Genomic DNA, 57,671 nt, shown 5'->3' with positions numbered 1-57,671 from the left:
CCCTTAAGGACGGAAAAGCTGAACTTGCTTTCGTGCAGACGGATATCGCTTATTATGCGTCTAAAGGAGAAATGATGTTTGATGGTGAAATCATCGACACTGTTTCTGCAATCGGTTTCCTATATCCTGAAACAGTTCAATTAGTTACTCTTGAAAAGTCTGGAATTAAATCATTTGCTGACTTAAAAGGTAAAAAAGTATCTGTAGGAGCTCCAGGTTCAGGTACGTATGCGAATGCTGAACAGCTTCTTGAAATCCATGGTTTGACAATGGATGATATCCAAGCACAAGATTTGGACTTCGGTGAGTCTACAGAGAGCTTGCAAGCTGGTCAAATCGATGCAGCATTCATCACTGCTGGTACTCCAACAGCTGCTGTTGAAGGTTTGAACGCAACAGCGCAAGTATTTATCGTTCCAGTTGAAGATGCCAAAGCTGACGAATTGATCGCAAAATATGGTTACTATGCAAAAGAAGTTATCCCAGCAGGAACTTACGGAATTGCTAATGACACACCTACAGTATCAGTTGGTGCAATGTTAGTAATCCAAAATGATATTCCAGAAGATGTGGCTTATAAAATCACAAAATCGATTTATGACAACGCATCTAAATTGACGCATCCGAAAGCTGCGTTGATTAAAGCAGAAACTGGACTTGACGGTATCGGTATTCCAGTTCACCCAGGTGCAAAAAAGTACTTCGACGAACAAAAATAATTTAATCTTGGTAAATTCGGAATCGGGGCGGTGAAGCGACATGCTTCATCCGTCCCATTCTTAATTGCCACCCAGAAAGGAAGAAGGCGGATGAAATGGAAGAAAGTATTTCCGCCCGTCATTCTGCTATTCACGCTCCTTGTTGTCCTCGCCTTTATTTTCCTGCCGATACATAAGGTGTTCTCGTTCACAGAATATCGGGCAAATCATCCAGAAATCTATTATGTAAAGATGAAAAATGAGCAGGAATTTCAAATAAGGTATGTTCACTCCATCTTTTTAACTGATGTAATTGAGTCCTATAAGGTGACCGATCAAAATGCCATACAGTTATTATCTATGCAATATGAAGATGTTGGAATTGGTTTGCCGGGATATGCGGAAAAAGGCCAGACCCTATCTGTCAAAGATGGTTTGTATACGCTGTCTTTTGAGCATAACATTATCCAATCATTCGTCCTTTTTGTTGGCGATGTCGACGCGGATCTCGCTTTCCGCTATGAGGGATTTGAAACAGATTTAAAAAAACATTTAATAAGAGGAAAATCGTACTCTTTTAGAGTGCAACGCCTATCATTTTACCAAATGATGAAAGGAGTAAAGATAAATGGCTAAAGATAAAAAACAGAAAGAAAAAATACAACTTAATTCAGAAGTAGAAAGTAATGAAATGTTAACAGAAGAACAGCAGTTGGAAATTTTACAGAAGTATGATCCGGAGTCAAATACTCGGAATGTTAAAGGGGTTTTCAAGATAATCGTGTTCGTTGGATTACTTGCATTTTCGCTTTTCCAATTATACACATCCATCGGAACTCCGTACACTGCCTATATTCAGCGTTCCATTCACTTAGGTTTCGCATTGTCACTTATTTTTATTTTATTCCCAGCAAGAAAGAAACCGGGAGTTAAAAAAGATAAGGTTCCTTTCTATGACATAATCCTATCCTTGGTTGCGATTGCAGTTGGATTGTATTGGCCGTTATTCTATGGTGATTTAATTGGCCGTGTTGGGCGGGTTTCCGACTGGGATCTCCTTATCGGAATCGCAGCTGTACTATTAACATTGGAAGCTGCACGACGGGCCGTCGGATTACCAATTACTATTATTGCAAGCGTTTTCTTGGTATATGCATTTTTCGGACGGTATTTTCCAGGGTTCCTTGCGCATCGTGGTCAAGATATAAAAAGTATTGTCCAATTAATGTTCTATACAACAGATGGTATTTTAGGGACGCCAATCAGTGTTTCTGCGACATTCATCTTCGTGTTCTTATTATTCGGGGCTTTCCTCGTAAAAACAGGTGTAGGGAACTATTTCAATGATTTAGCAGTTGTCCTTGCGGGTCGTTTAACCGGTGGACCTGCCAAAGTAGCGATCTTCTCAAGTGCATTGCAAGGAACGATTTCAGGAAGTTCCGTTGCAAACGTTGTTGGTTCAGGTTCATATACAATTCCTATGATGAAAAAGTTAGGGTATCGCAAGGAGTTTGCAGGTGGGGTTGAGGCAGCTGCTTCAACTGGAGGACAAATCATGCCACCTATCATGGGGGCCGCTGCATTCCTGATGGTTGAATTCATCGGAGGCGTAACTTATTGGGAAATTGCCAAAGCGGCAGCTATTCCTGCTTTGCTTTACTTTACTGGGATTTGGATTATGACGCATTTTGAGGCGAAGCGTGTCGGTCTAAAAGGCATGTCCGAGGATCAAATGCCGGATCGGAAGGCGACGTTGAAAAAGATTTATCTATTATTGCCGATTTTAGGGATTATCCTATTCCTATTGCTTGGAATTCCGACGATGAAAGCGGCATTATTAGGTATAGTTCTTACTTTAGTCGTCAGTTTCTTCGATAAATCTACACGTCTTGGATTTAAAGATATTATTATGGCACTTGTTGATGGTGCGCGTACTGCATTGGCTGTTGCAGCAGCAACCGCGTGTGCCGGTATTATCGTTGGGGTTGTTGTTAAGACAGGGTTAGGGTTAAGTCTTGCAAATGGACTCGTTTCAGCTGCAGGGGGGAATATTTTATTAACGCTTATCTTTACGATGCTTGCGGCTTTAGTACTTGGAATGGGGTCGCCGACAACTGCAAACTATGTTATTACATCGACAATCGCAGCTCCTGCCATCATTTTACTCCTAATGGGCGGTGAAATGGGACCAGGAACGACAGTACCACTTGTTGTAGCGATTTCAGCTCACTTATTCGTGTTCTATTTCGGGATTATCGCAGATATTACGCCGCCTGTTGCACTTGCTGCATTTGCTGCGTCAGGTATATCCGGGGGAGATCCGATTAAAACTGGTGTTGTATCTTCAAAACTTGCGATTGCAGCATTCATCATTCCATATATGTTTGTATTCAATCCGGCAATGCTTATGATTGATGCATCCTTCTTGGAAATTATTTGGGTCGTCTTCACGGCCATAGTAGGTATGATTGCAATAGGGGCAGGTATGATAGGTTATTGGTATCGAAAATGTAATTGGTTGGAGCGAATTATTATTGTAGCAACCGGGTTATTGCTAATTTTCCCGGAAACAATTACGGATATTGTCGGTCTAATTCTTTTCGTTATCCTTTGGGCAATTCAATGGAAAACGAAAGGGAATGACGATAAAAATAAAGTAGCAGTTGCTTCATAATTAAAAAAGCTGTCATGGAAGGTGTTTTAACTTCTGTGGCAGCTTTTTATTAAATTATGAAATATATAATAAATTGAACCTATTTGAGAATGGTGATATTTAATACTATTGAATTAATTGACTCTTATGTATATAGTAGAAAGTATCAAGAAATTACCAAATAAGAGCGTTAGGCAAGAACAAGCTGAAGGGTGGAAGAATAGATGTTGAAATTATCAAATGTGTCAATTACCTATAATGATAAAGCCGTTTTGGATAAATTGGAGTTAACGGCTAATATAGGGGAAATCATAGGTGTGGCGGCTCCAAACGGAACCGGGAAATCAACGATGTTCAATGTGATGGCGAATTTTGTAAAGCCTGATTCGGGGCATGTAGTATTTGATGGTAAATACGCTTACCGAAATGAAAAGGAAGAGTTATTGATTCATAAGCAGTTATGTACATTCCCTGAACAAAAAGACCTGTTTGGGGAGTTGTCCGGAGTGGATCACCTGAAACTCTTCGCGAATATGTGGAAGGGATCGACAAAACATGTACCGGCAGTCATTGAGCGTCTTCAAATGGGGAACTACGTGAAAAGGAAAGTTCGCACATATTCATTAGGGATGAGGCAGCGCCTTTGCTTTGCAATGATGATGGCAGCTGACACGCCTGTCATCCTTTTGGATGAAGTGATGAATGGACTCGATGTGGACAATGTGGCTTTATTATCGGAATGCTTAATGGAAATGAAGAAGGATAAGCTCATCTTTGTCGCATCTCACTTACTATCAAATTTAGATTTGTATGCTGATAGAGTGCTTTTCCTGAAAAACGGAAAGTTTGTGCATGAACATAGATTTACCGGCGAAAATGATGTCTACTTAAAAATCGAAGTGAATCCGGAACAGTTTGAAATGCTAAAAGAAAAGGAGACATTGCCAGAGGGCCATATTTATTTGGCGAACCACTTATTATGCATTCCACTAAACGGAATGAGTGCGGTGGATCAAACAAAGTGGATTGAACGTATGCTTGATTATAATGAAAAGGAAATGACAGTTGGACCGTTAGGGACGGTTGAATACTATGATAAGTTTTATTCGAAAAATGCATGAAAAGTGTACAGAAATGAGTAAAGACTTTTCTACTAAAAGGGGAAGTTAGGATGAATCGAAATTATTTGAAGCATGAATTTCTAATTACATCAAGAAGCAGGCGGAACATTCCTTTTGTATTATTTATAGGAGTCCTGCTATTGAGTTATTGTTTAATTCTATTGCCGAATGAAGAAACAAAAGAAACCTATTATCCCGAAGAGGTTAGAGATTATTTGATAACCCTTGAAGTGGAGCAGAAGTTCAGGGAGGAAAAAGGAAATACAGGAATTGTTTTAAGGTCAGGCGAGTTTGTGTACGCCAACAATGCATACTATTACATGCTAAATAATGCAATGCTTAATGCGTATGAGGAAATGGACTACACACGTTTCCTTTATTTAAGGAACTATACCCTTTTAGGAAATGTGTGGGAATACACAGCAGATCCGAATCTTTTTTCACTTTCACCATTCCCAGGCAAAGACAGGGCACATTTATATCAGCAAACAATGATGCGCTATGAGGATTATTTCAAAAATAATTACCCGATTACATATGGCCTGATATATGAAAAGACAGGTTTGCAGGCTTTACAAAAATTCCTACAGACAAACGGTATTCTATTCATTCTGTTCTGTGCAATCTATTTTAGCAGTGATATTTTGTCAAGGGATCGTAAATACCGGACGGTTCTGCAAGGGATGCCGTTGTCCTGGTATCGGCAATTGAATTTGAAATCCTTATCGACATTCCTTTATTCACTGCTCATAGTCGCTGCCGTACTTGTTGCAGGGGTCGTTGTAATGGGCTTGCAGTTCGGTTTTGGCTACTTCGATTTGGAAGTACCTATCATGATCGCTCAGCAATTGTTTACAGCTAAAGATTATGATGTCATTTCGATTGCAACTTTTGTTGCGAAAACATTAATCGGGGTGCCATTATTAATCTTCCTTTTCATCCGATTGAATGTCGTTTTAGGCTTAATAGTAAAAAACGAATGGGTTGTCTTGTTAATAAGTACTTTAATCCTCTTTTCGGATCGCCTATTTGCTACTAGAACGACAAGGGAACTATTCGGAGTAGATATTAGCTTTTTCCCTCATATATATTTTGACTTTGGAAAGATTGTCGACGGAGAGAAGAATTTTCTGTTAAATGTGGAGACGATTACATTTACGAAAGGGCTTGTTGTGTTGCTTGCCACAATCGCGGTTATTGAAATTCTTCTATTCATTTGTTCAAAAGCTATTAATAAAAGACGTTTCTATCAAACATAAAAATAATGAATAGGAAAGGATACGATTATGTTTTGGAAGTATTTATTATTTGAGACAAAATTATTGCTGCATAATCGGAAAAACTGGTTGTTAGGAATCGCTATTATCGTGTTTTTCCCATTGTATTATTCCAGTTATAGTCTAACAGAAATTAAGGATATGCATAGAATGAAAAAAGAGGAAGCAGAGCAATTCAATACCATCTTCAATGCTTTCCCGGAAGAGCTTCGGGAGACGACAGAAGGGGAAGCGGCCTACAATAATTTAACACAGCAATCCTCTTTACTTAACATGCAGAGATTTTATTTGTGGAAGAAAAGTGATTATGACAAATATATAGATGATGGTATCAAGTTGAGTGAATTGCGACTTGAATTGCATGCGATGGGGAACATTGGGCTGCATCCGAAGTATGTCGTTCCTATAGAAGAAATTCAAAAGGAAATTGCGCTTTTACAATACTATAAAGATCATGAGCTTTCGATTGTTCCGAATCCATTTGCGGCAAGCAACTATCTACCGGTCGCTTTAAGCTTGATCAGCGGATTATTGTTTTGCCTATTCATATTAATAAGCGGAAGTAGCATGTTGGTCGTCGATCAGCACAATCAATCCGTTGTTAGTGGTTTTCCGATTTCCTTCATGCAAAGGGTTACTGGCAAACTAACTATCCATTTAGTTCAGGCGATGATGTTCCTATTAGGGGGCATCATTGTTGGGGCATATTATGTTGCAGGTAAAACCGAGTGGGGGAACTTTCTTAAGCCAGTACTTGTTTACCAAGATGCAGATTTTATTGCAGTGTCGACAATTCGCTATATCGTGTACATGTTTATCGCATTTGCTTTAATTGCACTGTTCCTGTATATAGCTTTTGTTTTGATTAATGTACTGACAAAGAATCTGTATGCGACAATTTTGATTTTGATTGTTATCCTTCTTGCCCCCGATTTATTAAGTGTGGCAGGTGTTGAATCCAATTGGCTATTTCCGTTGAAATTTATCGATATTGCCTCCGTTTTAAGTGGGGAAGCTGCAATGGAATTTGGCAATAAAAAAATGGACTTCAAACATTCGTACATTTGGCTAATAGGATTAAATCTGATGGCTTTCGTCATTTTATATTTGCGGAATATGCTTCTATATATTCGTAGAAGGGAATTTGCATTAAAAGTTAGCTGATGCAGAGGAGTTGGCGATGCACAAGGAGAAAATCGGGGATGGTGGATTGGTATGGAATTTAAACTACGGAATTGGTTTGAATATAGAGCCGGGAAAATAGGGTCAGTTTTTTTGGTGGCCTTATGCCTCTTAATTATGACGGGTTGCCATCCATTACAAGGATCGGTGACAGAAAAAATTGCTAACTATGAAAAAAACTTTGAAATCATTGGATCCGAAAAAGATGAATTGATCGGGAAGATAAATCCTGAAATTTTCTCTACAGCTGATCGGAGCAATGAAGGAATTGAACAAATCGGACAAGGTGTGTTTACGAAGGAAGGTATAAAAATCTCCCTCCAGGAGGGAAGATACTTAATCTCGGGTTATCCAGCAGGAAATATCTTCATTTATGATGAAAATGGTGATCTCATCATAAGGGAAATTGTAGGATATGCTGGGGTCGCCAGTCTTACTGTCGATATTAAGGATTCCTATACCATTTTTGCGGATGGTGGATATGATTTTGTCAATTTCACGCCAGTGTCGACATTTTTGGCTACCGAGCTGACAGCCGGTATTTGGGAAGTTGGATTGGATATTGAAGCTGGAGAGTACATCGTTAGTATGGATTATGGATTAGGATATTTGGAAATACATGAAAAGGATAAAGAGCCTATTCTGTATGAAATAATCGGGGGGCCCCCAATATCTCAGTCAACTAGTCATGTGAGTTTAAAAGATGGACAAAAGCTCCGCGTCACGAAAGTTTCCAAAGTTCTATTCACACCGGTGGATGATTAAACTTCAGTAAGTATGTTCACAGAAAAGTGCCTAATAAAAGGGCACTTTTTTCCTGTCTGTACTAAAATAGAGATAATAATAGTGGGAAGGGAACGGGTGAAGTGCAACTGATACTAACTTTTATCATTTTAGGAATTACCGTTGTTTTATTTATGACGAATAAAATTAGGGCGGATCTTGTTGCGATACTTGCTTTGCTTGCATTTGTATTGACTGGTATTCTATCTCCATTAGAGGCATTGTCGGGGTTCTCGAACTCAGTAGTGATCATGATAGCGGCCTTATTTGTAATTGGCGCAGGGATTTTAAGGACAGGACTTGCGCAAATGGCTGGATCACTTTTATTGAAGTATTCCGGTGAAAGTGAGAAAAGGTTATTCATACTTTTGCTTGTCATCGTTGCCTCAGTCGGGGCTTTTATGAGTAATACTGGCACGGTTGCACTTATGTTGCCGATTGTTGTAAGCATTGCGATTAGCATTAAAAGCAGTCCTTCAAAATATTTAATTCCGCTATCTTATATGGCCAGTTTTTCCGGCTTGCTGACATTGATCGCTTCTCCACCGAATTTGATCGTCAGTCAAATCCTTGTCGACAATGGTTATGAGAGATTGAGTTTCTTCCAAATCACACCGATTGGAATAATTGGTGTTGTTGTCGGGATCATTTATTTATACCTTGTTCGGAACAAATTGTTGCCGAAAAGAAAAACCACTGCTTCCAATTTGAATAATAAATTATCGGCAAAACAACTTGCCACTGACTATCAGCTTGGAGGTAACCTGTTTCTTGTCAAAGTACCGGTAGGATCCGATCTTGTAGGGAAACGACTTGCACAGCTAAAGATACCTGCCAATTATCATCTATGTATTTTAAAAATCAGCAGGAAATCAACGGAAGGCATGAATTTATTGCCGATGAACTTTCATGAAATGGCGGGGCCGAATAGCATCCTACAAGAGAAAGACCGACTATATATCCAAGGTTCACTGTCAAATGTGGAAAAGTTTGCGGAAGACTATGGTTTATCTGTAGAACAAAGCACGTCCGAAGCGGATGAACTTGTCTCGAAACAATTGGGCATTGCGGAAGTTCTCCTTACACCTCATTCGAGTCTTATCAATGAGACGCTTCGAACAATCGGATTTAGGGAGAAATATAATTTAAACATTTTGGGCATTAATAGACAGGGTGAATATGTTGAGAAAGACATGTCCAAGCAGAAGCTTCGATTCGGGGACGCCCTTCTTGTGCAAGGTTCGTGGGATTCAATTGAATTGCTTTCAAGGGACACACGGAATGTAGTCGTCATCGGGCAGCCGAAGGAGCATGCAAGTATGGCAGCGGCAAGCGGGAAGGCTTCTATCGCGGGTGTGATTATGATTTTAATGGTACTTCTAATGGTTCTTGAAATCTTCCCTGCGGTAATTTCGGTATTGATTGGTGCTGCATTGATGATATTGACGGGCTGTGTACGGAATATGGACGATGCATACGGTCAAATTAACTGGGAGAGTGTCGTCCTGATCGGAGCTATGTTGCCAATGGCTACTGCGCTTGAGAAGACGGGTGGAATGATACTTATATCAGAAGGAATCATTCAATTTATGGGTGGCCTTGGACCATTGGGAGTTTTAGGAGGAATTTTCTTCATTACAATGCTGTTTGGCCAATTTATTAGCAATACAGCGACAGCGGTTTTATTCGCACCTATCGGGTTAAGCGCAGCGTTAAGCATAGGGGTTAGCCCATATCCATTTTTAATAGCAGTTGCAGTTGGGGCGAGCATGGCATTTTCCACGCCAGTCGCTTCGCCGACAAATGCGCTTGTCATGACAGCGGGGGGTTATCAATTTAAGGATTTTGTTAAAATCGGCGTTCCCTTGCAATTTATCATGTTTATCGTCATGATGATTGCTATTCCGATTTTCTTTCCGTTATGATGAGTAATAGGTTAGAAACTATTGAATAGGAGTGGATGAAATGGCTATCGATGTATATCTTACTTTTAACGGAAATTGCAGGCAGGCGGCTGAGTTTTATGCGGAAGTATTCAATACAGAAAAACCCCAAATCATGACATTTGGTGAAGCGCCAAAAGACCCGAATTACTCGCTGCCGGAAGAAGCAAAGGATCTGGTCCTGCACACTCGGTTGGATATTAACGGAAGTAATGTTATGTTCTCCGATACATTCCCGGGTTCGCATTTTGTTCAGGGGAATAATGTAAGCTTGGCTTTTGTTAGTAATGATATGGAAGAAATCAAAAGAGTATTTGGCAGGTTGAAAGAAGGCGGTAAAGTAGCAATGGATCTACAGGAGACCTTCTGGAGCAAGAGCTATGGCTCATTGCGAGATCAATTCGGCATTGAGTGGCAGCTTAGCTACGAAGAGTGACTATAGAAAAACGGCAAGGATAAGTAATTCCTTAGCCGTTTTTGTTTTGGCTCGCTAATATTAAAAAGTGGCGCTCAAGAATTCATGTTCAGCGTTCAAGAAGTCTTGCCCCGCGCTCAAGAGTGACCAACGATTAAAACGGGTGTTACAATATCCTATGACATTCGCCTATTGAAAGGAAGAAACAATAATGAAAATCAAAGAAATTGATATCTATGCAATCCATCTGCCATTGCATGAACCGTTTATAATTAGCTATGCAAGCTTTGACTATATGCCTTCGATTATTGTCAAAATCACTACTGATACGGGTCATATAGGATATGGAGAAGCAGTTGCAGATGAACATGTAACAGGAGAAAGTTGGGAAAGTACATATGCAGTATTGAAAAATACGCTCGGACCGAAACTAATCGGTATGAATCCAGCTCAAATGGAAAAAATTCATGCAACCATGGATGCAGAAATATATGGAGTTCCTGCAGCTAAGGCCGCAATGGACATCGCTTGCTATGATGTCATAGGAAAAGCACTTGGTGTTCCTGTCTATGATTTACTTGGCGGGAGATTCCACGATGAATTCCCGGTCACACATGTGCTTAGCATTGCAACTCCCGAGCATATGGCAGATGAGGCTGCGCAACGTGTTGCTGAAGGATACCGTTCACTGAAGATGAAAGTCGGGAAAAATGTTTGGGATGACGTGGAGAGAATAAAAGCAGTTCGTGAGCGTGTCGGAGAAACGATTGCAATCCGTGTCGATGTCAACCAAGGTTGGGTGAACAGCTCAACAACATTGCAAGCGTTAAAGAAACTTGAAGATTATTCACTCGATTGGCTGGAACAACCAGTGAAAGCCGATGATATCGATGCAATGGTGGAGATCAAATCGAAGACTTCCGTTCCAATGATGATTGATGAAGGACTCAGGGGATTCCGTGAAATGAGGGAAATCATCGCAAAGCGTGCTACAGATAAGGTGAATATAAAGCTGATGAAATGTGGGGGGATTTATCCAGCTATGAAGCTTGCCCATATGGCGGAAATGGCAGGAATCGAATGTCAAGTCGGATCCATGGTGGAATCCTCAATCGGATCAGCTGCCGGATTCCATGTTGCATTTTCAAAGAAAATCATGACAAGTGTCGAATTGACTGGACCGCTGAAGTTTAGTGAGGACATTGGTGATTTGAAATATGATATACCTTTCATCCGTTTGACAGAAAAAGCAGGTCTTGGTGTTACTGTCAACGAGGATATATTGAATAAGTTGACCGTCTTTTCGGAGAAAGTAGTCTAATGGAAAAAGAACTTACGTTGAAAAGCGGTCAAACAGTATTTATTAGGACGTTGCAAATAGAAGACTTGAATCCCATTATGAAATTACAGAGGAAAGTGATTGCTACATTAGCGGATTCTTCATTCCTACAACCACTATCCGAAGAGGAATTTCTTAATATCCTCCACGGTAACGGATCCATGATCGGTGCATTTCACGACGATGAGTTGATTGGCTTTAGGGCAATGCTTGAACCGGAAATTGATGGGGATCATCTCGGGTTGGACGCTGGATTGGGCGAGTCCAAATTGTCGTATGTCCTTTATTCTGAAGTTTCAACTGTCGATCCCGATTACAGGGGGAACGGCCTACAACAGATTCTTGGGAAACTATTAGTAGATGCTATTGACATACATCGTCATCGTTATGTTTTTGCGACGGTTGCTCCATTTAATATTGCCAGTCTAAAGGATAAATTTGCATTAGGGATGCACATTGTATCCTTGAAAGAAAAATACGGAAACCTGCTCCGTTACACATTGATGAAAGAACTTGGTTGTAAAGTTAACGAAAATCGGGTCAGTACCGTGGTTGACATGTCTGATATAGCAAAGCAACAATCATTGTTAAGTGAAGGTTGGATCGGTGTCGGTATAGAACAGAATAATGGATCCTGGATTGTGAAATATCAAAAATGAAAACAGAACCGTTCCAGTCAATATGACTTGGAGCGGTTTTCTTATGCTATCCCCTACTCCTTGTACTATACGAAAAATAGTTAGTAGATTATAATTAAATTGTTTACTATTTTAGGAGGATACTAATGAAATATTCAGTTGGTAAGAAATTATGGACAGGTTTTCTATCCTTATTAGTTTTGATGATAATTTCCGGGTCATTTAGTTACTTGACCATTCCGAACATAAGTGGGAACTACAAATCGCTTCTTCACGATCAAATGGAAAAAATTATATTGTTGGAACAGCTTTCATCCAATCAAAAAGACCTTTCATATGATTTACGGGGCTACTTTTTACGAAATGATAAGGACTATTTGGGGAATCGATTTAAGTTGCTTCGAGTGATTGACGAAAAAATTGAGGAATTGGATTCGTCTTTTAAATCCAAAGAAAACAAAGCCTTGCTTGAAGAACTAAAAATTGCATCCAAGCAATATCGTGATCTAACCGACAATGCGATTGCTGCCTTCGATATAGGTAAAGATGTGCAGGCGAGGAAATACGCAGAAGACGCAGAACCGTATCAAATACTTGTTATAGATAAAGCGAATAAATTAATAAGCAACCAACGTGCGCAAATTTATGATGCCGAAGAAAAAATGGAACAAAGGATACAATCGACAGGCTACTTTATAATAGGTGTAATGGCAATTGTCCTGATTTTGAGCATGATTATCTCCTATTTCATTAGTAAAAACATAACGGGTCCAGTGAAAAAAATGACAAGTGGATTAACAAGGCTTGCACAGGGGGATTTTGCCATAGATCCATTGAATATTAAAAATAAGGATGAAATTGGCGAAATGGCAATAGCCTTCAATGAGATGAAAACAGATCTACGAGTGATTATCGCAAATACAAGAGATTCAGCACACCAGCTTGCAGCACAGGCACAGCAATTGACAGCCAGTTCTGAAGAGGGCCTTGCAGCCTCGGAGCTGGTAGCAGAAATTGCCGAAAAGAACTTATTGGCAAGCGATATGCAAGTGAATCTTGTAAATTCTTCGAATGATGCAATGGGCGAAATGGTGAATGATATTAATCAAATCACGACTGATAATGCAGCGATGCTGAAGTCATCAGAGCAAGTATTACAACTTGTGGGGGATGGCGCCGATTTGATGAAGGAAGTAACAAATCAAATGACAAGCATATCCAATTCCTTCAGTCAATCAGCTGACATCATTACTGATCTTGCCGTCCATTCGGAAAGAATTCGGAAAGTCACCGAAATTATTACTGGAATTGCAGAGCAGACAAACCTCTTGGCATTGAATGCTGCAATAGAAGCCGCTCGTGTGGGAGAACAAGGAAGAGGGTTTGCAGTAGTTGCTAATGAAGTACGGAATTTGGCGGAGCAATCGAAAAAGTCGGCAGAAGAAATTGGTCGAATGATTGACGCCGTCATTCGAAATGTTTCACTTGCAGTGAACAGTTCGGAAGTTGGAAACAGTTTAGTAAAAGAAGGACTAACAATTACCTACAAGACGAATAATGTGTTCAACGAGATAAAATTGGCGACAAATGATGTAAGTGCAAAAGTTGAAACGGTTTCTGCAGCAATCGAGAAGATCCGTTCTATGACCAATAGTGTAACGCTTGGGGCTGAAAAAGTTGAGGAGCTCGCGATGCAAACATCGGCGGAGGCCCAGTCAACAAGTGCAGCAACTGAAGAGCAATTGGCATCACACCAGGAAATCGCTTCGAGTGCCCAAACACTTTCAGAAGTTGCCGAAAAACTACAAAATGATATGAGACGTTTTACAGTATAACAATTTCTCCACACCTATAGCGGGTGTGGGGATTTTTTTACGCGTTCCAACGATTCTGAATAAATTGTATTGCCTAAAACATGTTGTAATGATACAATCAATTTCTGTTTCCTAAAAACCCCAACATCTCTACAGAAAGCAGGACGCAAAATACGCAAAATGGAGGACTGTATATGCAGAAACATCCCGATTTTGAGTTTGAATTGCAGCGCCTTGACTACACGAAGCACTATATGCAGAAGCTCCTTGAGGAGTCGATGCGTGATGTGCAATCCTCACAAGATGAAATCCGTCATGCGATGGCCGACTTGGATTATTTAGATTCAAGTTTGAGCTACATTAACATTTTGACGAATACCCGATTTTTTGAAATGGCACGAACCCAAAAAGAAGGATTAGAGGCGATCCAGCAAAAGCCTTATTTTGCCCGAATCCATTTTAGTGCAAGTGGGGAGAAAGATGAATTCCTTTATATTGGAAAAACCTCCGTCTTCCATCAAGAAACACAAGAGCCGATTATCGTCGATTGGCGTTCCCCAGTTGCGAATGTTTACTATGATGGTAGACTCGGAGACTTGACGTATAAAGTGCGTGACGAAGAAATCAGTGGACATCTTTATTCGAAAAGGCAATACAAAATTGAAGAAGGCGAATTGCTCGATATCCTTGATATTGATCTAACGACGAATGACGAATTGCTACAGGAAGCATTGGCCGGAAAGGCGGATGTCCGCCTAACAGAAATCGTTTCGACAATACAAGCCGAGCAGAATGAAATCATTCGTGCGAATCTGAAATCGCCTATTATCGTTCAAGGAGCAGCGGGAAGTGGGAAAACGACAATCGCCCTTCACCGTATTTCCTATTTTCTCTATACGATGGGTACGGATTTTCCTTCGGAGAAATTAATGATCTTAGCTCCAAGCAAGCTGTTCATGGAATATATCGGCGATGTGCTACCGGAATTAGGCGTAGGCAGGATATGCCAAACTACATTCGCCGAATATGTATTGAACGCCACTGGATTGAAGCTGAAGTTGGCTGATCCGAACGAAAAGTTGGAGATGTTAACTGCGGAGTCCGCTTTGAATGAAGAAACAATTTCTATTGCGAAAATGAAAGGAACGCTTCAGTACCGTGAAATTATGCAGAAATATGTCGAAAAATTGGAGCTTATGACCGCGGAACTATTTGAAGACGTCTATATTGAGAAGTATCGCATTATGCGAGCCACTCGACTAAAAAAGCTGTTCCTTGAAGACTTCAACTATATGCCACTTGAGAAGCGAATTGAGCGGATTCGCGTTATTATGCAAAGCGAAGTGAATCGGAAGAGGAAACAACTTTATAAAATTTTGTCCGATAAATACGAGGAAGCGCTCGATAAAGCACTGTACGGTATTCGTGACGATGAAAAGCGCAGATTACGGATTACAAGGATCATGGATGAGCGCGACGAACGTCTTCCTTCTATTGAAAAAGAAGGGAAACAAAAAGTCGCTTCCTATATGCGGAAATTTAAAAAGTTTAATTGTAAAAAGCTATACAGGGACTGGCTTACAGATCCTCAATTACATAATGAACTGGCATGCCACTGGTCCGATTCGGAAAGGGATGCTTTTTTTGCCGCGCACGTTAGTGTTGCTTGGGAGACTGAGGATTTAGCAGCCCTCTATTTTCTGCATGCAAAACTGAAAGGCGTGGAGGATAAATGGAAAATGCGTGTCGTCTTCATCGATGAAGTACAAGATTACAGTGAATTCCAACTTGCAGCTCTCCAAGACGGACTCGAAACAGATATGTTCACAATGGTGGGGGACTTGGCGCAAGGTATCCATAGCTACAGGGCGTTGACCTCGTGGGAACCCGTACAGGAAATGTTCCCTCGAGCTACCTATACAACGCTGCAGAAAAGTTACCGAACAACAATCGAAATCATGCAACTCGCAAACAAAGTCCTTGCCCAGATGGACGAAGACTTGCCGTTGGTCGAACCGGTTGTTCGTCATGGCCGGGAGCCGGAGTTTTATAATTTGCAAGAACTTGATGCCTCCGAGGTAAATGATATCTATGAAGCAATACTTGGCAGGGGACACCGCTCGATTGCATTAATTTGCAAAACGCGGAAAGAAGCAACAGCCATCCACAAACAACTCGAAAAGTCGGGCATGCCCGTCCAATTATTGGGAGAAAACTCTGATATAAACGGAGATTGCCTGTTGATCGTGCCGAGCCATTTGTCAAAAGGACTCGAGTTCGACGCAGTCATTATTGCAGCATTCGATGAACCGTTCAGAGATCATCCGATCGATCGAAAGCTGTTATACGTCGCAATGACAAGGCCAATGCATGAATTGCATCTGCTTTCCGACTCATTACTACCATTGATTTCACCGAAAAACGCATAAATCGCTAAAATCACGCATAAATCGGACGAAAAGCTCATAAAAGCAGATAAGGGCGCATAAATCCATACAGAAACGCATAAATCACTTCAAAAGCTCATAAACACATAATAAGGGGGAGAATTAGTTGACGAATCCGTTCCATCATTTAGCAAGAGGGATTTTCATAAAAGATAATCAAGTTTTGCTTGCCCAAGCCATTGGAGAAAAAAACACATTTTTACCGGGCGGCCATATTGAATTTTGCGAAAGTGCAAAAGATGCACTGGCCAGGGAGGTTGAAGAAGAATTAGGAATAAGTTGCACAGTGGGTAATTTCCTTGGTTTAGTAGAACATAAGTGGGAGAAAAAAGGCATTTTGAATTGCGAAGTAAATCAGGTGTTTGAGGTTACAAGCAAAAGTCTAACAGCAGGTATTAACCCGCAATCAAGTGAACCACATCTCCAGTTTTTCTGGTGTAAGGAAGAGGATCTGGATAATTGTAACCTACAACCCTATCCTTTTAGACAACTTATACAAAAGTATATGAACGGAAAAAAGAACATCTGGTGGGAAAGTACACTAAATTATGAAATTGAAGACTCGAATAGAAGTTAGAGTATTGGGTGCTTCATCTAAGAAAAATAGTAAATGGGAAAACGCATGGATTTATATAAATCCATGCGTTTTTAATATGCCTAACCTATAGTAGAACGACAGCCTATGAAATAATTTTCAAGTCCCTCAAACTTTTTCAATATGAATCTCGAATATACTTATAGGCAATGATATCGGAAAGCATGTGATGAATGAATGGATAACGACCTACGCTGGATCAAACAGATAAAAAAGAATGCAAGTGAGTCTGCGGCAAATAATCTTGTCTCGAAATATTACAAGGAAATGTATGCTTTTCATTATAAGCAGACACTCGACGCAGACCTGTCGTTGGATGTAACTCAAGAGCTATTCATAGCTATTTTGCAATCCATCCATGCGTACGACCCGAAAAAAGCATCTTTTCGGACATGGCTATACAGGATTGCCTCAAACCGTATTGTCGATTATTTCCGCTCTAAGCATTATCGGTATGCACAATTTACACAGCCAATCGAGGACATCCATCAGGAAGTTGAAGATGATTACAATTTGGAGATCGAGCTTGAGCATAAAGAACAATTTGAACTTGTTAATTCAGTGGTGAATCGGCTTGACGCATATTCTCAGCAAATCATCCGATTGAAGCTATTTGGCGATTATACATTGAAAGAGATTGCGTCCATTGAAGCAATCCCTTTATCTACAGTCAAAACAAGATACTACGCAGCATTGAAGTGGATCCGTAAAGAAATGGAGGTGGAGAACATTGAAGAAAGATAAATTCAATATCCCAATGCCAGACGACAGCACTATTGACAAGCAAATCAGTCAAATTGTTACCCACGGGTTAGTGAAAAAGGAAAGATTCACTTCCTATTTGCGTTCTATGGTTCACCAAGTCGGATGGCGGCATCTGTTTTCGGACCGATTGGAGCTAAGCTTCATTGTAATGATTGCAATCGGATTATACAGCCTATTTCTCATTGTGCCGATTCATGGTGACTTGCTAAATCTGTATGCCTATATCTTCCTGTTTTCACCGATTTTGTTCCTTGTCTTTTCGATCTATACGTATATGAATAAAATACAAAATGCCACCTATGACGTAGAAATGGCGTGTAAATACAATGTCTATCAGGTAATTGCCTTCCGGATGCTTGCATTTAGTATTTCAACAATGTTCCTGAATACGTTGGCGATAGCATTCATTGCCATGAAATATGAAGAAATATATTTTGTTCGTGCGTTTATGATTTCCGGTACATCTCTATTTCTGTTCTCGATCATTCTTTTGATTGCTCTTATGAACCGAAGGACAAAAGGAATTGTCATAGTGACGATTACAGTATGGCTGATAGGAAACAACATCTTAAGATCAGTAAATAACGAGTTTTACAACGGCATGCTCCTCCATTTGCCGGTATTCATTTATGCAGTTGTTCTTCTTAGTTTTCTGATCATGTATATGAATTACTTAAAAAAGTTAGTCAGTTTCAAACAGACGGAAGGGGTATTTTAATATGTTAGTCGTGAAAGATGTAGGCAAACGCTACGGGGATTTCACCGCGTTGCAGCAAATCAATTTGGAATTCAACACGGGTCTTTATGGATTGCTTGCTCCGAATGGCGCGGGGAAAACAACGCTGATCAAAATGTTGGCGACCTTGATTACGCCGAGCGAAGGTGAAATCCAATTTAAAGGGAAAAACATTATAGATATGGATGAGCAGTATCGTGAGCTGTTAGGTTTTTTGCCACAGCAATTCGGTTATTACAAAAACTATTCGCCTAAGCAATATATGTTGTATTTGGCAGCGTTAAAAGGGATCGGAAAAAAAGAGGCACTCCAAAAAATCGATGAATTACTGGAAAAAGTAGCTTTAGGTGATGTAGTGAATAAAAAAATGAAGAAATTTTCTGGTGGAATGATCCAGCGAGTTGGCATTGCACAAGCATTGCTGAACGACCCGAAAATTCTCATTCTGGATGAGCCGACAGCCGGCCTTGATCCGAAAGAAAGGGCGCGATTCCGTCACATACTCACTGAACTCGCCCGCGATAGGCTCGTTATTATTTCAACCCATATCGTATCGGATATTGAATCAATTGCGAATGAAATCATTATGATCAAAAAAAAGCAGCTGCTTTATAAGGATTCGGTTGAGCAAATTTGTGCTACGTTGAACGGAAATGTGTTCGAAACAACCGTCGACTTTGAACTGTTGGAAGCTTTCCGGAAGAAATATGTTCTTCTTTCTGAAAAGCAGGAGTATGGCAAGATGATTGTTCGTTTCATCCATAAAAGCGTGCCGGAAGCAGAATGGAAGCAAGTAGTGCCGCAGTTGGAGGATGTATTCCTTTACGAATACCGCGATGAAATCGAAGGGGAAGTATGATGCGTATTATCTTCCATGAATGTAAGAAAGTATTGACATCGCCTATCTTGATTTCACTGATCATCGTTTTTTCTGCTTTTAATATATTTGTCATCGTCAGTTCATCCGACCATAAGGAAGAATTAAAGATAATTAATGAAATTATCGAGACGTACGGATTGGATATAACAGATGAATCTTTAGACGAATTCAAGAGTGATGTACAAATCGACGTAGCTGAATTAAATAGGATGACAGCGTCCGAATTTACAAGCGTCTATGAATTTCTTGACGGATTGCGCTATGAGGATCAAGAGAAATATAACGATGAACAATGGGAGTTCATTCACCGGCTGCAACTTAAAGAAATGTATTTGAACATGGCGAAGTCAATTGATGAAAGTTATAAAAAAATTGACATACAGAAAATGGCTGAAGTGGAAATTGAGAAATACGGTCTTAGTGGCAAAGCTGCCGAAACATTTCTGAATGAAAACGAGAAGTTCTCTGAACGATTCGAGGAAATGGTTAATAAAGGGGAACAAAAGCGGTGGTTTTTCGCTGGGAAAGCATATTTCATGCATACCTTTCTCTTCAAGACGGTCTTCCTGCAAATCATTATCGAATCTCTTCTATTGATCGTCTTGACGACAGCATTGATTACGACGTATGAGTTTGAAAACAGGACTCATCTACTTACATACTCCACAAAACGCGGCAGAAAACTGATGAAGAACAAGCTTCTGTCATCTTTAGCAATGGCGACAACTATTGTGTTCTTACTATTCGCGATAACACTCGGAACGTTTTTCGCTGTTTTTGATTACTCGCATGTCTGGGGAACATCCATTAGCAGCGCATTCAACTGGGAATATAATTTCCCGTATGTCGCTTGGTGGGATATATCTGTAGGAGCCTTTCTAATAGGGGTAATTGCACTTGTTTTTGTAACTCTATTGCTATTTTCGGGTTTGACATTTGCATTATCCGTCACGGTGAAAAACAGTTATATCACTTTCTTTCTCATGGCAGCACTATTCGTCCTTATTTGGCTATTACCAGGCTTTATGCCAAAGTCTTCAATTCTGTTATTCGTCTCTGCGTATACATTACCGACATTGATCCTAACTGTCACATCCTCGTTCATGGGAAGCAGCGGATTGATCCTATTCGAAAACTTTGAATGGATTACAATCAGCTTTTGGACGGTAATCACGCTTGCAGTTTGTTTCTGGTCGTATAAACGTTTCCTTAAAATCGATATACAGTGAGGGGGGTAACAATGAGGGTTTTATGGAATGAAATAAAGAAAATTTTCACGTGGAAGACAATGTTATTATTGTTATTGATCAATAGCTTACTTTATTTCTTTATGATTGAATTTGATATTAAATATTTCCCCAATGGCAGTGAGGTTTATTCGTATAACATCGGAGTTGGAATGGTAGAGAAATACGGTGCTACTATGGATGATGACGAGTTTAGTGACTTCGAAAAAGTATACGAGGAAACAGTGGAAGAAACAAATCGGTATTTGCAGTCCAGGGAGGATTTCGTAGCAGAGGGTTTAGATACAGTTGAAAAATTCCATGCATACGATTGGTGGAATCCATCCCAAGAAGCACGCGATCTTCGAGATGACGTTTTTTTCGGAAATAAAACTGATCTCTTTTGGGATTTGCAAGAGCGTGAAAGGCTAATTGAGTTTTATAACTTCAGAAAAACTATTCCTGAAGTACTTACTGATAACCAGAGAGACCGTTTAATCGAATTAATTGCAGAAGAAAAATTCGGAGTATACACGGAAATAGTTATCCAAAACTTTAAAACGTTTATTACACATGTCGGGGTCGCTATTTTGTTCAGTGTTGTGTTAGTTATTTCGCCAACAATTTTGAAGGACCGTTCAAGAGGTATTCTTACGTTGCAGTACACGTCGAAAAAGGGAAGGAATCTTTTCAAGACGAAACTCTTGGCAGGATACATCTCAACATTCACTATTATTACTGGATTGTTGACCGTCTATTTAGGTTTGTATTCATTGAATAATACGTCCATGTTTTTTAAAGTCCGTGTTAACACCTTTATTGGGAATGAATCTTGGTACGACCCCACGTTCTTCCAATTCATCATGCTATGTGTCGCCGCAATTTACTTAATCGGATTCATTTTCGTAACCCTATCTATGAGCTTCTCAAACGTAGTACCAAACATGGTGTCCTTAATTGGCATCCAAATTCCTTTCATAGTCGGATTTCTCATCATTGGCCTGAATCGATTATTACCGAATATGATTCTTATCTGGAGTCCGAAATGGCTACCCCCTCTATCTTACGGCAGCATGATTATTGTAAGCTCAATCATTATTTATTGTCTTGTAAAGCGTGAGAAAAAGATGGATGTTTTGATGTGAAAATAGAGGGGACTTCCATTAAAGAACCAAGGTTTTAATCAATAAACAATTATAAGTACATGAGGTAAATCAATATGACGGGTGAAAGATAGCAAAACGCTATTTTTCACCCGTCTTTTACATTAAAGTTCTCATTCATCACTGAGGAGTTCTCTTTCCTGTCCAAAGAGTTCTCATTCTCTCTTGCAAGTCAAAGATATATGAATATTAGAATATGAATTAATAGTATTTGTAGTATAATCAGATTAAGGGGGGAGAGGTAAGATATGCCACAGATCCACCATTATTGGGGAATGCCTGATAAACATGTTTTGCACGGGATTTTACAATTACATAATGAAGTTTTCGACAATGCCGATGAGTTACTTGAGAAAGCTGTGAAACGACAGAAAATCCTATTCGTAGCCGCAACTAAAGAAAATCGGCTAATTGGTTATAAAATCGGCTATGAGCTTTCCGCCGACCGATATTATAGTTGGTACGGTGCTGTTCAAGAAGATTACAGGGGACAAGGAATTGGCTCCATGCTTATGGATTTCCAACATCGTATTGTTAAAGAAGCGGGATATAAAGAGATTGAAACAAAGACGAGAAACATGTGGCGGAATATGTTGATATTGAATATTAAACATGGGTTCGATATAACAGAAACTTTTTATGATAATGAAGGAATTCATCGAATATCATTGATGAAAAGCTTAATAGATAATAAGGAAGTGACCTGAATTGAATTTGAAAAAAGCATTAGTTGGAATTTTTATATTGATGTTGATATTGAGTGGTTGTGGTAAAGGATACTGGGTAATGAAGAAAGCGAAATTGGATGAAGAGACTGGGGTCAGAGCATATGTCAATTATCTGCAAAATGAAAAGCCGGATAGGAGAGGCTTTAAAGTCATTGACATTTCAGAAGGGTTAAAAATGGTGGTAGTGTCCACAGGAACAACTAAACGTGAGTTAGAAGCAGTAAGTGTCGAATACTTGGAAAATCAAACTGTCGTCACAGTGAAAGAATTTGATGCGGAAAGTGACGAATTAAATCCTTACATCCTTATTGGACTTAAAAAACCCGTGAGTAAATTTAAGGTGGTCAATGAAGATGGAGAAGAGTATGAAATTGGATTTTAATTTTGCCTATCCCGTAAAGTTGCCTGTACTTCCCATAGAATGGCGAAGATTTCTCATAGAACGGCTGGGACTTCCCATAGAATGGCGAAGAGTTCCCATAGAACGGCTGGGACTTCCCGTAGAATGGCGAAGAGTTCCCATAGAACCGGCGGAACTTCCCATAGCTCTATCTAAAATCCCACCAATCAAGGAGGACCGCTCTCGCCGGTCCTCCTTCGCTTCTGTCGATAAGTAAAACCTATAAGTAGTTATAATAACTATCGAATTTTCTTATCACCCTCGAAGGAGTATACTTGAGTTATCAACAGGGGGTGATTGTTTTGGAGTATTTCTTCATGTTTTTTATTGGGGCTATTGCAACAACACTTGGAACATTAGCGGGAGGCGGGGGATTAATAAGTCTTCCAGCAATGTTGCTTTTGGGGGTACCAATTCATTCAGCAATCGGAGCGAATAAAGTTTCAAATACAGTAAGTTCTTTTTCAAGTTTTCTATTCCTTTTGAAACACAAACAAATCTCTTTACGTGAATCATTTTGGATCATTCCTGTTAGCTTGATCGGCGGCGTAAGTGGGGGATACATTGCAACAATGCTTTCCGAAGATCGCTTATATATATTTGCGATCATTCTCCTTTCTTTTGCATTTATCACTTCCTTCATTGGAAAAGGGGATTTTGGTGGACAGGAAAAATTGAAAGTCTCGAAAATTAGTATTCCAGGGTTATACGGAATCGGAATCTATGATGGACTATTCGGACCGGGACAAGGAACGTTGATGCTTTACTTATTCGGGCATTTGAAAGTTGCTTATATCCGTGCAGTCGCCTATGTCCGTCTCGCAACATTTTCCAGCTGCTTCGGGGCGGCTATCACCTATATTCTTGCTGGGAAAATCATCTGGCCGTTAACGCTTATGCTAATGTTGGGGTCGATTACTGGGGCGCAAACCGGAGTTCGGATTGCTGAAAAATTGAAACCGAAATTTGTGAAGCCGTTATTACGAGTTGTTACGGTAGCTTTGATCATCCAGATTGTTATCGATAATATATGAGTTGTAAAAAATGCCTCGGGGGATCGGTTAGGTCCTTCGAGGCTTTATTTATGCTTAAAAGGGGAACACTTATTAATGAACGCTCCGAAATGTAGGTGAAAAAATGCTGCGGACAATCGGAATGACAACTGAAGATGAAATGATTTTCGATTTTAGACTTGAGGAGATCAAGTCACTTTCACTTGAATGGTATTGGGTGGATTTTGACCGACCTTCAGAAGAGGAAAGTGAACTTTTGCTGAGCTATTTCGACTTCCATCCTTTAGCCATCGAAGATTGCTTGGGCCGACTGCAAAGGCCGAAAATGGATTATTATGATGGATACACATTCTTCGTGCTGCATTCAATTTGTAGTAATGACCTTGAGGCCGAAGAGCTTAATATGTTCCTTGGGGAAAATTTCATCGTAACATTTCATAGGGGAAGGCTTCAGGAAATGGATAAGGCCCGTGAATTGATTATGAAACAATCGAAAACATGGGATCAGGGACATAAATTTGTTACCTATCAAATCATCGATAAAGTGGTCGACCAGTATTTTCCGATTCTTTATAATATCGAGGATCATTTGGACGAAATTGAAGAAGAACTTTCACCAAGGACGGTTCATCTATCTATGGATTATGTGTTTGAAGTGCGCAGTGATTTACTACGTTTACGAAGAACGATTTTTCCAATGAGGGAATTGCTATACAGAATGCTAAATTCGGGACGGCTACATTTTAGCCAACAGGAACAGGCCTATTTTTCCGATGTCTATGATCATTTGATCCGACTTGGAGAAATGATCGACTCCAACCGTGAGCTGACAGCGGACATCCGGGATAGTCAATTGTCCATTAATTCAAATCGCATGAACAGTATCATGACAACATTGACAATTATCTCTTCAATTTTTATCCCGTTGACATTCATCGTAGGCGTCTACGGGATGAACTTTGACCGCATGCCAGAATTACATTGGCAGCATGGTTATCTGATCGTCATTATAGTCATGGCTTTGATAGCACTCTCCATGATTTTTTGGTTCAAAAAGAAAGGTTGGTTCGGTATTGATAAAACCTAATAAAGAAAACAGCGGCCCCCAGTATTGGGGGCGGCTGTTTTCATTTGAATGAAAAATGTTCAATGATCTCGTATTTTGGTGTTTTCGAAGGATGAATGGTGAAAAGTGAAAATCCATCCACATTAAATTCAATGGAGTTATATGATTCCTTAGGAATGGTAAAATCGCTTGTAAGTTTTCGTTTTTTCGCAATTGTAATATGTGGTGTAAAGCGTTTATCACTTTCAATGCCAAGGTCTTTTCTTCCAATCGCAGCGATTGACTCCTGTAATGCTTCAAGTTCGGAAGAAGGTTCTACAGACAAATAGACGACTCTTGGACCTTTTGGAGATCCAAAATACGAAAGTCCACTTACTGATAAATTGAATTTCGTATGCTGGCTTGCCACAGTGGTAAGTCCATGTACCAAATCTGCGATTCTTTCCTCAGACAATGCACCGATGAACAGTAAGGTGATATGTAAGTCATCTGTATGCGGAATCGCCTTGTACATAGTGGAAAGATTGTATTTCTCCCTGAAAAAACGGACTGTATCTTCAATAGAAGATGGGGTTTTAATCCCGATAAAGTAATGGTTATTCATAAATGTTCTCCTTATAAGTTTCTTTCCCCTTATTGTATCCCAACAAGTTAAAATTTTTACTTGATTAACTGGTGCCTCTTTTCAGAAGAATGTGGTAATATATATTGGAAGTTCTTTTAAAGGGGGAGAAAGAATGGTAGTTTTTACAAAAAAAGAAGTTGTTATTGATAATTTCCATGGAACTGATATTGCCGATCCATACCGGTGGTTGGAAGATTCAAAAAATCCGGAAGTGCAGCAATGGGTGGATTTACAAAATGAGAAGACACAGGCATTCCTAGCTACTTTCCCAAATAGGGATAAAGTAAAGGCGAAATTGACGGAAACATGGAATTTTCCAAAGTACACAGTTCCTCGTAAAGAAGGGGATTATTATTACTTCCATAAAAATGACGGTTTGCAAAATCAGGCAGTATTTTATCGAGCTAAGGACCTTAATTCTGATCAGTTAGATGTAATTCTCGATCCGAACACGATGAATGAGGAAGGAACTGCGGCGATTACGAATTTATCATTTACGAAAAACGGTAAACGTTTGGCGTATGGTATTTCGTTGAATGGAAGTGACTGGCAAGAAATTAAAGTGCGAAATTTGGAGACAGGCGAAGATGATTCTGACCTAATCCAATTTTGCAAGTTCAGTAATATTGCGTGGAATGAGGAAGGAACAGGATTTTACTACAATCGTTTTCCAGACCCATCCACTGTTCCCGCAGATGAGCAAAGCTTTAACAATAAAGTGTACTGGCATGAATTAGGTACAACTCAAGACGAGGATGTTTTGATATACGAGGATCCGGAAAATAAGGAGTTCTCATTCAACCCGATCTTTTCGGATGATTATCGCTACTTGCTTTTAAATGTTTGGAAGGGCACAGAAAATAAAAGCCGAATTTATTATAAAGATCTTGAAAATGGTGGGGAATTTATTCATTTGTTTGGCAAGGGCGATGGGCAGTATTCTTTTATTGGCAATGAAGGTCGCACATTCTATTTCATTACAAATGTTGATGCACCTAAAGAAAAGATTATTGCAGTCGATTTGGACAACCCTGCGAAAGAAAATTGGGTGGATGTCATCCCGGAAAGTGAAGATGTCCTATCGTTCGGAAAAATCATCAATCAACAATTCGTCGTTTCATATCTACATAATGCACATGATGAATTGAAGATTTACGGTATGGATGGCAAACATGTAAAGGACATTCCATTGTCGGGATTCAACTCGTTGACTGGATTGACAGGAAAGAAAGATGACGAAACGATGTTCATTGGGTATACGTCCTACCTTGCGCCAAATTCGATCGGAAGCTATGACTTCAACTCAGGAGAGCTTGTTCAGGTCTTCCAACAGAATAATAAGTTTGATACCGAAGGATTTGAAACAACTCAAGTCTTTTATCCATCCAAGGACGGAACGAAGATTCCGATGTACTTGACTCATAAGAAAGGCCTAAAACTGAATAGTGAAAATCCAGTTTTACTATATGGATATGGCGGTTTCAATGTAAGTCTAACTCCTGCCTTTTCTCCGGCTGTTCGGATGTGTATTGAAGAGGGTGGAGTTTATGCAGTTGCCAACCTAAGGGGTGGAGGCGAATTCGGAGAAGAATGGTATAAGGCAGGAACGTTGGAGCGGAAACAAAATGTATTCGATGATTTCGCTGCAGCGGCAGAATGGCTTATTGAACAGAAATACACAAAAACGAGCAAACTTGCAATAATGGGGGGAAGTAACGGTGGGCTGCTTGTCGCGACATCCATCACACAACGTCCAGACCTATTCGGAGCGGCAATATGCCAAGTTCCAGTAACAGATATGCTTCGCTATCATAAATTTACGGTTGGTCGCTATTGGGTGACGGATTATGGCAATGCGGAAAAGAATGCTGAGGACTTTGAATTTATGATAAAGTATTCACCGCTGCATAATGTCAAGGAAGGCGTCGAATATCCACCGACTCTAATCACAACTGCGGATACAGATGACCGTGTTGTACCGGCTCATGCAAAGAAATTTGCTGCTACATTACAGGCGGGACATGAAGGGGAAAACCCGATCTTGCTTCGAGTGGAAAAAAATGCGGGCCACGGACTCGGAAAGCCAACCGCCAAAATAATTGAAGAACTAACAGATATCTATTCATTCCTATTTAAAACATTAGGAGTGGAAATTAATTAAAATGGGACAGGTGACGATAAACATGTTGTTTGTCGTCACCTGTTTTAAGTGTTTTACCTCTTTTGCCGCTCCCAATTCATTAGAGCAGGATACGGATCGAATGCCCATTCAGTTTTACCATTATATTTATACACACCATAATGAAGATGTGGTGGGAATTTTCCGGATGTCCCTTCTTTTCCATAGCCTGAGCTTCCAACTGTTCCAAGAAGTGTTCCTGGCTTAACAACATCGCCTTCCTTGATACCTTTATCAAAGTAAGCCAAATGTGCGAAATAATGATACGTATTATGATTATCACGAATTCCAACACGCCAGCCGCCATATTCATTCCATCCCATCACTTCAATGACGCCATATGAAGTAGCCACAACTGGCACACCATAACCCGCAAAAATATCAGTTCCTTCGTGAATCCTACGTCCGCCCCATCCCCTACTCGAACCCCATGTGCCCCGATACGAATAGTCGTATCCTTTCGGAATAGGGAAAACATGTTCATCCAATTCAATCGTCTCAAAGTGCTTATAAAGTTTGGCGATGGTTGCAATCTGATTGACTGTCTGTTCCCGTTTGTAATAATGCCATAACGCTGCCTTAAAATCTTCTTCGGCTGGCCCGTATAAGGATAAATGTGCACTCATTGTCATTAAAATATCCCCAACATCATTCAAGTCAGCAATCCCGTCGCCATTTCCGTCCAACCCACTTCCTCCGAAAAATGCAATTGAATTAGGTTCAGTGTCAGTTGGATCTGGATTCAATAAACCTGACCAATCGTGTGACGGAAAAATAATGGAAATAGGACCATCCGGTTTAGGTAAATCAGTACGTACTTGTCGGATATTCCGCTCGTACTGATCGATAGCAGCCAAATGATACCAAGGTACAAGCTCGTTTGAATACCGTAAATAATGACCCATCCTCTCGGCTTCAATATTTACTTCCGGTTGACTTTCAGAGGCTAACGATAAATGGAAAGGCAAAATAAAGCACATCAATAAACAAAATGAAACAATTTTAAAATGGATACGCAAGGGGAAACCTCCTTTGTATGATTATAGAATTCCCCGATCTTTATTTTTCATGAATATATTGTCGAAATGTCAGTCTTTTTCGTAGGATGGATTTGTTTTTTAGTGCTATACTCAAGTTGATTAAAAAAGGGGGTATTTTCAAATGGAAAAACTTCAGTCAGTTGAACAATTTGAGGAATTAAAAGTTAGGGAACGTACGATGTTTATGTTTTCAGCGGATTGGTGTCCGGATTGTAGGGTGATTGAGCCGATTTTGCCTGGTCTTGAGGCGGATTATCCGGAATATGAGTTTGTTTATGTGGATCGTGATGAGTTTATTGATGTTTGTCAGCAGTTGGATGTTTTTGGGATACCAAGTTTTATTGCGTTTCACGAAGGGAAAGAAGTGGGGCGTTTTGTAAGTAAGGACCGGAAGACTCGCGAGGAAATTGAAGAGTTTATTAATGGATTGGCTTAAGAAATAAGTAATTGGCACGGATTTCCGCTACAGGCGGACGCTTTCCGTGGGGCGCGGGTGAGCCAATCGAACCACGAAGAGTTCGATTTGCCGTATTTCTGTGCCTTTTGCAGAAATTAAGGCATCCGTTTCGGCATTCCTGCTCGTAACGCTTCGCTTTTACTCGCAAAAGCCGTTCTTCGTTACGGCTTTTCCTGCGGGGTCTCACCATTCGCGCTTAACCCCACAGGAGTCGCCGCCTTCCGCTTCAATCCAATAAATTTCTTCTATTTTGTTATTGATTATTAAGGAGAGAAGCCATTTTTTCTGGGAAGTCGGTGAAGATTGCTTGGACGCCGGCTTGTTTTAATGTTTTGGCTTGCTCGGGTTCATTAACTGTAAATGCTCGTACAGGCACTTCTGCTTCATAAATTTCTTTTAATGACGGTCGAACTGCAGTGGGGAAGAATACATGAAGTGCATTCGTAGGTAAACTTCGAATGTAATCCAATGGATGGACAAGCACTTCCATGAACAAGGCAGCGGTCTCGATTTGTGGAGCTAATTTCTTCACTAATTGGATGGCGCTGTGATCGAAAGAGGAAAGAATAACACATTCTTCCATTTGCTTTTTCGATATCATGGCAAGTACCTTTTCGACCATCCCGTTGTAGGGAAACACATCAGATTTTAACTCGATATTTAGTATGAGTTCAGTTGGTTGGAATATATCAAGGACTTCAGAAAGGGTTGGAATCGTCTCTCCTCTAAATTCAGGTGAAAACCATCCGCCGTAATCGAATTGCTTCAAATCCTCCAGAGTCATATCTTTTATAAAACCCATTCCATTGGATGTTCTATCGATGGTTTCATCATGGATAACGACAAGTTCTCCATCCGATGACATATGGACATCGAATTCTACACCGAAAATGGGAAGGCGAGCCGCTTCCTTGAATGAGCTTACTGTGTTTTCGGGGAATGATCCTGACGCGCCCCTGTGTGCAAAAATATCCAAATTACTCACCTTTCTTTTGTTTAATCCTAAAAGAAAGGGCTACGGAGAAAAAATCCGTTGCCCATGTTGTTATTCCCAAGTTTTATAATCTTCAATTTCCTTTTTTAGAAGTTCTGCTCCTCTAGGGCTGATATACATTCCATTAGAAAGCTTTTTATTTTGAAGTGATATTTCTCCAGTTATGACGCATGCTTCGTCAACAACATATTTTCGCAAGATGATTTTGTCATTGTCAACAAAGATCTCCAAAGGTACCCCTTGATCTAATCCCAAACTTCTCCTTAGTTCCTTCGGGATAACAATCCGACCAAGGTGATCGACTTTCCGTACAATTCCCAGACTTTGCATTTTTCTCCTCCCTAACATTGGAATATTTAGTATATTGGTACTTATATCATATCAGATAATAATAGAAAATACAAAAATATGAATATATTATCCAATAGATATAACTATGCCCTTTTTACAAGCTTTAAAACTATTCTAAACAAGTTTATCTGTTAAAATAGTTAAGGCTTTTATAAGAGGGGGGAATTGAATACACATGTCTTTTATCCATAAAAAGTCGGTTGTTTTTGACTATGTCCAAATCATATTCGGCTCCGCATTGGTTGCCCTTGCTTTTAATATATTTTTATTGCCTTCCAGAATTGCAGCGGGAGGAATTTCTGGTGTAAGTACGATTCTTTACGAGTTATTTGGGTATAATCCCGCGATTGTTCAATGGTTAATTAATATTCCGTTGATTGTATTAGGACTAATTATTGCTGGAAAAGAGTTTAGTGCAAAAACGATTGTTGGTACATTTTGTGTTCCTCTTGTCATTTATTTGACGGCGGGTCTCGAGGTTCCTATTGATAATCCGTTGTTGAGCTCTATTTATGGTGGAATTGTTCTTGGGATTGGCCTTGGAATTGTTTATCGTGGAAACGGATCGACTGGTGGTACAGCGTTAATCGCTCAATTATTAAAGAAATATACGGGTATATCGAGTGGCTTCTCGCAATTGATTGTGGATGGTGTGGTTGTGGTTACGTCCGCATTTGTCTTCAATTTTGAACTTGCGTTATATGCGCTAATGTCGATTTATGTAACGAGTAAAGTAATAGACTTTGTTCAATTGCAAACATCGCCAACGAAGTTAGTGCTTATTATTACGGAGAATGAGGAGAAAATCCAATCGATTATTAAGAATGAGATTGACCGTGGTTTAACTAAGGTGAAGTCGACTGGTGGTTTTTCGAATGATGAAAAGACGATGATTTTTTGTGTTGTGGAGCAATCAGAGGCAGTTTATTTGAAAAAGGTATTACAAGCAGCAGAGCCTTCATCTTTTGTCATTTTCCTTAACGCTTCGGAAATATTAGGACTGGGATTCTCAAAGTCGAAGATTCATCAATAAAGGTATACAATTTTAAAAAGAATGATATAATAGTTCACAATTGAATAATTCTTATCAAGAGAAGCTGAGGGATTTGGCCCGATGACGCTTCAGCAACCTCTGCAATTGCAGGAAGGTGCTACCTCCAACAAGATGTAAATCTTGAAAGATAAGAACGAAGAAAATTTCGATGTATCCTCGTTCCTATCCTTGGGAACGGGGATTTTTTAAATTTTAAGGGGGAATCCTAATGCCAATTAATATACCAGAACATTTACCTGCGCGGGAAGTTTTGAAAGAGGAAAAGATTTTTGTAATGGATGAGGGTCGGGCATCAAGTCAAGATATTAGGCCGTTGAATATTCTTATTTTAAATTTAATGCCTGAGAAGGAAAAAACGGAGCTTCAATTACTTCGTTTGCTTGGCAATACACCGTTACAAGTGAATATAACCTTTTTGAACACAGCTTCGTATGAATCTAAAAACGTTAGTAAAAATCACTTGGATTCATTTTACACGACATTTGAATATGTGAAAAATCGTCGTTTTGATGGGCTGATTATTACAGGTGCGCCGATTGAACATCTTGAGTTTGAAGATGTCCTCTATTGGGATGAGTTAAAAGAGATTATGGATTGGTCTAAGACGAACGTTACTTCCGTTTTACATATTTGTTGGGGTGCTCAGGCTGCATTATATCACCATTTTGGGCTAAATAAATTTAAGTTGTCGAAGAAGCTATCCGGTGTGTTCCAACATACATTAACAGATCCAACAATTCGATTGGTTAGAGGCTTCAATGATGTTTTCGAAGCACCTCATTCCCGTTACACTTCCGTTTCAATTGACGAGATTGAGCAAAATGACGATTTGAAGTTATTGGCGGTATCCGATGATGCAGGTGCGTTTATTATCCTATCCAAGGATGAAAAACATATTATGATTACTGGGCATTTGGAATATGATGCTTGTACACTTGGGGAAGAATATGAACGTGATTTAAAAAAGGGGATCGATATTGAAATGCCACAAAATTATTTTCCAAATAACGACACAACCAAGCAACCACTAAATACATGGCGGTCCCATACACATTTGTTATTCTCGAATTGGCTAAACTACTACGTTTACCAAGAAACCCCTTACGAGTGGGAGTAAAATCCAATACTGTAATAGTTGGCTAATTTTTGTTTTCTCCGTATATTGTCCGTGTTCAGTTACACACTACCTTCTAATGGAGGTGTGTGGAATTGCATGACATGATTGAAAAAATCGATTTCTGGGAAATGATACTTAGAACTACACTGTCATTCATAATTCTTATGATAGTTGCAAGGGCGATGGGAAAAAAACAGATTTCACAACTTACATTTTTCCATTATGTCACGGGAATTACAATAGGTTCAATTGCAGCGGAAATTGCAGGGCAAACAGAAACCCCATTTGTAAGTGGTGCGATTGCATTAGTTTGGTGGGGTGTACTAGTAATTTTAGTGAATTTCTTAACTGTGAAATCGAAGAAAGCAAGGGTTCTTTTCGATGACTCACCGACGATTATTATCCATAGAGGTAAAATTAGTGAAAAAGGCATGAAAAAGTCGCGACTCACTTTGAATGATTTAAATATGATGCTACGTGAGCAAAGTATATTTGCAGTTGCGGATGTGAATTATGCAATCCTTGAGACGAATGGTCAATTAAGTGTCATGAAGAAGGCGAACAAGGAGTCTGCAACACGCCAAGATGTAAAAGCTCCAGGTAAAGATCCTAAATTTATTCCTACAGAAATTATATCTGATGGGAAATTGATAAAGGAAAATCTGACGGAACTTAACTTGACCGAGGAATGGGTATACGAACAGCTGAAGAAGAATGGAATTAATAAAGTGGAGCATGTCTATTATGCTGAGATCCTTGAAAACGGGACCCTCCATATCGATCAGCGTACGGAGGATAAATGATTTATTAATATAAGCCTGTTTTCAATATAAAAAGGCCCGGAATGATTATTTTTCTCATTTCGGGCCTTTTCATTTGTATATTAGTTAAAGGATTGCCCAGTCCCTTTCAATTGCAACCCGTTCAAGCCTTTCTTCAGGCTTTACTGCCACTGGTTTACCGACAAGTTCAAGGACAGGTAAATCGGACAAACTATCACCGTAAGCGAAGCTATTTGCCCAGTCAATCTCATTCCCGGCAAGCGATTCCATGATCTTTTCGTTTTTTCGTTTACCTTGTATATGATAAATGGAAATATCTTTATTAAAAGTTCCATCTTTGGTGAAAGGGATATCCGTTCCTATAATTGTATCAAAGCCCAACCCTTTTGTAACCGCATGCAGTAAGGAAGTATAGGCTCCTGAAACAAGCATGACATGGACGCCTTCATCTTTATGTTGCTTCAGACGGTTAATGACGTCTACGTTAAAACCTTCACGCATGCTATCTTTCATTTCTAAAAAATAGTCGTCCAACTCTTTTTTTGATAAAGTATGTAAAGCACCGGCATATATTTGCATGGAACGTTCCTTCATCGTTGGTTCTGGAACAATTTTTAATTTATACCCTATGTATAAAGGTAGGATCTTGCGGAAAAAAGGCTTATATTTTGGACCATGTACCGGGTGGTCCTTCAAATGGTCCATTAATAATTGGAATGTTTCTTTTGAATACAAAGTACCATCGAAATCGAATATTGCTATACGCATGAAATTCCCCCTTTAGTTTAGAGCTTGTATAAGATAATACAGTGTTTGTTTTCAGAGTACAAATTATGGATAATGAAGAAGTAGAGAGAGGAGAATGGCAGGAATATGAATCACAAGAAAACGCGGGAAGGGTCCTACCTTTTTCAGGTGGCTGAAGAAGCGGAACTTTTACCTTTTTTACTCGAAAATATGAAAAAGAATAGCCGTAACTCCATTAAGTCCATGTTGACAAGGGGACAAGTATCGGTAAATGGCCAAACTGTAACGAAACATAATTATAAATTAGTTGCGGGACAGAAGGTCGAAATTCTTAATAATAAATCGGCCCGGAATGAAAGCTCACTGACGGGACTTTCAATCATCTATGAGGACGAATCGATTATTGTTATTGACAAGGAAGCCGGCCTCTTATCGATGGCTGCGAAAGATAAAAATGAAAAAACAGCATTCAGTGAAGTTTCATCTTATGTAAAGAAGCAAAATCCCGGGCAACGAATTTTCATTGTCCATCGATTGGATAGGGATACATCCGGTGTACTTCTATTCGCGAAAAGTGAAATGGTGAAAATGCAATTGCAAGACAACTGGGATGAATTTGTGAAGGAGAGAATTTATACTACGTTAGTCCAAGGAAATGTTAAGAAAGAAAAAGATACGATCAAGTCTTGGTTGAAGGAGACAAGGACGTATAAGGTCTATTCTAATCCGACAGATAATGGGGGTCAGCTTGCCATTACCCATTACCGTAAAATCCGATCGAATCGCCAATATTCATTGTTGGAAGTTCGTTTGGAAACCGGTCGGAAAAATCAAATACGTGTTCATATGGAGGAAATTGGCCATCCGGTTGTGGGCGATAAAAAATATGGTTCAACCGTTAATCCTATAAAGCGCCTTGGACTTCATGCCACTGCGTTAACGATTGTACATCCGATATCGAAAGAGATCATGAAATTCGAATCGGAAATTCCTTCTTCGATCCTTAATAAATCATTGTAATGAAAGCCGCCACGACAACTATATCGTGGCGGCTTTTACTTTCATCCACTGTCGAGGCAAAACCGTTGCACTACGCTTTAGTTTACTGTAGTTGTTGGTTCGGCGGCAAAGCTGGTTGCCCTTGAGCGGATGCGTATGAATTTACGAGTTGCTGCATGTCTTGTTGAGCAAGTTGTGGTACTTGGTAATAATGATGCTTGTTCTGATAGAGGGCAAGCTCGTAAGCCATTTCAATGCAATTCGGTATAGAATCTTGTAGAACGCGTCTTACGACAGGGTTGCAAGTCTCAAGTGCTGCCGCAGTTTTCCCAGTTGCATTTGCTTTTGCACTACCAAGAAGAAAGCCTGAAATCATTTCATCCGTTATTTCATTCGAATTTTGCATTGGCTTTTTCGGTTGTGATTGTTTCATCCCATAAATGAAATCGTTGCTTTGTTTCATTTTATAGCTTCCTGTCGGATGGGAAGGGTCCTGTCCTGTTTTAAAGCACTCAACGGTAATATTATATTCATCCATTGCAAACCGATATTGCCTATCCAGAATGTCCAATAACTCGGGGTCTTTTACATGAGGTCGTAAAATCATCGCCTGATTCAACCCTGCGATTGCGCTTGAAAGGACTTCATGGACGTCGAATAATTCATGGCCACCATGATTCATAGTCGGGGGAACGGATCCAGTGTGCATATTTTGGTGCATTTCGCCGCCAAGTTGATTTTGTGTCAATTAATTTCCTCCTTTTGTTGGTGATATCAATCGAAGGTAGTATGGCTTTGACAGAGTTGTGTATGCGTGAAAAAAATTAAAATCACGCATAAACATAAGCCTTAAAAAATAACATGGGAGAAAGGACATTTTGTCAACGAAAGGCAGAGGATGAATTTGCAAATCCATGTTGTGCAACAAGGACAAAGTTTATATGGAATCGGTCAGGTATATGGAATACCCTATGAGGAAATTGCAAAGGCGAACGAACTAACTGACCCTTCTCGGCTTGCGGTTGGTCAAGCATTGGTCATTCCGATTACGGGAAGTTATCATTGGGTTCAATCGGGTCAAACGCTTTATACCATTTCACATTTGTATGGAACGACTGTAGAAGAACTTGCAAGAATTAACGGAATTTCGCCGAATAGCGTTTTATATGTAGGACAAAGACTGTATATTCCGCAGAGAAGAAAGACGATAGCTGAGGTCTTCCTCTATGTCGAGCCAAGGGAAGCGACACTTACGTCGACTGTCGCCGAAGTAAGAAGAAGGGTTAGGGATCTAACCTATTTAGCGATGTTCAGTTACGAAGCACAACGGGATGGATCATTAAAAGCTCCACCTATTGACAATATGCCAGAAATCGCCGCACAAGCAGGCGTACTGAATGCAATGGTTGTCACTAACTTGGAAGAATTTAAATTCAGTCCGGAGTTGGCGCATGTCCTATTAACAGACCAACAAGTTCAAAATCGTCTATTTGAAAATATCGTCCAAACTGCAAAAAGATTGGGTTTTAGCGACATCCACTTCGACTTTGAATTTATAAGACCATCAGACAGGGAATTATATAATCAATTCATGCGCAATGCCCGTGCCCGCTTTCATGCTGTCGGTCTAACGTTATCTGTAGCATTGCCACCAAAAATGACGGATGCCAGAAGTGGCATGTATGGGGGAATCGATTTTAAATCTCTCGGTGAAATAGTCGATTTCGTCACGCTAATGACGTATGAATGGGGATATTCGTATAGTGACCCACAAGCTGTCAGTCCGATCAATCAGGTTCGACGGGTTGTGGAATTTGCTGTTAGTCAAATACCAAGCGGAAAAATCTTCCTTGGGCAGAATTTGTATGGGTACGATTGGACCTATCCATATCCACCAAAAACCGGGGTAGCTGCAAAAGCGCTTAGTCCTCAACAGGCGGTAAATTTAGCGATTAGCAGAAATGCTGAGATCCAATACGATACGACTGCGCAGGCACCATTCTTCCTATATTGGGTTGACGGTGTGCGTCACGATGTTTGGTTTGAAGATGCACGAAGCATTCAAGCAAAGTTCAACTTGATAAAGGAATTTAATTTAAGGGGAATCATGTACTGGAAGTTAGGGTTAGCGTTCCCTCAAAATTGGTTGTTACTCACGGATAACTTTATTATTAGAAAGCGATGATAAAACGAACCATATGTGCATCGTTGCACATATGGTTCATTTTATCCTCGCTTACATTTAATTTAGTCGCCTGAGATATAGTTTACTATGTTTTGGAAAATATCCACGTTCGGATTGATCAACAGAGCAGGTAGGAATGCGAAAGCCATAATGATAATTACATTGGCTCCGATGACTGCACGCAAAAATTTGGTGAATTTCATAAAGCATCTCCTCTTTCTCCTTGAATTTGTTTTCCAATCCTATGAAGGCCTAATAATAATCTATGTTTTAAAACGGATAAATGATTTTATTTTCAACAAATACCTTTCGACATTATTTTTATAATCCGACACAATTATGTTAAGAAATTATCTATTTTTGAAGAAATTGTTGAATGGGTTCATATTTTCAGTAATAATATGAAGAATGGAAATAATTTTTGGAATATTGATTATTTGTATTGCGATATTGATGCAGCTGCTCTTCGAAAGGGATGATGGAATTGAAAAATGTAGAAATTAGCCATAATAACAGAAGTCGTGCAAATGATTATGTGCATGAAGTATACGAGTTAGTTAAAAAACGAAACCCGGATGAAAAGGAATTTTTACAAGCCATTAGGGAGATTTTCGTCTCGCTACGGCCGGTCTTTGCCAAACATCCCGAATACATTCGAGACGGAATTTTAGAACGTATTACCGAGCCAGAGAGAATCATCTCATTTCGGGTAGCTTGGGAGGACGATCAGGGAAGGGTGCATGTTAACCGTGGATTCCGTGTGCAATTTAATAGTGAATTAGGTCCGTACAAAGGTGGTATCCGCTTTCATCCATCCGTAAACAATAGCATTATGAAATTTCTTGCGTTTGAACAAATCTTTAAAAACGCATTGACTGGACAACCGATAGGTGCCGGAAAAGGTGGATCTGACTTCGATCCAAAAGGGAAATCGGAGCGAGAAATTATGCGTTTCACTCAAAGCTTCATGACCGAATTAAGCAAACATATAGGGTCCGATATGGACGTTCCCGCAGGTGATATTGGTGTAGGGAAACGGGAAATCGGTTATATGTTCGGCCAATATAATCGCTTGAAGGGCGGTTTTGAAGCGGGTGTCCTTACTGGAAAGGACCCTAGTCTTGGCGGATCTCTTGGGCGCAAGGAAGCAACGGGATATGGCACCGTGTATTTTGTTGAGGAAATGTTGAATGAGAATGGAATGTCATTCAAAGATAGTACGGTTATTGTGTCGGGGTCGGGCAATGTATCTACTTATGCCATGGAAAAAGCACAGCAATTAGGTGCGAAAGTTGTTGCCTGCAGTGATTCAGGTGGCTATATATACGACAAGAATGGTATTGACCTTGAAACCGTAAAACGTTTAAAAGAAGTTGAGAACAAGCGGATTTGGGAATACCGGAAAACCCATCCACACGCTGAGTACCATGAAGACTGTTCGAAAATCTGGACGATCCCTTGTGATATAGCACTTCCATGCGCTACTCAGAACGAAATCGATGAAGTATCGGCAAATATGCTTATCAAAAATGGTCTGAAGGCGATTGGTGAAGGGGCAAATATGCCATGCACGATTGAAGCGATTGAATTATTCCTTAAGAACGGAACTCTATTCGCACCTGCAAAAGCCGCAAATGCTGGGGGAGTTGCAGTTTCAGCTATGGAAATGTCTCAAAATAGTATGCGCCTTGCTTGGACAGCGGAAGAAGTCGACCAGCGATTGAAAACAGTTATGAAAAATATCTATGGAAGCTGTAAGGATGCCGCGGAGCGCTTTGGCAAGCCAGGCAATCTTGTAATGGGTGCCAATATCGCGGGATTCTTGAAAGTCGCTAATGCAATGGTCGCACACGGAATTCGATAATCTAAAAACTACCTCTGGGTAGTTTTTTTTACGCTTATAATCGTGCGGTTCCGTAGATAAACGAGCGTTTCTAGTGTTTATTTAATAATTCCACTTGAAATTCAAAATATCTGTGATATCATAAAAATACATTATGGTGAATAAAGATACATATATATGAATAAGGAGGATGAGATTATGGGGAATAAAAAAGTGGTTTTAGCTTATTCAGGTGGTTTGGACACTTCAGTGGCTGTTCAATGGTTAACAGATAAAGGGTACGACGTTGTAGCTTGTTGTTTGGATGTAGGGGAAGGGAAAGACTTGAACTTTATCCAGCAAAAGGCTTTACAGGTTGGTGCTGTAAATAGTTATGTTATCGATGCGAAAGAGGAATTTGCCCAAGAATATGCACTCCTTGCATTGCAGGCGAGAACCTATTATGAAGATAAATATCCGCTTGTCTCCGCATTGTCTCGTCCTTTGATCTCGAAAAAATTGGTCGAAGTTGCGCATAAGGAAAACGCGACAGCCGTGGCGCATGGCTGCACTGGTAAAGGAAATGATCAAGTCCGATTTGAAGTAGCCATAAAGGCGTTAGATCCGACACTTGAAGTCATTGCTCCTGTTCGCGAATGGAGCTGGTCCCGTGAAGAAGAAATCGCTTATGCAAAAGAAAAAAACATTCCTATACCGGTTGATCTCGACAGTCCGTATTCCATTGATCAAAATTTATGGGGTCGAAGCAATGAATGTGGAATCTTAGAGGATCCTTGGGCAGCACCGCCAGAAGAGGCATTTGGGCTAACAACTTCCATCGAAAACTCTCCAGACCAACCGGATATTATTGAAATTGAATTTGAAAAGGGCGTACCGGTGAGTATTGACGGAAAGCATTACCCTTTAAGCGAACTTATTTTGAAATTAAATGAAATTGCCGGCAAACATGGAGTCGGAAGAATCGATCATGTGGAGAATCGTCTTGTCGGTATAAAATCCCGTGAAGTGTATGAATGTCCGGGTGCCGTGACTTTATTGAAAGCACATAAAGAGTTGGAAGATTTGACACTTGTCAAGGACATCGCCCACTTCAAACCAATTGTTTCACAAAAACTGAGCGAATTGATCTATAACGGTCTTTGGTTCTCCCCATTGCGAAATGCACTGGAAGCTTTTGTGAAGGAGACGCAGCAATACGTCAACGGCGTTGTTCGCGTGAAATTATTCAAGGGGCATGCAATTGTTGAAGGAAGAAAGTCTGCAAACTCCCTGTATGATGAAAAACTTGCAACTTATACATCCGATGATCAATTTGACCAATCGGCCGCAGTCGGGTTCATTCAACTTTGGGGATTGCCGACTGAAGTGCATAGTACCGTAAATAAACTACAAAAAGTCAAAAACTGATTCAATTCACCTTCTACAGACAATGTAGAAGGTTTTTTGTCTTTTATTCTGCAGAAAAAAGGGTATTCGTAATTTGTATAGAATAGAAAAAAGATAGCAGCTTGTATAGATTGGGAGAGTGTGGAATTTTGAATCCATTTGTTTTTTCATGTATCGCCCCTCATGGCGGAGAAATAATACCAGAACTTCAAGGAAGCATTCCTGAACGAATGTCAAAAACTCGTGAAAGTTTAACAGAATTAGGAATGGAAATGAAGCAGGCGAAGCCGGATGTGATCATCGTATTAACGCCACATGGTACACGCATAAATGGGCAGTTTTCGATAACGGATTCGGAGAGAATGGAAGGGTCGCTCAATGAGAATGGAGCCACCTTTGTGATGGAACGGATTGTAGATAGGGAGTTAGCGAGAAATATAGTTGGAGCCTCATCAAAAGCGGGTATACCCGTCGGTGCTATCAACTATGGTACGGCGGCCGGTCCGATTTCTTGTTTGCCACTTGATTGGGGTGTGATGGTACCTCTACGGTTCATGCCGGATGTACCTATTGTCGTAATAAATCCATCGAGAGAACTTTCATATGAAAAGCATCTTGCCTTTGGAAAAGTGTTACGTGAAACAGTATTGTCCGGGACAAAACGGGTAGGGCTAATCGCGAGTTGTGACTGGTCACATACTCATGACGCGACGGGACCCTATGGGTATGATCCCGCAGCGGAAAAGCTTGATGCGGAAGTAGTGGAATTGATCAAGCAGAATGAGTTGGAGAAAATGGCTGATTTTGATGCCGATTATATCGAAGCCGCGAAACCTGATGGCATTTGGCAAACCCTTATATTGGCCGGCGCAATTCCAGCGAATGATAGGAAAGTGAAATTCTTGTCCTATGAAGCACCAACTTATTTTGGATTGATTTGTGCTGCTATTGAATAAGTTAACCGAAACAGGTGATGTAGTGAAAAAATCAAAGAAAATGGGGATTGTAATAGGGATAGTTATTATCTTAGGCTTATCAGTTTGGTTTTTATTAGGAATGTGGATTGCTCAAGGACAAAAACCCGTGGCGGGCGGTACGAATGAATTCGCTATTATCCTTGGTGCGAAAGTGAACGGGGAGACGCCATCACTTACTTTGCACTATCGACTAAAAGCGGCACTATCCTATGCAGAAACTCACCCTGATGTACGATTCATTTTATCGGGTGGACAGGGACCTGATGAAGAAATTTCGGAAGCGGAAGCAATGAGAAGATATTTGACGGAGCACGGAATTGACGAAGGTCGGTTGCTGATGGAATCTCAGTCAACATCAACATATGAAAATCTCCTTTATTCAAAAAAGCTTTTACCGGAAGATATTGATTCGATAACAATTATAACAAGCGACTTCCATTTGGCGCGGGCACGGATGCTCGCAGATAGCCTTGGGCTAAAGACAGATGCCTTGGCGGCAAAAACACCTGAATCGGTGAAGATTCAACAACATATTCGTGAGAGGCTTGCTATTATTAAAACTTATATCGTAGGCAAATGAAAAAGCTGTATTTCCATTAATTTGGAGAATACAGCTTTATTTCTGTTCATAATAATTTGTCAATCGGATGAAAAACGGGTTCCTGGTTGTTGAATGATGTGATGTATGAAAACCCGATTGACTTTACTAACTCAAGTGACTCCTTGAATTGAAAAGCGATGTGCTCGGGTTTATGGGCATCTGATCCTAAAGTGATAATTTCGCCACCGCATTGTTTGTAAAGCTTGAGAATATCATCACTTGGCAAGCCGTTTGACAAACCATAACGAACACCCGATGTATTTAATTCGATCCCTTTACCTGCAGGAATGATGTGATTGAAGATTTCGGTTAAAATAGCATGGAAATCATTTTGGACAATCTCTGGAGCATATCGCTTTATCAAATCAATATGTCCTAAAACCGAATAGTTATCGAAGTTTTTCACGCAGTGAAGCAATTCATTATAATAACTAATGGATGCTTCTTCCGCTGTTTTTCCTTTGAAAATCTCTCCGTAATGCAAACCTTTTCGTTCAACAGTATGCATTGAGCAGATTATGAAATCGAAGGATTCAGCGTTCAGCATTTCGTCATATCGTTGCAGTATATGAGGCTGAACGCCGATTTCAACACCTTTTCGAATAATGATTTGTCCATCGTAAAGCTGCCGTAGCTCCTCGATTCGCTCCGTATATTTTTGTTTATCAAAATCAAATTCGATTGCATCATCTGGAAAATCATAGTCGATATGCTCGGTAAAGCAGATTTCCGTGAGGCCTTTTGCAATAGCACCTTTAACCATATCTTCCATTTCAACAGTGCAATCCTTTGAAAACGAGCTATGCATATGGTAATCAAACATTGTTTATTCCTCCAAAATGACATTGTATTGTTATCATATCATTGATGAAATCTTTAATCTAAGGAAGCTTAAAATAGGATACAATGCAAACAGGAAAACTGTTATACTTATGTAAAAAGTATAGGGTAAGGGAAGGCAGGCATTTAAATGACTACTCCAAAATATATCGATATTGCGCTCATCATTTTCTTAGGCTATTTTGCAATTGACCGTTTTTCAAAAGGCCAGACAGGCATTGCAATCATGTTCACTGTTCTATCTTTGATGAATATTTTTGTTTTAATTATGAAAATAAAGCAGGATAAAAAACAGGTGAAAGATCCAAAATGAGTAAGAGGCTGCAATTTTTAAAATGCAGCTTTTTTTCTTCCGCTTTGTCCGTTATTATGGTATAATGACTGAATGCCAAGCTTAGAGGTGAGGAATTGACATGAAAAAATCAATTTATGGATTAACATTGGAGCAGCTAACTGCTTTTATTGTAGAAAATGGACAAAAGAAATTCCGTGCTGCACAAGTATGGGACTGGCTTTATAAAAAGCGTGTCATCAACTTTGCAGACATGACAAATATAAATAAAGAATGCCTTCAATTATTAGATGAGAATTTTGCGATTCAGACTCTTGAGGAGTCTGTGAAACAAGTTTCGGATGATGGAACCATCAAGTTCCTTTTCAAAATGCAGGACGGGAACCTGATTGAAACAGTCCTGATGAAATTTCCTTATGGCCAATCGGTATGTGTAACGACACAAGTCGGATGTAATATCGGCTGTAGTTTCTGCGCAAGTGGTCTATTGCGGAAAAACCGAGATTTGGAAGCTGGAGAAATCGTTGGACAAATTATGAAAGTGCAAGAGCATCTTGATAATTTGGGCGGCGGTGAACGCGTCAGCCATATCGTTGTCATGGGAATTGGTGAACCGTTTGATAATTACACGAACTTGATGAATTTCCTTCGTGTCGTAAATGACCAAGAAGGTCTGTCAATCGGTGCACGTCATATCACAGTTTCAACAAGTGGATTAACGCCGAAAATCCGTGAATTCGCGGAAGAAGATATTCAAATCAATTTAGCTGTATCATTACACGCACCAAATAATGATTTGCGCAGTCAAATTATGAAAATCAATAAAGCTTACCCGATCGAGAAGTTGATGGATGCCATTGATTACTATTTGGAAGCGAAGAATCGTCGGATAACATTCGAGTACATCCTATTGGATGATGTGAATGATCATGTAGTGGAAGCGGAACAATTGGCGAAACTGCTTTATAATAAACGCCATCTGTCCTATGTAAACTTAATTCCATACAATCCAGTCGATGAACACGGCCAGTATCAGCGAAGCAAGTCCGAGGCGATTAAAGCGTTTTACGAAACATTGAAAAAGCGCGGAATCAACTGCGGTGTCCGTCTTGAACACGGTACAGACATCGACGCAGCTTGTGGTCAATTGCGTAGTAAGCAAATTAAGAAAGATAAAGTCAAAGCAAATTAATATATAAGGAAACGCATGCTTTTAACGGCATGCGTTTTTTTGTGTGAATTTAAGCGTTGATCGCATTATTCTCCTGGCTCATTTAAATTAAGCGCGTTTATTTATTTTTCATCTTTCGAATAGCGATAACGATAAATTGAACGATCACTGCAATCCCAAATCCGAATGTCGTGATGATGAAAAGGGAAAGAATACCGATCAAATCGCCAAACCCGTTTTTATCCATAAGAAAACTTCTAAAGAACTCAGCGAATCCTAAAATAAGGGCTGCCATGAAAATTCTGAAGGCAATTTTAAACTTATAAAATAGTAATGATGCCGCTAAGATTCCGACTGTTAAGCTAAAAACACCAAATGTAAAGTAGTTTTTCAGAACCAAGTCCGTACCCAAAATCGTTCGAATTCCTAATATTAATAGACAGAAGGAAGTCAAACCCGTGAAAAATCCTATTTTCCATAACTTTTTATCCATTGTCCTGCACCCACTTTCAGTACATATCATAACGGAAAAAGTGAGTAAAGTGTAGGAAAAGAAGAAAAGCTGTTCCATCGGAAACATCTTCGGATGGAACAGCCATAATCGATTTATTATTTTTTAGCGATGAGGACAAGCTTCCCGTGGTCGAGTTCGCGCTCCGCATCTGCCGCATCTTCGGCTGTTAGGCCCGCAGCTTCCATTTTGCTTCGGAGTTCATCTCCACGTGAAGTGAACATGTTTTTCATGCTGTCAAGGAATCCTTGCTCCTTCATGCCCACCTTTTCCGTATCAAGTGCTTCAGTAATATCATCGGATCTTTTTTTATCATGTGCGAAAATATAAATGTCATCATGCGTATACCCTTGACTTGTCAAAACCTCAATCTCATTTTTAGCTTGAACAGCATTTTCCACGATTTTCTTCATTACCATTTTAAATTACCTCCCAAACGTATTTGTTTTTATATACCTCTAATCGGGCATAATTAAACAAATGACATAAGCCGGATATTTAAAATGGATAATAATCCCCTTTTAACTTGCGATACGATTCGATGAACTCATTTGGATCGGTTTTCACTTCGAAAGTGAAAACCCCTCTGTTTGTATGAAGGTAAAACAAGCCTGTTCCATTTGAAAAAGGTCGATAGGATAGATCAAGTACATGTTCGAGAGAAAAAGTGTTCTGCTCGGTTTTGATCGAGTCCTGAAATAGCAGAATGGTATTGGATGATTGCTGATGTTTTTGCTGAAACCATTCGATAGATCGCTCTACTGTGAAATAAGGTAGAGAAGCAATGGATTCGTTTATTGACTCTTTCAAGTGCATCCTCCTTGAAATTCATATTGCTCTAATCGTATCAGTTTTGTTTTATGGCGCCAATTATTTCAGCATCATTTCAGAAGTTTAGTTACCTGATCCACTACTTGCTCAACAAAATTTTCTTCTACATAATTAAATTCATTGACGATTAGTCCGTCTTGATTGACGATATAAAAGTTTGTTCCGTGAATGACTTGGCTCGAAGTCTTTGGTTTTTGGACAATAGTCTGGAATTGATTCAACGCTAAACTCTCAATTGTTTCCTGTGAATAGCCAGTCAAAAGATGCCAATTCGATTCATCGTCTGTAAATTGACTAATATAATCTTTCAAAATCGTTGGAGAATCGATATTCGGATTTACCGTAAATGAGACAAATTCAACTTCAAGGCCTTTCTCTTTGAAAGCCGTTTGCAAATTTGCCATTTCACTTGTCATCTGTGGGCAAACTGTTGTACAGCCGATGAAGATGAAATCCGCGATCCACACTTTTCCGTCTAATTGTTCCGTACCGAAAGAATTTCCGTTTTGATCTGTAAATGAAAAAGAAGTGACTTGTCTCCCAGTCTGTTGTGAAGTGCCACATGCGGACAGGAGAAGAATTAAAACAAGGAAATGAACTAGGTTAATTGGCCTCATTTTTCGACCTCTCTTTCAAATGGATTTTAACAGAAGTTCCTGTAGATGGATCGCTTTGTATGGAAAATGTGCCACCATGAAGTCTTATAATTTCCTTCACAATCGAAAGCCCAAGACCAGTTCCGCCGGTCGTTCGATTTCTTGCTTTATCTGTTCTGAAAAAGCGTTCACCAATTCGATTAATGTCTTCTTTCGGGATGTGGATTCCCTGGTTGTCGACTTGAAATTCGATATTTTCCCCGGATTTTTTCAATGTGATCGTTAAATTTCCACCATCAGATGAGTATTTAATGGCGTTGTCGATAACATTATAGAAGACTTGCTGAATCCTTTGCGAATCCCCTGTAATGATGCTGTTTTCTTCAATATTTAGATGAAGCTGTAATCCTTTTTCAGCGATCAATATTTTGAATAAGTCGACAGTATCCAATATGAGTTGCGCAATCGCAATTGGTTCATTATGAAGGACATACAGATTCTCCTGTAGATGATTTAATTCGACGAGATCATTAACAAGCTTATTTAAACGGACTGTTTCTTTTTCAATGGTCGTTAAATAACCCTCGGCTTCTGCAGGGGAAGAATAGATTTTTGCTTTTAAGGCATGTGTGTATCCGCCTATATACGTCAACGGCGTTCGGAGCTCGTGAACGATATTGGAGGTGAATTCCTTCTTCCTTATTTCCTGCTCCTCAAGCGATAGACTCATTGAATTAAAGGCATTCGTCAACTGTCCGACTTCATCCTCCCGAACTGTTTCGATTCGGCTGCTATAGTTTCCTTTGGATACTTCAGAGGACAGCCTTTGTAAATCACGCAACGGATTGAACATAGAGTTTATTATTTTATTCATAACAAGGAAAAGGATGAAGAAGAACAGTGTGCCGACAGTTACCATTAGTGGTATGCTTTCACGGAATACGTCTTGTATCGCGGCCAATGGAACATAAATATAAATAAATCCGATTAAACCCGTCTCTCCTTTAATAGGGAAAATGGCACCTATGATTTCACGGCCAAGCTCCTCGACATATCCTTTTTTAAGCAAATAAGCTCCATTTTCGAGTCTTTTCTGGTCGGCGTTGTCAACTAAATTTTCATAATTGATCTTATATGGAAAATAGGAGGAAAGGTCATCCAATTGATCGACAACGATGATTTCATATTCGGAAACAATATTATACCATTGGATTTTCTCGATGATTTCATCACTTAGTTCGCCATAATGGTAATGGGAGGCGGTTCGCTTCCCTTGATAGACTATCGATTCCTCGATACTTGAAATATAAAGCTGTGAATAAAGGAGGTGAATAAAGAAAAACGAAAATAGAATCGTGAATGCAATACTTGATAGAAAAACGGTAAATAGTTTTTTACTTAAGGTGAGCCTCTTCATCATTTGGCCTCAAATTTATAGCCGATTCCCCATACGGTTTCAATCATGCTTCCAGCTTCACCCATCTTCAGGCGCAATGTTTTGATATGCGTGTCGACTGTCCGATCAGTACTATGATGGTTATTCCCCCACACTAATTCAAGTAGTTGCTCACGTGAATAGACCCGTCCTTTGTTTTTGGCCAATGTTTCAAGGACGCCAAATTCTTTAAGTGTTAATGGTAGCGGCTTATTATCCAACGTGACTGTATGCGCATCGGAATCGATGACAAGGGGGCCGATGACAAGAGCCTGTCTCATTGGGGTGTTTTGATACGATCTTCTAAGCACGGATTCTACCCTTGCCAACAATTCACCGGGCATGAAAGGTTTGACGATATAATCATCACCGCCAAGTTTCAAACCTTCGATTTTATCCCATTCCTCACCTTTCGCAGATAAAAAAATAAGGGGAATATTTGCGGTTTGTTTCAATTCTTTGGCGAATTTGAAGCCATCCATATAGGGCATCATGACATCGACAATACATAAATGCGGTTGCTGCATATTAATCTTAGAAAGAGCATCAAGCCCATCGGTAGCTTCTTCGACTGAATAGCCATCACGAGTAAGAAATGTGCGTATTAACCTTCTCATTTGCGGCTCATCATCTATTATTAATATTGTATAGGGATTCATCGAAAAACCTCATTTCGAATGTTTATAACTTTATAATAGAAAACTGTTGTGAAATACTAATGAAGAAGTACTTCATAGTTACTTCTTAATTAATTGATACTATCATACTGGACAAAATCCGAAACGTTAAGTATTAAAAATGGAGGCACGAAGATGAAGAAGAAGTTTAGTGCACTATTAGTTATTTTTGGGTTACTGGTTTTATCGGCCTGTGGAAAAGAAGTAGACGACGGGTCTTCAGTGGAAGTCCTACCGCTTCTTGTCGATCTTTCCGTCACTGAGCATGCTGAAGTGGGGGAGACTGTGAAAATGGAGGCTCTTGTCACATACGGCGATGAAAAAGTTGAGGATGCAGATAAAGTCGTATATGAAGTGTGGGAAGATGGGAAGAAAGACGATTCTATCATGATTGATTCAGTTAATGAAAAGAATGGTTTATATACCGCTGAAACTTCATTTGAGAAGGATGGACTTTATCATATCCAAGTTCATGTCGATGCAAAACGTTTGCATTCAATGCCTTTTAAAGAAGTGACAATTGGAAAAGGTCCTAATGTAGAAAGTCATGATGATGAACACGCGGACCAGGGTCATGAACATGGCCATACAGAAGGTTTTTCCCTTCATTTCGTAAAGCCTGAAAATGCGGAAGCTGGAGCTGAAACTGAATTGATGACGCATTTGCAAATTGACGGACAACCTCTTGAAAAAGCAAACGTGCGTTACCAAGTATGGGGCGATAGCCTTGGCGAAAAGCATTTATGGATTGATACGATTGAATTGAAAGCCGGTGAATACACGGCTGCTCATAGTTTCGATAAAACAGGTACTTATACGGTGAAAATTCATGTGAAAGATGACAATGGTCTACATGAACATGAAGAGTTTACTTTTGAGGTTCATTAAGCTAACAAAAGTGTGACTGAAATGTGAAATGATATAGGAAGCACCGGTTTTCATTGGATAAAAAAGCATGAAATCGCTATGATAGTAGTAGATTAAGAATAGGGGCGATGCAGTATGAATGAACTACCAGAAAAGTCTTGCTCGATCGAACGTCTTGTTACAATTCCTGAAGATGTACAGAAGGTTTTAAGAGGAGAAAAAACAGCTACGAGACGAAATGGCGTCTATGCATATCCGGACGAGATCATGATTTTGGATGGGAAGAAGTTCAAAATTGATAAGCTCTACAAACAAACACTCGGCGAGATAACTGATGAGCATGCAGTTAAGGAAGGGTATGCAAATATGGAAGAATATAAACAATCCATTTTAGCTTTACACCCGAAAATGCCTTGGCTTCCTCAAATGAGCGTGTGGGTCCACGAATTCAGCCCAGTTACTGACTAATGTTATGAAATACATGTACGGGACAATCGTTTTTGTCCACGTCTTCTCCGCAGTCCTTTCCATCGGACCATTATTCCTATTAATGCCTTCGATTAAGAGGCTGCGGAATGTCGACGAATCATCCGAAAGTGCATTTTTATCGGTCATCCATGTCATTATTAGAATTGTCATGCACGCAGGACATGTGTTAGTCATTTCAGGTGTGCTGCTTATTCTGACTGGGCCATGGCCTTGGTATACTTCATGGGTGATTGCAACACTTGCCATCATGCTGTTATCGGGCGTTTTTCTTTCGACTGGCTTTACGAAAGTGCTTAAAAGGTATCATCTTCCTGAAAGTAATAAAGGAGAAATCCTGACCGTACTAAATAGGACTTCGTGGATTTATATTGGGCTTTTGCTCATCATGCTTTGGTTAATGGTTCAAAAGCCGTTGCTGTGGTGAAGCGAATAGTGATTTACATATTGAAAAGGACATGCTATTCTGCATGTCTTTTTTTGCTATTTCTGGACCTAAGATATTAAAAGACATGGATGACAAATCTGTCAATTGTCTGTATAATACTGGAAAAGAAATGGGGGATGGGGAATGGAATTTATTCGATTTGAGAACGCAAAGCAATTTGCAACGGTTGCCGAACCGATCGTTGAGAAGCAAGAGGATGTCTTCAGCTTGTTTTATGGTGTTTTACAGGCAATTAAGGCGGGGAAGTATGAGAATCCATTCATGGCAGCAGTGGTGGAAGGGGATGAGGTACTTGCACTTCTTCAAATGACACCCCCACATCCAGTAAATCTTGTCATTGTGGATGAAAGTAAAATTGATGAAGTGATAGATTTCATTATCCGTGAAATTAACGAAACTGCAGTCACTGTCACATCAGTTATTAGCTTGAAGCAATGGGCTGAGTTGTTTGCAGACAAATGGGTGGCACATACAGGAGAAAAGCAAAAACTTTTGATGGATCAAGGGCTTTATCGATTGGAAAATGTCGATAAAACGATTGATATGAGTCCGGGAAGTTGGCGGTATGCGACGATGGATGATCATTCATTGATTGTAAGCTGGTATTCGTTTTTTGAAGATGATGCGAATTTGGAAAGGACTCCTATTGAACTTGTGAAAGATAGAGTCACACAATTCATTGAAGCACAGGAAGTATTCTTGTGGGAAGATGAAGGGAAAGTTGTTTCAATGATGAAGAAATCAAGGCCGACAAGGAATGGAGTCACGGTCTCATTGGTCTTTACACCGAAAGAGGAACGAAGGAAAGGATATGCTCGGACGATGGTGGCATACGGCTCCATGGAGCTTTTAAAAGAGTATGATTTCTGTGTTCTATATACTGATATGATGAATCCTACTTCAAATAAGATTTATAAGGAAATTGGATATAAGCATATTGCGGATTCGATTCATATTGGATTTGAGAAATAAGGGGAGGGCGTGGGTCGCGCTCAAGAAGTGTGTCCCGCGCTCAAGAATTACGTTCCGCGCTCAAGAATTACGTTCCGCGCTCAAGTAAGTGCGTCCCGCGCTCAAGAATTGCATGCCGCGCTCAAGTAAGTGTGTGCCACGCTCAAGAAGTGCGTGCCGCGCTCAAGAAGTATATGCCGTTCCCAAAGCCTGCCCATGAGCATACAAAAAGGCCGCCATCATTGGCGGCCTCATTGCAAGTTAAGCTTCACTCGCCGTAAATATCCCCAACGCCTCAATTCTTCCAACGGCCTCTGCAATCCGCTCTTCACTCTCTAACAATCCCACACGTACATAACCCTCCCCATGTTTGCCGAAGCCGTTGCCTGGAGCAACAACGACTCCTGCTTTTTGAAGAAGGATATCCGCAAATGATTCACTCGTATAGCCTTCCGGAACAGGCAACCAAGCGAAGAATGAGGCTTTCGGTGCTTCTACGTCCCATCCGATACGCTGACATTCGCTTATCAATACATTTCTACGACTCTCATATAGTGCCGTCAGTTCACCCACACATGATTGATCTGCACCTAAAGCCGCGATTGCAGCGTGTTGGATTCCGGGGAACATGCCGATAAACAGCTGGCTTTGCAATCTGCTTATGGCTTCAATCATTTTTGCATTTCCTACTGCAAAGGCGACCCTCCAACCAGCCATATTATATGTTTTCGACAACGTATACAGTTCGATTCCGAGTTCCTTTGCTCCATCCGCTTGAAGGAAACTTACCGGCTTAACTCCATCAAAACCGATTCCTCCATACGCCATATCATGCACGATAAATATTCCATTGTCCCTTGCATAGAAAATCGTTTCTTCGAAAAAAGGAATGTTTGCAACGGCACTCGTCGGGTTGTTCGGATAGTTCAAATACATGATCTTTGCTTTTTGCTTCGCCTCATCTGAAATTGAAGCAAAGTCTGGCATGTACCCATTTTCCTTAAGAAGCGGCATCGTTTCATACTTGATGTTTGCAAGACTAACACCTGATAGATAATCAGGATACCCTGGATCAGGCAATAAGAGAAGATCACCTTCATTCATCATCGCAAGGGGAATTTCCACTAACCCAATTTTTGAACCGCCTAAAATGGCGACCTCTGTATCAGGGTCCACCTCCACACCGTATTCCCGATTATAAAAATCTGCAACTGCCTTTCGTAGTTCTGGAATACCGTTAAATGGCGAGTAGCCATGATTTTCCGGACGTTCCGCGGCTAACTGCAAAGCTTTAATAATGTGATCAGGTGTCGGTTGATCGGGATTTCCTCTTCCAAGATTGATAATGTCCAGACCGGATTGCTTCGCTGCTTCAACTTTTTTAACTAACCCGGAAAAAAAGTGTGGAGGCATGTTATTTAATCGATTTGAAATCATATGAACAACCCCGTTTTCGTATTTTTTAGACTCATCAGAATACCGATTGCTATCATTCTACTATATGCGATAGGGCGAACTCAACATGATTTTAGTCATATGAAAAAAGCCGCCCCACATAATAAGGGCGGCATCATGAATTCATTAATATTTTCGATTTTGATCCATAATAAACGTTAATAGTGTAATCCAATGACTCATTTTGCGATATACCTCTATATATTCAGGAGACTCCTTTTTAAGCCGTTTATCAAGATTTGAATAAAAACGAATAATATGGAATGGCTTTGTTTCATCATCCACTATAATTTTCATTTCAATCGTGACGGTTTTTCGAAGGATTGCTTTTCTCGCCAATGACATTTTTTCATTAATAACGGGATCGAGGGATTGTCCAATCGCCTCGAGTCTATCGGTTGTCCCCTCGACCTCGCTAAAGACCACTTTTTTCCGAATACCATTTTCGTATGTTTCAATAGCCAATAACTGTTCATATGAATAATCAAATATTTCATAAGGCATTTTTAAATAGGCCTTGGATACGCGCTTACCGTCAGCAAGCAAAGAGGGTTCCCAAAAATGAATTCTCCTGTTTCGTTCATCAATGGCGATTTTTGAAAGTAGGTCATCAGAAACGAATGCATGTGTTTCATGATAAGTTGATTTTTTGGGCTTATATGTTTCAAGATGCTCAAGTTGTTTTGCTTTTAGTTTATTTTCTGTACGTGTTGCTAAAGTCAGGAAAAGGGCTGCGAATCCGAAAAAGATTGCGAAAAAAATAAATCCGTATAGAAATTGATCTTGCCTGACAAGGGTAAAAAGGGCAATGGTTCCTATAATCGGTGCCAGGCAGCCAAAGCGTACATACCAATTGGATTGTGTGGAAGGCAAAAGAACCCCTCATTTCAGTAGAATAATATATGTATTATCATATCTGAAGGTTACATGAATGACAATGAAACAATGAAAAAGCTGTCCCTAAAAAAAGGCGGGGACAGCTTTTAATGAACTTATTGAACGTTTGCTGCTTCGATCTCGTCAGTCAATTCTACAAGCTGATCGATCAATTCGCCGATATAAGCGATTGTATCCTTCAATGGCTGTTCAGTTGTAATATCAACGCCCGCCATTTTCGAAAGTTCAGCAGGAGATTTTGTACCACCTGCTTGGAGTACTTTCAACCAATCATCTACAGCCGGTTGACCTTCTGAAAGGATTCGTTTCGATACTTGTGTTGAAATCGTCAAACCTGCGCTGTATGTGTAAGGGTATAAGCCCATATAGTAGTGAGGTTGACGCATCCAAGTCAATTCTGCACCTTCATTGATTTTTACGTCATCGCCCCAGAATTCTTCCAATACGCCGCGCTTCAAGCTATTCAATACATTGGCATTGACGCTGCCGCCTGCATCGATACGCTCATACACTTTACGTTGGTAAGCTGCTTCAAGTAAATGTGTAACGAAGTTATGGTAATACGTACGTGCTACGATGGACGAGATTACCCAACGCTTGAATTTCGGATCATCCGAATTGGAAAGCAGGTGGTTCGCCACAAGCATTTCATTCATCGTCGATGGTGCTTCGATGAAATACATGGAAGGACGTGAATTGAAAATGTTTTGATGCTGATGGGCGTTATAGAAATGTCCTGCGTGTCCAAGCTCATGCGCTAAAACGAAGACATCTTCCATACTGCCTGTCCAAGAAATTAAGATATAAGGGTGTACGCCATAAGGGCTTGAACAGAATGCTCCTGTAGATTTACCTACGTTTTGCGCAAAGTCTGTCCAGCGCTCTTTATAAGAACGATCCACCATGTTCACATAATCTTCACCCATAATTGATAGGGCATCATCAATGTATTTCTTTGAATCTTCAATTGTAATCTTTGGCTCGTAATTTGGATCCAAAGGAATTTTTAAATCAGAGAATGTCATCTCGTCAAGTCCGTGAACTTTTTGAAGAAGTTTTGCATATTTGCGCATATGCGGTGCAAGGCCTTCCGTGATCAAATCGATTTGACGGTTATACATAGAGCGGTCAACTTCTTGGTTGAAAAGAAGAAAATCGAAAACATTGTCATGTCCTCTTAAGTCTGAAGTTGTTTTTTCCTTTTGCAAATGCGTGTCATATGCTTTTGCAGTTGTATGCTGATATTCTCTTAATTTGGCATGGAATGAGTCATATGCAGCTCTTCTTTTCTCCGTGTCGACTTCGGACTCCCAGCCGCCTTCGAAAGTTGTATAGCTTAGAGGGAATTCTTCCCCGTTTACTTCGAAATTGTCGAATTTCATATCGACTAATTTTGTCGTATTGTAAATGCCGTATGGCGCATTCAGTACGGAAGAGAATGCAGCTAATGTCTTTTCCACTTCTGGGTGCAGTTTGTGTGGCTTTTGGCGAATCAATTCCTCAAGATAATTTTTGTAATCGTCGGATTGGTTCATTGCTTTTTCAAGGATTTCACTGGATACTTCGGAAAGCTCACTTGTGAAGAATGAAAGTTTGCTTCCAAGCTTTGAAGAGATAGAGCTGTATTTGCTTGATCGCATTTGTGCTTCGTCGTTTGTTTGGTCCACGCTAAGTGATAGGCTTTGATATGTGCCAATCGGTGTCATTTTGCCCATGATGGATGCGTAGCCGTCTAACGCTTCAAGAACTGCAGTTTCATCAGTCATTTTACCTTTGAAACGTTCTTCAAATGAAGCGACTTCACTTTCAAGTTGGACGAGTGCAGCATTGTAGTCGTCTTCGGTTTTAAAGAGATCTTGCAAATTCCATGTTTCTTCGATTTTTACTTCAGAACGTGGTGGTAAGCTTTTAACCAATTCTCATCTCTCCCTTTTAATATTACGGTAGTCGAACTAATTATAGTATATAGCAAACTAATAGAAAAGTAAAAATGATTCAGCAAACTTATTTTTGTTGCTGAAAGATACGGTTTACCGTAAGGCGATTCTTCGCTATTTTCACCCAGACAACGTATAATAAAAGAAACAGAAGAAGAATTCATTTTTCCTTTAGTTAAAAAAAGAGGTGCAATTACTTGAAACAATTTGAAACAGCTTTACCTGAGCAGTATGAAACATTAAAAAAACAGGCCAATTATACGTCTAGCTGGCGAGAGCGTTTAGATGCAGTCCAAACGTTATCGGCTTATCAACATGACAAAGTCATTGATTTATTAAAAAATCGTATGCAGAATGATACTGTCAACAAGGTGCAATTAGCAGCCTATGAAGCACTTGTGGCGTTTGGCGAGAATGTAGAGAAGCCATTACCTGCGCGTTTTGATATTATCAAAGACACAGACAAAATTTTCCTACGGATTAAAAAGAGCTTACCGAAGGACCATACAGTGGCAGACTTTGCGGATAAGCTAAAACGTATGCGTTTAGATGTCTTTGATGCGTATGAAGGCGACAAGGGTGTACAATTTATGAACTGGTTAGAGGAACGTTGGGCAAAACTGTAATTATTAGTTTGGTGATTTATAAAGGAAAGTCATTCTCTCCGCATGTGGAGAGGATGGCTTTTTCTTATCCTACCGGTAAGGTTCATCGAAGAAATAATAGTTAATCTTGTTGAAGTTTGGAGAGCTGTTGAATTTCCTCTGATACAACAAAAGCCAAATCTTCATTGCCGAAGAGTTGGAGGACGTCAAGCATTGTTTCATTGTCTATGTGAAATTCGTCAAAGCCATCATCATTCTCAATTACTTTCTTTAAGGCTTCGTTTTCCAGTTGGTATGGATATGCTTTTTTATAAAGGGCTTGCGGATCTAAATCGTGATTGGTGCACCATTGGACGAATAGGCGAATCATGAGCGTTTCGTCCTCTCTGTATTTTTGTATAATTTGTTCACTGATATTTTTGAATTCCATTGTTCGACCTCCATCGATAGGCTATTATTTTAGTATAAACGAAATGGGGGATTAAACTAATGAATCGAGTAGATGTTGTGTATGCAGTCATATTAAAAGAGGGAAAAGTTCTTATGGTGAAGAACAAGAAATATAATAATTGGACGTTGCCGGGAGGGGGAGTGGAGAAAGGGGAGACATTGGAACAAGCGGCAATCCGTGAAGTGTGGGAAGAAACCGGATTGACGGTTGAAATCGGGAAACTGCTTGCTGTAAATGAGACATTTAGGCAAAAAGAAAATAATCATGTTTTATTTTTCACCTTCAATACGGGTGTGATTGGTGGAGAAATTGCCATTCAAGATAGAGATGGGATTTTAGATGTTCAGTGGAAGGATCTCAATGAAGCGGTTGAAGAGCTGCCTTATTATGAGGGAGGGATAAAAAAATTACTAAAAACATCGATTCCGTATGTCTATCAGGGAGTGCAGGTTTGAAGCAATACCCGAGGGCCAAAGTGATTGGTGTCTTACAATCCGGCAGTAGAATATTGGTCGAAGAATTTACAGGGAAGCACTCTAAAGGCGTAGGAGCCTATTATCGACCGATTGGCGGGTCGATTGAATTCGGTGAAAGATCCACGGACGCTCTTTTAAGGGAATTTGAAGAAGAGCTCCAAGTTACAGTGGAAATTAAGGGATATATGGGATGTATGGAAAATATCTTTGCAATAAATGAACAAATAGGTCATGAAATAATTCAGGTGTATCGTGTTGGTTTTATAGAAGAGAAAAATTACAGTAAAGAGAAATTTGAAGTTTTAGAAGGTAAACATATGTCATTTGCGAATTGGGTTAAGATAGCGGATTTTATTGTCGGGGATAAAATACTGTATCCGGATAGCTTGATTAATAAGCTAAAAGGAGAGAAGTTATGAACCAGAGGCAAATGAGTGAGAAAAATAGAATTGGTTGGAACCAAAACGCATATCAGGCATGGGAATCTCGCCATGGTCCTCCAAGTCACTATGCAGAAAAACTGAAG

62 protein-coding genes and 1 riboswitch (2 of these 63 only partly in view) are annotated in these 57,671 nt (G+C 39.9%); of the genes, 44 read left to right on the top strand and 18 right to left on the bottom strand.

Annotation, left to right across the window (positions count from 1 at the left end):
- The 23 genes from ACFPZG_RS07575 to corA form a co-directional block, all read left to right on the top strand.
- A protein-coding gene (locus ACFPZG_RS07575) for a TAXI family TRAP transporter solute-binding subunit (protein ID WP_283732580.1) crosses the window boundary here: on the top strand, positions 1-719 show its 3' portion. Its footprint begins 223 nt before the window's first position; only the last 719 of its 942 coding nucleotides appear in the window; the start codon falls outside the window, past its left edge; the stop codon is at positions 717-719.
- Positions 720-809: 90 nt separating this feature from the next.
- Complete coding sequence (locus tag ACFPZG_RS07570) at positions 810-1,334, top strand: DUF1850 domain-containing protein (protein ID WP_283732579.1); 525 nt, start codon at positions 810-812, stop codon at positions 1,332-1,334.
- Complete coding sequence (locus ACFPZG_RS07565; protein ID WP_283732578.1) at positions 1,327-3,372, top strand: TRAP transporter permease; 2,046 nt, start codon at positions 1,327-1,329, stop codon at positions 3,370-3,372. Before ACFPZG_RS07570 ends, ACFPZG_RS07565 begins: the two co-directional genes overlap by 8 nt.
- Positions 3,373-3,575: 203 nt before the next feature.
- On the top strand, positions 3,576-4,472 hold the full coding sequence (locus ACFPZG_RS07560; RefSeq protein WP_283732577.1) for an ATP-binding cassette domain-containing protein: 897 nt from the start codon (positions 3,576-3,578) through the stop codon (positions 4,470-4,472).
- Between the two features lie 140 nt (positions 4,473-4,612).
- Positions 4,613-5,731 carry a hypothetical protein gene (locus tag ACFPZG_RS07555; RefSeq protein ID WP_283732576.1) on the top strand — a complete coding sequence of 373 codons (1,119 nt, stop codon included), beginning with the start codon at positions 4,613-4,615 and terminating at the stop codon, positions 5,729-5,731.
- A 27-nt stretch (positions 5,732-5,758) separates the two neighbouring features.
- On the top strand, positions 5,759-6,913 hold the full coding sequence (locus tag ACFPZG_RS07550) for a hypothetical protein (RefSeq protein ID WP_317940646.1): 1,155 nt from the start codon (positions 5,759-5,761) through the stop codon (positions 6,911-6,913).
- 51 nt (positions 6,914-6,964) lie between these two features.
- Positions 6,965-7,696, top strand: coding sequence for a hypothetical protein (locus ACFPZG_RS07545; RefSeq protein WP_317940647.1), 732 nt, complete (start codon positions 6,965-6,967; stop codon positions 7,694-7,696).
- 152 nt (positions 7,697-7,848) lie between these two features.
- Positions 7,849-9,639: an SLC13 family permease gene (locus tag ACFPZG_RS07540; RefSeq protein WP_317940692.1), complete on the top strand. Its 1,791-nt coding sequence runs from the start codon at positions 7,849-7,851 to the stop codon at positions 9,637-9,639.
- 40 nt (positions 9,640-9,679) lie between these two features.
- Complete coding sequence (locus tag ACFPZG_RS07535) at positions 9,680-10,093, top strand: VOC family protein (protein WP_283732569.1); 414 nt, start codon at positions 9,680-9,682, stop codon at positions 10,091-10,093.
- Between the two features lie 190 nt (positions 10,094-10,283).
- Positions 10,284-11,393: a mandelate racemase/muconate lactonizing enzyme family protein gene (locus ACFPZG_RS07530; protein ID WP_283732568.1), complete on the top strand. Its 1,110-nt coding sequence runs from the start codon at positions 10,284-10,286 to the stop codon at positions 11,391-11,393.
- On the top strand, positions 11,393-12,070 hold the full coding sequence (locus ACFPZG_RS07525; protein ID WP_283732567.1) for a GNAT family N-acetyltransferase: 678 nt from the start codon (positions 11,393-11,395) through the stop codon (positions 12,068-12,070). The genes ACFPZG_RS07530 and ACFPZG_RS07525 overlap by 1 nt, the downstream gene beginning before the upstream one ends.
- Positions 12,071-12,195: 125 nt before the next feature.
- Positions 12,196-13,884, top strand: a complete 1,689-nt coding sequence (locus ACFPZG_RS07520; protein ID WP_317940648.1) for a methyl-accepting chemotaxis protein — start codon at positions 12,196-12,198, stop codon at positions 13,882-13,884.
- 173 nt (positions 13,885-14,057) lie between these two features.
- Complete coding sequence (gene helD / locus ACFPZG_RS07515) at positions 14,058-16,292, top strand: RNA polymerase recycling motor HelD (protein WP_317940649.1); 2,235 nt, start codon at positions 14,058-14,060, stop codon at positions 16,290-16,292.
- A 124-nt stretch (positions 16,293-16,416) separates the two neighbouring features.
- The gene (locus ACFPZG_RS07510) at positions 16,417-16,887 is read left to right on the top strand and encodes an NUDIX domain-containing protein (RefSeq protein WP_283732565.1); all 471 of its coding nucleotides are present in this window, start codon (positions 16,417-16,419) and stop codon (positions 16,885-16,887) included.
- Between the two features lie 195 nt (positions 16,888-17,082).
- Complete coding sequence (locus tag ACFPZG_RS07505) at positions 17,083-17,649, top strand: RNA polymerase sigma factor (protein ID WP_317940650.1); 567 nt, start codon at positions 17,083-17,085, stop codon at positions 17,647-17,649.
- Positions 17,636-18,388: a hypothetical protein gene (locus tag ACFPZG_RS07500; protein WP_317940651.1), complete on the top strand. Its 753-nt coding sequence runs from the start codon at positions 17,636-17,638 to the stop codon at positions 18,386-18,388. Before ACFPZG_RS07505 ends, ACFPZG_RS07500 begins: the two co-directional genes overlap by 14 nt.
- 1 nt (position 18,389) lies before the next feature.
- Positions 18,390-19,265, top strand: coding sequence for an ABC transporter ATP-binding protein (locus ACFPZG_RS07495; protein WP_317940652.1), 876 nt, complete (start codon positions 18,390-18,392; stop codon positions 19,263-19,265).
- Positions 19,265-20,515 carry a hypothetical protein gene (locus ACFPZG_RS07490; protein WP_317940653.1) on the top strand — a complete coding sequence of 417 codons (1,251 nt, stop codon included), beginning with the start codon at positions 19,265-19,267 and terminating at the stop codon, positions 20,513-20,515. The genes ACFPZG_RS07495 and ACFPZG_RS07490 overlap by 1 nt, the downstream gene beginning before the upstream one ends.
- Before the next feature lie 11 nt (positions 20,516-20,526).
- The gene (locus ACFPZG_RS07485; RefSeq protein WP_283732559.1) at positions 20,527-21,657 is read left to right on the top strand and encodes a hypothetical protein; all 1,131 of its coding nucleotides are present in this window, start codon (positions 20,527-20,529) and stop codon (positions 21,655-21,657) included.
- Between the two features lie 266 nt (positions 21,658-21,923).
- Positions 21,924-22,382 carry a GNAT family N-acetyltransferase gene (locus tag ACFPZG_RS07480; RefSeq protein WP_317940654.1) on the top strand — a complete coding sequence of 153 codons (459 nt, stop codon included), beginning with the start codon at positions 21,924-21,926 and terminating at the stop codon, positions 22,380-22,382.
- 1 nt (position 22,383) lies between these two features.
- Positions 22,384-22,785: a hypothetical protein gene (locus tag ACFPZG_RS07475; RefSeq protein WP_283732557.1), complete on the top strand. Its 402-nt coding sequence runs from the start codon at positions 22,384-22,386 to the stop codon at positions 22,783-22,785.
- Positions 22,786-23,105: 320 nt separating this feature from the next.
- The gene (locus tag ACFPZG_RS07470; protein ID WP_317940693.1) at positions 23,106-23,837 is read left to right on the top strand and encodes a sulfite exporter TauE/SafE family protein; all 732 of its coding nucleotides are present in this window, start codon (positions 23,106-23,108) and stop codon (positions 23,835-23,837) included.
- Between the two features lie 103 nt (positions 23,838-23,940).
- Positions 23,941-24,903 (top strand): magnesium/cobalt transporter CorA, encoded by a 963-nt coding sequence (corA, locus tag ACFPZG_RS07465; protein WP_283732556.1) that lies wholly within the window; start codon positions 23,941-23,943, stop codon positions 24,901-24,903.
- Positions 24,904-24,943: 40 nt separating this feature from the next.
- Here the strand turns inward: corA and thpR are convergent, their stop codons facing one another.
- A complete protein-coding gene (gene thpR, locus ACFPZG_RS07460; RefSeq protein ID WP_283732555.1) occupies positions 24,944-25,486 on the bottom strand; it encodes an RNA 2',3'-cyclic phosphodiesterase in 543 nt (180 codons plus the stop codon).
- Positions 25,487-25,619: 133 nt separating this feature from the next.
- Between thpR and ACFPZG_RS07455 the strand changes: the two genes are divergently transcribed.
- The gene (locus tag ACFPZG_RS07455; RefSeq protein WP_317940655.1) at positions 25,620-27,668 is read left to right on the top strand and encodes a prolyl oligopeptidase family serine peptidase; all 2,049 of its coding nucleotides are present in this window, start codon (positions 25,620-25,622) and stop codon (positions 27,666-27,668) included.
- A 53-nt stretch (positions 27,669-27,721) separates the two neighbouring features.
- On the opposite strand, the gene ACFPZG_RS07450 is transcribed toward ACFPZG_RS07455, so the two are convergent.
- A complete protein-coding gene (locus tag ACFPZG_RS07450; RefSeq protein WP_283732552.1) occupies positions 27,722-28,705 on the bottom strand; it encodes a M23 family metallopeptidase in 984 nt (327 codons plus the stop codon).
- A gap of 142 nt (positions 28,706-28,847) precedes the next feature.
- Between ACFPZG_RS07450 and ACFPZG_RS07445 the strand changes: the two genes are divergently transcribed.
- Complete coding sequence (locus ACFPZG_RS07445) at positions 28,848-29,162, top strand: thioredoxin family protein (RefSeq protein WP_283732551.1); 315 nt, start codon at positions 28,848-28,850, stop codon at positions 29,160-29,162.
- 274 nt (positions 29,163-29,436) lie between these two features.
- Here the strand turns inward: ACFPZG_RS07445 and ACFPZG_RS07440 are convergent, their stop codons facing one another.
- Both ACFPZG_RS07440 and ACFPZG_RS07435 read right to left on the bottom strand, forming a co-directional pair.
- Positions 29,437-30,168, bottom strand: a complete 732-nt coding sequence (locus ACFPZG_RS07440; protein WP_317940656.1) for a glycerophosphodiester phosphodiesterase — start codon at positions 30,166-30,168, stop codon at positions 29,437-29,439.
- Positions 30,169-30,228: 60 nt separating this feature from the next.
- Positions 30,229-30,507, bottom strand: a complete 279-nt coding sequence (locus ACFPZG_RS07435; RefSeq protein WP_317940657.1) for an AbrB/MazE/SpoVT family DNA-binding domain-containing protein — start codon at positions 30,505-30,507, stop codon at positions 30,229-30,231.
- Between the two features lie 196 nt (positions 30,508-30,703).
- Between ACFPZG_RS07435 and ACFPZG_RS07430 the strand changes: the two genes are divergently transcribed.
- From ACFPZG_RS07430 to ACFPZG_RS07420, 3 genes are all read left to right on the top strand, one after another.
- Entirely contained in the window at positions 30,704-31,561 is an 858-nt protein-coding gene (locus ACFPZG_RS07430; protein ID WP_283732549.1) for a YitT family protein, read from the top strand.
- A gap of 48 nt (positions 31,562-31,609) precedes the next feature.
- A riboswitch (SAM riboswitch) is annotated at positions 31,610-31,716 on the top strand.
- A gap of 74 nt (positions 31,717-31,790) precedes the next feature.
- The gene (gene metA / locus ACFPZG_RS07425) at positions 31,791-32,699 is read left to right on the top strand and encodes a homoserine O-acetyltransferase MetA (protein ID WP_283732548.1); all 909 of its coding nucleotides are present in this window, start codon (positions 31,791-31,793) and stop codon (positions 32,697-32,699) included.
- A 101-nt stretch (positions 32,700-32,800) separates the two neighbouring features.
- Positions 32,801-33,502 (top strand): YetF domain-containing protein, encoded by a 702-nt coding sequence (locus tag ACFPZG_RS07420; protein ID WP_283734680.1) that lies wholly within the window; start codon positions 32,801-32,803, stop codon positions 33,500-33,502.
- 84 nt (positions 33,503-33,586) lie between these two features.
- On the opposite strand, the gene ACFPZG_RS07415 is transcribed toward ACFPZG_RS07420, so the two are convergent.
- On the bottom strand, positions 33,587-34,249 hold the full coding sequence (locus ACFPZG_RS07415) for an HAD family hydrolase (RefSeq protein ID WP_317940658.1): 663 nt from the start codon (positions 34,247-34,249) through the stop codon (positions 33,587-33,589).
- A 105-nt stretch (positions 34,250-34,354) separates the two neighbouring features.
- Here ACFPZG_RS07415 and ACFPZG_RS07410 point away from each other — a divergent pair, with 105 nt between their 5' ends.
- Positions 34,355-35,248, top strand: a complete 894-nt coding sequence (locus ACFPZG_RS07410) for an RluA family pseudouridine synthase (protein WP_317940659.1) — start codon at positions 34,355-34,357, stop codon at positions 35,246-35,248.
- Between the two features lie 82 nt (positions 35,249-35,330).
- Here ACFPZG_RS07410 and ACFPZG_RS07405 read toward each other — a convergent pair whose 3' ends face one another.
- Positions 35,331-35,975: a spore coat protein gene (locus ACFPZG_RS07405; protein WP_317940660.1), complete on the bottom strand. Its 645-nt coding sequence runs from the start codon at positions 35,973-35,975 to the stop codon at positions 35,331-35,333.
- Positions 35,976-36,131: 156 nt separating this feature from the next.
- Between ACFPZG_RS07405 and ACFPZG_RS07400 the strand changes: the two genes are divergently transcribed.
- On the top strand, positions 36,132-37,412 hold the full coding sequence (locus ACFPZG_RS07400) for a LysM peptidoglycan-binding domain-containing protein (RefSeq protein WP_283734679.1): 1,281 nt from the start codon (positions 36,132-36,134) through the stop codon (positions 37,410-37,412).
- Positions 37,413-37,474: 62 nt separating this feature from the next.
- Here the strand turns inward: ACFPZG_RS07400 and ACFPZG_RS07395 are convergent, their stop codons facing one another.
- Complete coding sequence (locus ACFPZG_RS07395) at positions 37,475-37,615, bottom strand: hypothetical protein (protein ID WP_283732547.1); 141 nt, start codon at positions 37,613-37,615, stop codon at positions 37,475-37,477.
- 281 nt (positions 37,616-37,896) lie between these two features.
- On the opposite strand from ACFPZG_RS07395, the gene gdhA reads away from it, so the two are divergent.
- From gdhA to ACFPZG_RS07375, 4 genes are all read left to right on the top strand, one after another.
- Positions 37,897-39,276, top strand: coding sequence for an NADP-specific glutamate dehydrogenase (gdhA, locus tag ACFPZG_RS07390; protein WP_381426457.1), 1,380 nt, complete (start codon positions 37,897-37,899; stop codon positions 39,274-39,276).
- A 177-nt stretch (positions 39,277-39,453) separates the two neighbouring features.
- Positions 39,454-40,662, top strand: a complete 1,209-nt coding sequence (locus ACFPZG_RS07385; protein ID WP_381426456.1) for an argininosuccinate synthase — start codon at positions 39,454-39,456, stop codon at positions 40,660-40,662.
- A gap of 128 nt (positions 40,663-40,790) precedes the next feature.
- Positions 40,791-41,597 (top strand): DODA-type extradiol aromatic ring-opening family dioxygenase, encoded by an 807-nt coding sequence (locus tag ACFPZG_RS07380; protein ID WP_283732546.1) that lies wholly within the window; start codon positions 40,791-40,793, stop codon positions 41,595-41,597.
- On the top strand, positions 41,590-42,198 hold the full coding sequence (locus ACFPZG_RS07375; RefSeq protein WP_381426455.1) for a YdcF family protein: 609 nt from the start codon (positions 41,590-41,592) through the stop codon (positions 42,196-42,198). The genes ACFPZG_RS07380 and ACFPZG_RS07375 overlap by 8 nt, the downstream gene beginning before the upstream one ends.
- Positions 42,199-42,244: 46 nt before the next feature.
- Here ACFPZG_RS07375 and ACFPZG_RS07370 read toward each other — a convergent pair whose 3' ends face one another.
- Complete coding sequence (locus ACFPZG_RS07370; RefSeq protein WP_283732544.1) at positions 42,245-43,042, bottom strand: histidinol-phosphatase HisJ family protein; 798 nt, start codon at positions 43,040-43,042, stop codon at positions 42,245-42,247.
- Positions 43,043-43,189: 147 nt separating this feature from the next.
- Here ACFPZG_RS07370 and ACFPZG_RS07365 point away from each other — a divergent pair, with 147 nt between their 5' ends.
- Together ACFPZG_RS07365 and rlmN are read left to right on the top strand one after the other, a co-directional pair.
- Positions 43,190-43,372, top strand: coding sequence for an NINE protein (locus ACFPZG_RS07365; protein WP_283732543.1), 183 nt, complete (start codon positions 43,190-43,192; stop codon positions 43,370-43,372).
- Positions 43,373-43,472: 100 nt separating this feature from the next.
- Positions 43,473-44,543 (top strand): 23S rRNA (adenine(2503)-C(2))-methyltransferase RlmN, encoded by a 1,071-nt coding sequence (gene rlmN, locus ACFPZG_RS07360; protein WP_283732542.1) that lies wholly within the window; start codon positions 43,473-43,475, stop codon positions 44,541-44,543.
- A gap of 97 nt (positions 44,544-44,640) precedes the next feature.
- On the opposite strand, the gene ACFPZG_RS07355 is transcribed toward rlmN, so the two are convergent.
- The 6 genes from ACFPZG_RS07355 to ACFPZG_RS07330 form a co-directional block, all read right to left on the bottom strand.
- Positions 44,641-45,015, bottom strand: a complete 375-nt coding sequence (locus tag ACFPZG_RS07355) for a hypothetical protein (RefSeq protein WP_283732541.1) — start codon at positions 45,013-45,015, stop codon at positions 44,641-44,643.
- A 116-nt stretch (positions 45,016-45,131) separates the two neighbouring features.
- Positions 45,132-45,452 (bottom strand): general stress protein, encoded by a 321-nt coding sequence (locus ACFPZG_RS07350; RefSeq protein WP_317940663.1) that lies wholly within the window; start codon positions 45,450-45,452, stop codon positions 45,132-45,134.
- 79 nt (positions 45,453-45,531) lie between these two features.
- A complete protein-coding gene (locus tag ACFPZG_RS07345; RefSeq protein WP_283732540.1) occupies positions 45,532-45,843 on the bottom strand; it encodes a hypothetical protein in 312 nt (103 codons plus the stop codon).
- 71 nt (positions 45,844-45,914) lie between these two features.
- The gene (locus ACFPZG_RS07340) at positions 45,915-46,481 is read right to left on the bottom strand and encodes an SCO family protein (RefSeq protein ID WP_283732539.1); all 567 of its coding nucleotides are present in this window, start codon (positions 46,479-46,481) and stop codon (positions 45,915-45,917) included.
- On the bottom strand, positions 46,468-47,877 hold the full coding sequence (locus tag ACFPZG_RS07335; protein WP_317940664.1) for a sensor histidine kinase: 1,410 nt from the start codon (positions 47,875-47,877) through the stop codon (positions 46,468-46,470). Before ACFPZG_RS07335 ends, ACFPZG_RS07340 begins: the two co-directional genes overlap by 14 nt.
- Positions 47,877-48,554 (bottom strand): response regulator transcription factor, encoded by a 678-nt coding sequence (locus ACFPZG_RS07330; protein WP_283732537.1) that lies wholly within the window; start codon positions 48,552-48,554, stop codon positions 47,877-47,879. The genes ACFPZG_RS07335 and ACFPZG_RS07330 overlap by 1 nt, the downstream gene beginning before the upstream one ends.
- A gap of 153 nt (positions 48,555-48,707) precedes the next feature.
- Between ACFPZG_RS07330 and ACFPZG_RS07325 the strand changes: the two genes are divergently transcribed.
- The 4 genes from ACFPZG_RS07325 (at position 48,708) to ACFPZG_RS07310 (ending at position 51,345) form a co-directional block, all read left to right on the top strand.
- Complete coding sequence (locus ACFPZG_RS07325) at positions 48,708-49,460, top strand: FixH family protein (protein WP_283732536.1); 753 nt, start codon at positions 48,708-48,710, stop codon at positions 49,458-49,460.
- Positions 49,461-49,574: 114 nt separating this feature from the next.
- Positions 49,575-49,907 carry an ASCH domain-containing protein gene (locus tag ACFPZG_RS07320; protein WP_283732535.1) on the top strand — a complete coding sequence of 111 codons (333 nt, stop codon included), beginning with the start codon at positions 49,575-49,577 and terminating at the stop codon, positions 49,905-49,907.
- Between the two features lie 4 nt (positions 49,908-49,911).
- Positions 49,912-50,352: a hypothetical protein gene (locus ACFPZG_RS07315; RefSeq protein ID WP_381426454.1), complete on the top strand. Its 441-nt coding sequence runs from the start codon at positions 49,912-49,914 to the stop codon at positions 50,350-50,352.
- Between the two features lie 144 nt (positions 50,353-50,496).
- Positions 50,497-51,345 (top strand): GNAT family N-acetyltransferase, encoded by an 849-nt coding sequence (locus ACFPZG_RS07310; RefSeq protein ID WP_283732533.1) that lies wholly within the window; start codon positions 50,497-50,499, stop codon positions 51,343-51,345.
- A 240-nt stretch (positions 51,346-51,585) separates the two neighbouring features.
- Here ACFPZG_RS07310 and ACFPZG_RS07305 read toward each other — a convergent pair whose 3' ends face one another.
- From ACFPZG_RS07305 to pepF, 3 genes are all read right to left on the bottom strand, one after another.
- The gene (locus ACFPZG_RS07305) at positions 51,586-52,761 is read right to left on the bottom strand and encodes a pyridoxal phosphate-dependent aminotransferase (protein WP_317940667.1); all 1,176 of its coding nucleotides are present in this window, start codon (positions 52,759-52,761) and stop codon (positions 51,586-51,588) included.
- Positions 52,762-52,905: 144 nt separating this feature from the next.
- Entirely contained in the window at positions 52,906-53,652 is a 747-nt protein-coding gene (locus tag ACFPZG_RS07300) for a hypothetical protein (RefSeq protein ID WP_283732532.1), read from the bottom strand.
- A gap of 119 nt (positions 53,653-53,771) precedes the next feature.
- Positions 53,772-55,592, bottom strand: coding sequence for an oligoendopeptidase F (gene pepF, locus ACFPZG_RS07295; protein WP_283732531.1), 1,821 nt, complete (start codon positions 55,590-55,592; stop codon positions 53,772-53,774).
- Between the two features lie 218 nt (positions 55,593-55,810).
- On the opposite strand from pepF, the gene ACFPZG_RS07290 reads away from it, so the two are divergent.
- Entirely contained in the window at positions 55,811-56,239 is a 429-nt protein-coding gene (locus ACFPZG_RS07290; protein WP_283732530.1) for a HEAT repeat domain-containing protein, read from the top strand.
- 100 nt (positions 56,240-56,339) lie between these two features.
- Here the strand turns inward: ACFPZG_RS07290 and ACFPZG_RS07285 are convergent, their stop codons facing one another.
- Entirely contained in the window at positions 56,340-56,648 is a 309-nt protein-coding gene (locus tag ACFPZG_RS07285; protein WP_283732529.1) for a hypothetical protein, read from the bottom strand.
- Between the two features lie 59 nt (positions 56,649-56,707).
- Between ACFPZG_RS07285 and ACFPZG_RS07280 the strand changes: the two genes are divergently transcribed.
- The 3 genes in view from ACFPZG_RS07280 to ACFPZG_RS07270 are tightly spaced (each overlapping or abutting the next) and all read left to right on the top strand, a layout consistent with a single transcriptional unit that may run on beyond the window.
- Positions 56,708-57,124, top strand: coding sequence for an NUDIX hydrolase (locus ACFPZG_RS07280; protein ID WP_317940669.1), 417 nt, complete (start codon positions 56,708-56,710; stop codon positions 57,122-57,124).
- On the top strand, positions 57,121-57,564 hold the full coding sequence (locus tag ACFPZG_RS07275) for an NUDIX hydrolase (protein ID WP_283732528.1): 444 nt from the start codon (positions 57,121-57,123) through the stop codon (positions 57,562-57,564). Before ACFPZG_RS07280 ends, ACFPZG_RS07275 begins: the two co-directional genes overlap by 4 nt.
- Positions 57,561-57,671: the 5' end (the start) of a class I SAM-dependent methyltransferase gene (locus ACFPZG_RS07270; RefSeq protein ID WP_283732527.1), read on the top strand. 693 nt of this gene lie beyond the right edge of the window; 111 of the gene's 804 nt are visible here — the first part of the coding sequence; the start codon lies at positions 57,561-57,563; the stop codon falls past the right edge of the window. The genes ACFPZG_RS07275 and ACFPZG_RS07270 overlap by 4 nt, the downstream gene beginning before the upstream one ends.

Source organism: Sporosarcina thermotolerans (genome assembly GCF_042658975.1).
Classification (GTDB): Bacteria; Bacillota; Bacilli; order Bacillales_A; family Planococcaceae; genus Sporosarcina; species Sporosarcina thermotolerans.
This window is presented reverse-complemented; position numbering and strand designations above follow the sequence as displayed.

What these genes read in the sequence shown, in the direction of transcription:
- ACFPZG_RS07385 (WP_381426456.1), top strand. Translation starts at nt 39,454, where the DNA reads ATGGGGAATAAAAAAGTGGTTTTAGCTTATTCAGGTGGTTTGGACACT.
- ACFPZG_RS07305 (WP_317940667.1), bottom strand. Translation starts at nt 52,761, where the DNA reads ATGATTTCAAATCGATTAAATAACATGCCTCCACACTTTTTTTCCGGG.
- ACFPZG_RS07495 (WP_317940652.1), top strand. Translation starts at nt 18,390, where the DNA reads ATGTTAGTCGTGAAAGATGTAGGCAAACGCTACGGGGATTTCACCGCG.
- ACFPZG_RS07505 (WP_317940650.1), top strand. Translation starts at nt 17,083, where the DNA reads ATGGATAACGACCTACGCTGGATCAAACAGATAAAAAAGAATGCAAGT.
- ACFPZG_RS07325 (WP_283732536.1), top strand. Translation starts at nt 48,708, where the DNA reads ATGAAGAAGAAGTTTAGTGCACTATTAGTTATTTTTGGGTTACTGGTT.
- ACFPZG_RS07520 (WP_317940648.1), top strand. Translation starts at nt 12,196, where the DNA reads ATGAAATATTCAGTTGGTAAGAAATTATGGACAGGTTTTCTATCCTTA.
- ACFPZG_RS07355 (WP_283732541.1), bottom strand. Translation starts at nt 45,015, where the DNA reads ATGGATAAAAAGTTATGGAAAATAGGATTTTTCACGGGTTTGACTTCC.
- helD (WP_317940649.1), top strand. Translation starts at nt 14,058, where the DNA reads ATGCAGAAACATCCCGATTTTGAGTTTGAATTGCAGCGCCTTGACTAC.
- ACFPZG_RS07540 (WP_317940692.1), top strand. Translation starts at nt 7,849, where the DNA reads ATGACGAATAAAATTAGGGCGGATCTTGTTGCGATACTTGCTTTGCTT.
- ACFPZG_RS07365 (WP_283732543.1), top strand. Translation starts at nt 43,190, where the DNA reads ATGACTACTCCAAAATATATCGATATTGCGCTCATCATTTTCTTAGGC.
- thpR (WP_283732555.1), bottom strand. Translation starts at nt 25,486, where the DNA reads ATGAATAACCATTACTTTATCGGGATTAAAACCCCATCTTCTATTGAA.
- ACFPZG_RS07315 (WP_381426454.1), top strand. Translation starts at nt 49,912, where the DNA reads ATGAAATACATGTACGGGACAATCGTTTTTGTCCACGTCTTCTCCGCA.
- ACFPZG_RS07280 (WP_317940669.1), top strand. Translation starts at nt 56,708, where the DNA reads ATGAATCGAGTAGATGTTGTGTATGCAGTCATATTAAAAGAGGGAAAA.
- ACFPZG_RS07395 (WP_283732547.1), bottom strand. Translation starts at nt 37,615, where the DNA reads ATGAAATTCACCAAATTTTTGCGTGCAGTCATCGGAGCCAATGTAATT.
- ACFPZG_RS07525 (WP_283732567.1), top strand. Translation starts at nt 11,393, where the DNA reads ATGGAAAAAGAACTTACGTTGAAAAGCGGTCAAACAGTATTTATTAGG.
- ACFPZG_RS07330 (WP_283732537.1), bottom strand. Translation starts at nt 48,554, where the DNA reads ATGAATCCCTATACAATATTAATAATAGATGATGAGCCGCAAATGAGA.
- ACFPZG_RS07485 (WP_283732559.1), top strand. Translation starts at nt 20,527, where the DNA reads ATGAGGGTTTTATGGAATGAAATAAAGAAAATTTTCACGTGGAAGACA.
- ACFPZG_RS07415 (WP_317940658.1), bottom strand. Translation starts at nt 34,249, where the DNA reads ATGCGTATAGCAATATTCGATTTCGATGGTACTTTGTATTCAAAAGAA.
- metA (WP_283732548.1), top strand. Translation starts at nt 31,791, where the DNA reads ATGCCAATTAATATACCAGAACATTTACCTGCGCGGGAAGTTTTGAAA.
- ACFPZG_RS07480 (WP_317940654.1), top strand. Translation starts at nt 21,924, where the DNA reads ATGCCACAGATCCACCATTATTGGGGAATGCCTGATAAACATGTTTTG.
- ACFPZG_RS07310 (WP_283732533.1), top strand. Translation starts at nt 50,497, where the DNA reads ATGGAATTTATTCGATTTGAGAACGCAAAGCAATTTGCAACGGTTGCC.
- ACFPZG_RS07340 (WP_283732539.1), bottom strand. Translation starts at nt 46,481, where the DNA reads ATGAGGCCAATTAACCTAGTTCATTTCCTTGTTTTAATTCTTCTCCTG.
- rlmN (WP_283732542.1), top strand. Translation starts at nt 43,473, where the DNA reads ATGAAAAAATCAATTTATGGATTAACATTGGAGCAGCTAACTGCTTTT.
- ACFPZG_RS07570 (WP_283732579.1), top strand. Translation starts at nt 810, where the DNA reads ATGAAATGGAAGAAAGTATTTCCGCCCGTCATTCTGCTATTCACGCTC.
- ACFPZG_RS07335 (WP_317940664.1), bottom strand. Translation starts at nt 47,877, where the DNA reads ATGAAGAGGCTCACCTTAAGTAAAAAACTATTTACCGTTTTTCTATCA.
- ACFPZG_RS07320 (WP_283732535.1), top strand. Translation starts at nt 49,575, where the DNA reads ATGAATGAACTACCAGAAAAGTCTTGCTCGATCGAACGTCTTGTTACA.
- ACFPZG_RS07350 (WP_317940663.1), bottom strand. Translation starts at nt 45,452, where the DNA reads ATGGTAATGAAGAAAATCGTGGAAAATGCTGTTCAAGCTAAAAATGAG.
- ACFPZG_RS07560 (WP_283732577.1), top strand. Translation starts at nt 3,576, where the DNA reads ATGTTGAAATTATCAAATGTGTCAATTACCTATAATGATAAAGCCGTT.
- ACFPZG_RS07285 (WP_283732529.1), bottom strand. Translation starts at nt 56,648, where the DNA reads ATGGAATTCAAAAATATCAGTGAACAAATTATACAAAAATACAGAGAG.
- ACFPZG_RS07545 (WP_317940647.1), top strand. Translation starts at nt 6,965, where the DNA reads ATGGAATTTAAACTACGGAATTGGTTTGAATATAGAGCCGGGAAAATA.
- ACFPZG_RS07565 (WP_283732578.1), top strand. Translation starts at nt 1,327, where the DNA reads ATGGCTAAAGATAAAAAACAGAAAGAAAAAATACAACTTAATTCAGAA.
- ACFPZG_RS07530 (WP_283732568.1), top strand. Translation starts at nt 10,284, where the DNA reads ATGAAAATCAAAGAAATTGATATCTATGCAATCCATCTGCCATTGCAT.
- ACFPZG_RS07490 (WP_317940653.1), top strand. Translation starts at nt 19,265, where the DNA reads ATGCGTATTATCTTCCATGAATGTAAGAAAGTATTGACATCGCCTATC.
- ACFPZG_RS07435 (WP_317940657.1), bottom strand. Translation starts at nt 30,507, where the DNA reads ATGCAAAGTCTGGGAATTGTACGGAAAGTCGATCACCTTGGTCGGATT.
- ACFPZG_RS07420 (WP_283734680.1), top strand. Translation starts at nt 32,801, where the DNA reads ATGATTGAAAAAATCGATTTCTGGGAAATGATACTTAGAACTACACTG.
- ACFPZG_RS07455 (WP_317940655.1), top strand. Translation starts at nt 25,620, where the DNA reads ATGGTAGTTTTTACAAAAAAAGAAGTTGTTATTGATAATTTCCATGGA.
- ACFPZG_RS07535 (WP_283732569.1), top strand. Translation starts at nt 9,680, where the DNA reads ATGGCTATCGATGTATATCTTACTTTTAACGGAAATTGCAGGCAGGCG.
- ACFPZG_RS07550 (WP_317940646.1), top strand. Translation starts at nt 5,759, where the DNA reads ATGTTTTGGAAGTATTTATTATTTGAGACAAAATTATTGCTGCATAAT.
- ACFPZG_RS07430 (WP_283732549.1), top strand. Translation starts at nt 30,704, where the DNA reads ATGTCTTTTATCCATAAAAAGTCGGTTGTTTTTGACTATGTCCAAATC.
- corA (WP_283732556.1), top strand. Translation starts at nt 23,941, where the DNA reads ATGCTGCGGACAATCGGAATGACAACTGAAGATGAAATGATTTTCGAT.
- ACFPZG_RS07410 (WP_317940659.1), top strand. Translation starts at nt 34,355, where the DNA reads ATGAATCACAAGAAAACGCGGGAAGGGTCCTACCTTTTTCAGGTGGCT.
- ACFPZG_RS07445 (WP_283732551.1), top strand. Translation starts at nt 28,848, where the DNA reads ATGGAAAAACTTCAGTCAGTTGAACAATTTGAGGAATTAAAAGTTAGG.
- ACFPZG_RS07370 (WP_283732544.1), bottom strand. Translation starts at nt 43,042, where the DNA reads ATGTTTGATTACCATATGCATAGCTCGTTTTCAAAGGATTGCACTGTT.